Consider the following 56,669-nt stretch of genomic DNA (forward strand, 5'->3'; position numbering starts at 1 on the left):
CACCACCGGCACACCACTCGACACCGCCCCGCCCGCCCCTGCCTCCACCTCAGCCCCTGCCTCCGCCTCCGCCTCTGTCTCCGCGCCCGCCTGAGCCTCCGCCCCCGCGGCCCTCCCCGGATCCTTCGTCGCGGCCCCCCGCCCCCGCTGTGTCCGTGCCGCCGTCGCCCGGAGCCAGCGGCGGTGCAGTTCGAGGCGCTCCTCGGGAGTCGCCCCGGTGAAGGCCTTCAGGAAGACGACCGTCACGGCCGTCAAGAAGCTCCGCTGAGCGACGCATTCCGGCCAACTTCGGCGGGGGTGGGTGCACGGGCCCGTGGGGGCACGGCCCGCAGGCCGCGCGGGCGTACGCCCTTCAGGGGCGGGCCCGTGCCGTCGTACCGCGTCACCACCGCACGGGAACCGGGTCCGTACGGTGGCGAAACCGGCCCGGTACCCAGTGATCCGGCCGGATCGCGCACCGGGGGGCGCGGTCCGGCCGGCCGCTTGTGCGCCCCCTCGAACATGGCCGAACACCCGGGCGTGGACGAATCGACATGACTGGCGCCGTGCCGACCGGGCATGGATCCCCGTGAACGTGTTCGAGCAGGAGGGGAACCGACATCGGCACGCGGGCGGGGGTCATGGTGAGGCAGGCACGGGGCAGCGGTCGGACGGCGATCGCGGGCACCTCGGCGGCAGAGCGGGGAACGGAGATCGCGGAAGGGGACGACACCGTAGACGCGCAGCTCCATCGCAGACTCGGGCGGGCCGACCTGAGGGCGGTGCCCGAAGCGCGCCGCGCGGTGCGCGAGCTGTTGCGGGGCTGGGGGAAGCCGGGCCGCTCGGAGACGGCGGAACTGCTGACCAGCGAACTCGTCACCAACGCACTGGTGCACACCGACGACGAGGCGGTCCTGACGGCCACCGTGTCACCGGCCGGCCTCCGGGTGGAGGTGCGGGACTCCGTGCCGGGCCGCCCCCGGCCGACCGTGGCGACTGCCGACGACGGGACGCACGGCCGGGGCCTGGTCCTGGTGCAGTCCCTCGCGGACTCCTGGGGGGTCCGGGCGCAGGGCGCCGGGAAGGTCGTCTGGTTCGAACTGGCCGCGGGGGCGGCCTGAGACCCGGACGGGGCACGGGAAGGGGGCGCGACCGTGGCGGTCGCGCCCCCTTCCCATGGTGTCACCGGTCGGCCGTCAGCCGGACCGGGAGGTCAGCCGAACTGCTGCTCCAGGTCCTTGAGCTTGCGCTCCAGGGAGTCCAGGCGCGGCAGGGCCATGGTGTCGTCCTCCGCGGTGAGGTCGACGGAGTACCCCTCGGAGGACTGGCGCACGGGCTGGAGAGAGGGCCGCTGGCGGACGGGCAGCTGCTCCGGCGCGCTCGCTATGCCGCTCTCCGCGGAGACCCGCTCGGCCGAGGCCGAGGCGTTCGCCGGCTCCAGGGCCGCGGCCTGGCCGGGCTCCAGCTGACGGCCACCGCCGCCACCGCCGCCACCACGCCCGGGCCAGCGGCCGTGACCGCGGCTGATCGCCTTCAGCTGGGCCCGCTCCAGGCGCTGCTCCTCGCGCCGACGCAGCTTGGCCTCTTCCTTGCGGGCCTTGTCGTCACGGACCTCCTCGACGGCCTCGTCCAGGCTGCGCACGTTCTCCAGCAGCATCAGCGACCACGCCTTGTAGGTCTCACGGGGGGCCCTCACCCAGCGCACCACACGGATCTGCGGCAGCGGACGGGGCACCAGGCCCTGCTCGCGGAGCGCGGCACGGCGGGTCTGCTTCAGCGCCCGGTCGAAGAGCACGGCCGCGGACAGCGACATGCCGGCGAAGAAGTGCGGGGCGCCCGCGTGGCTCAGGCCCCTGGGCGCGTGCACCCAGTTGAACCAGGCCGCGGCGCCGGCGAACGTCCACACGAGTATCCGGGAGCCGAGCGCCGCGTCACCGTGGGAGGCCTCGCGGACCGCGAGGACGGAGCAGAACATCGCCGCGCCGTCCAGGCCGAACGGCACCAGGTACTCCCAGCCGCCGGACAGTCCGAGGTTCTGCTCGCCGAAGCCGACCAGGCCGTGGAACGAGAGCGCGGCGGCGACGGCCGCACAGCAGAACAGAAGGACGTAGGAGGCGGTGCCGTATATGGCCTCCTTGCGCCTGCGGCGCTCCTCGCTGCGTTCCCACGAGTCGTCGGTCTTGGCATGCTCCCCGGACCGCTTGCTCCGCGCGAGCACCGCCACCGCCGCCAGCATGCCCAGGAGCAGTACGGCGCCCGGAAGCAGCCAGTTCAGCGATATGTCGGTCAGTCTCATCTGGGTCCCTTGCATTGGGATAGGGCGTAACGCCCGCCATAGTGACCCAATCCCGCCGTTCCTCAGGGGGTTTCGGGGCAAGAGGCCGCCAAGGAGGTGCAAGGGGATGCCCAGGGCGACGTTCCAGCTCGAACTGCCGCTTGAGGGGCGGGAGTTGAGTTCGAACAAGACTACCCGTGCGGGTGGTTCCGCGGAAAGTTCCCGCGGCAGGTGAGGAAATTGTGAATCAGCTGTAACCCTAGGGGGAGTCCCGTCCGGGTGATCTTACGTCAAGCCCGTGGCGGCCGTTGCCCCGGGGGTGCCTGAGGGCGCCTCAGCCGGCGGCGGCCGCGGTGAGCCTGCCGATCCGGTCCGCGTCGCAGGTGCGCGGGCAGGTGGCGCAGGCGTCCTCGGGGCGCACCGTGTAGAACATGCAGCAGCTCGCCCGGTCCCGGGTGGGCAGCGACTCCCCGTCCGGACCGATCAGTTCACGGAAGGCGGCGGAGCCGACGTACGGCTTGGTGGCGCCCGGCAGCAGCAGCTCCAGCTCGTGCCGCGCCCGCTCCTGCTCGCCGTCGCCGAACAGCCGGGCGACGTACCACAGGCCCTCGACGATCTCGTCCGTCACCATGCCCCACAGCGCGCGTCCGCGCCGCCGCGTCCGCGGCCCGAACCCGGCGAGCACCGGCTCGTGGTGCTCGGCCACGGCCGCCCGCACCTCCGCCCGCAGCGCCTCCTCGTCCGGCACCACCCGCGCGCCGGGCAGCGCCGCCGCCGGGTCCCCCGGCAGACAGGCGAACGACGACGGCGGGCGTACGGCCATCCGCATGCCGTCTCCGGTGCGGTCGTACGAGACGTGCGTCACGGGGTGGCGCGGCACCCGGCGGTGCAGGAACCAGGGCACGGTGATCAGCAGGCAGGCCGGCCAGGCGTAGCGGTGCAGTCCGAAGCTCGCCGTCACGTCCGGGCGGGCCCGCTGCCCGTAGTCCCGGACCACCTGGGCGTCGTCCCAGGCCAGGAAGGCGTCCAGGGTGGCGCCGCCGGCGGCGAGCTCCGCCGCCGTGACCCAGCCGCCGCCCCGGGGCGCCGGTGCGCCGGGGTCCAGCTCGGTGACGGTCAGGCCCGGACAGACCTCGGTGAGGCGGGCGTAGGACTCCGCTGTGGCCGACGGGGCTGAGGTCATGCCGGGGACCACCGTTCCAGGAGGCGGGATGGGCAAAAGCAGGTGCTTTTAAAGGTAAGCCTAACCTTACTTGGTGCCTTCGGGATTTGAACTGACGGCCAGTGCGCCTAAGGTGCTTGACGGGCGAGTAACAACCCGCCGTAATGACCCCAAGTACCGATACGTCCGCCAGGAGGACCCGTGAAGCAGGGCACGCAGGGCTCCGCCGGGACGGGGATCGGGCAGGACGACCCGGCCCGCGCCCGGGTGCCGGCCCAGCAGCGGGCGGTCTCCTCCCAGGAACTGGACGGGGAGCGGTGCGGGCCGCGGGGTGCCGCGCGCGGGGAGCACACGCACAGCGAGCCACCGATCCCGCACCCCCGGCCGGTCGTCCAGCGGGCCTCCGTGCGCGGCCAGATCCTGCACGCGCTGCGCATCGCCCTGGTCTCCGGGGAGCTCAGGCCGGGCGAGGTGTACTCGGCCCCGGTCCTCGGCGACCGCTTCGGGGTCTCGGCCACCCCGGTGCGCGAGGCGATGCAGCAGCTCGCGATGGAGGGCGCCGTCGAGGTCGTGCCCAACCGGGGGTTCCGGGTCGTCGAGCGCGGCGCACGGGAACTCGCCGAACTGGCCGAGGTGCGGGCGCTGATCGAGGTGCCGGTGATGCAGCGGCTGGCCCGTACCGTGCCGGCCGAGCGCTGGGCGGAGCTGCGGCCCCTCGCCGAGGCGACGGTCCGTGCCGCGGGCTCCGGCTGCCGGGCGACGTACGCCGAGGCGGACCGCGTCTTCCACCGGGCGCTGCTCGCCCTCGCCGGCAACGAACAGCTCGTCGCGATCGCGGAGGACCTCCACCGCCGCGCCCAGTGGCCCCTGGCCGGCGGCCCCGCCCCGCGCGTGCGGGCCGAACTCCTCGCCGACGCGGCGGAACACCTCGCCCTGCTCGACGCGCTGTGCGCCGGCGAACCGGACGCCGTCCAGACCCTGGTCCGCAACCACTTCGCGGGCGCGGCCTGAGCGGGCGTTGCCCGGGGCCGTTGCCCGGGGCCGTGGTCCGGCGCCGGTCCGTCGTGGCCGGTCGCGCCCACGCGGCGGAGCCGCACCTCGACACAGCCCCGCGCCCCTTCGCGCCCCATCGGGGGCGCCGCTGGGCCCGGCCTACGCCGTCGCCGCCGGCGGCGGGGGTGCCAACTGGCCCGCCAGCCAGGTCGGGACGCCGCCCAGCAGGCGGAACAGCCGCCGCGCCTCCTCCCGGAGCCGGGAGGCCTCCGGCTCGGTCTCGGTGTCGGCGAGGGAGACGAGCGCCGGCGCGGTCCCCACCAGGTAGCCCAACTCCTCCCGGATGCGGAGGGATTCGGCGAAGCCGTGCCGCGCCTCCGCCAACTCCCCGTCCCGCAGGGCCAGTCCGGCCAGATGCCGCCAGGTGAACGACAGCAGCAGCTCGTCGGAGTGGGCGGCCGCCGCCGTGTGGGCGCGCCGGTACGCGGCCCGCGCGGCCTGCGGGGACCGCGAGAGGTTCTCCGCGAGCAGCCCGCGCCGGAAGTCCAGCAGCGCCCGCCCCACCGCGTCCGGCGGGATCAGCGCCGCCGCCCGGCCCAGCGCGGCCCGTGCCTCGTCCACCCGGTCCCGCACCGCGTGCAGCGTGGCGGCGTAGGCGAGGTACCCCCGTTCGCAGGCGGCCGCGCCCCGCTCCTCGTCACCGTGCGCCAGCGCCTCCGCCGTGCGCAGCGCGTCCTCGGCGTCCTGCCAGCCCTGTTCGGTGTACAGGCACCGCTCGACGAGCAGCGCCGCCCGCTGGATCGCGCCCGGCGCGGTGTCCGCCGGCAGCAGGGCCGCGGCGTCGACCCAGCAGGCCCGCGAGCGCAACCGCCACACGGCGATCTGGACGGGGTCGTCATCTGCGGTCGTTCCGGTACCAGACATGGCGGAGTACGCCACGTTGCCCTCCCCGAGCGCGCCGTCGAGCCTTGAGTGAGTGTCGGCATCTCAACATGAATCCCGGACCGGGCCAAGGGGGCGGGTGAAGGATTTCACAAAGTCGTGGGACTGTCCGCCCCCAAAGGTTTCGACGGGCGGCGGCCGGGCTCAGCTCATGCGCAGCGCCAGGAAGAAATCCAGCTTGTCCTCCAGCCGCGACAGATCACGGCTCGTCAACTGCTCGATCCGGCCGACCCGGTAGCGCAGGGTGTTGACGTGCAGATGCAGCCGGGACGCGCACCGCGTCCAGGAGCCGTCGCACTCCAGGAACGCCTCCAGCGTCGGGATCAGCTCGGCCCGGTGACGCCGGTCGTACTCGCGCAGCGGGTCCAGCAGCCGGGCCGTGAACGCCCGGCGCACGTCGTCCGGGACGAACGGCAGCAGCAGCACGTGCGAGGCGAGCTCCTGATGGCCGGCCGCGCAGACCCGGCCGGGCCGGGCCGCCGCCACCCGCCGCGCGTGCCGCGCCTCCTCCAGCGCCCCGCGCAGCCCCTCCGCCGAGTGCACGGCCGCGCTCACCCCGAGCGTGAGGCGCCCGTCACCGTCCAGCCCCGCCGACAGCGGTTCCCGTACGGCGGCCAGCAGCACCTCGGCGAGGACGCCCGCCTCGGAGCCGTCGTGCTCGCTGGAGACCGCCGGCAGCGGCACCAGGGCGACGGCCTCGTCACCGGTGTGGGCGACGGCGATCCGGTCGGACGGTTCGGTCCCGGTCGCCAGCGGGTCCACCAGGATCTCCTCCAGCAGCGACTGGGTCAGCGGACCCGCCTGCGGCCCGTCGCCCCCGGGGCGGTCCCACTCCACGCGCGCCACGACCACCTGCCAGTGCGGGGCGGCCCCGAGGCCCGGCAGCAGCACCGGCGCGGCCACCCGCAGCCGCGCCGCGATCTCCGCCGGGGCCGCGCCGGTCTGCACCAGCTCCAGCACCTCCTGCGCGAGCCGCCGGCGCACCGTGCGCGCCGCGTCCCGCCGGTCCCGCTCGACCGCGATCAGCTGGGTGACGCCGTACAGCAGGTCCAGCCGCTCCTCCTGCCAGTCCCCGGCGTCCGCCTCCACGGCCAGCAGCCAGTCCGACAGCACGCTCTCGCGCACGTCCCGCCCGCCCTGCGCGCCGCGGCCGCCGCCGCTGCGGATCGGGAACAGCGAGTACGTCGTGGGGCCCACCAGCGTCCGGTGCGGTCCGCGCCGGCCGCCGCGCACGGCCGCGAGCTGCTCCCCGGCCAGCCGTGCGCACACATCGGCCGGCAGCGCCGGGCCCGCCGTCTTCGGGCCCGCGATCAGCCGCCCGGTGGGGGACAGCACCCAGGCCCGCAGGTCCAGATCGGAGCCGAGCAGGTCCAGGACCACGTCCGGGCCGCCGCCCGCCGGACCCGAGGTCATCATCCGCCGGTGCCGGTCCACCACCGCCGCGAGGTCCCCGGCACGCTCCCCGCTGACCTGCCGTACGACATGCTCGGTGATCGTCGCGAAGGCCACCGACTCGTGCACCGCGAACAGCGGCAGCCGGTGCCGGGCGCAGGCCACGACCAGATCGTCCGGCACGTCCGACAGCTCGGCCTCGCCGGCCGCGAGCGCCGCCACCCCGGCCTGCGCCAGGATCCGGACGAACGGCTCGGAGTCGGCGGGCCCCCGGCGCCAGGCCAGGCCCGTGAGCACCAGCTCGCCGCCGGAGAGATAGCGGCTCGGGTCCCGCAGATCGGTGGTCATCACTGCGCGCACCGCGCGGTCGAGCTCGCCCTCGCCGCCGAGCAGCCGCAGCCCCAGCGCATCGGTGTCCAGAAGTGCGCGCAGCCGCATCTCGTCGCCGCCGTTCCTTGTCTCGAAAGCTGTCTCGAAAACTACGATGAAAGTGAAGGGATCAGTGGGGCGGAGGCCCGGTGGTGTTTCCAGGGGAATGCCCAGGGGATACGCAGAGGTTTCCGATGCCCTCTGTTCATACGAATCTACAAGATGCCTGTCGCGACCAGCCAACTCCTTCATGGTTTCCGTGACTGACACGGTCGGAGTACGGCCCTGTGTACTGGGCCCACTGCGCGTGAACACCCCATGAACGAGCCGGGCCCGCCGCACACGATCTGGCTCGATCCGTACGACCCACGAGACGAAGAAGAGAGCCGGTCATGGACTTCCTTCGCCCCGCCAGCTGGGAGGAGGCGCTCGCCGCGAAGGCCGAGCACCCCAGCGCGGTGCCGATCGCCGGGGGCACCGATGTGATGGTCGAGATCAACTTCGACCACCGGCGGCCCGAGTACCTCCTGGACCTCAACCGTGTCGCCGACCTCTACGAGTGGGAGACCGGCGAGGACACCGTGCGGCTGGGCGCCTCCGTGCCGTACACGAAGATCATGGAGAATCTGCGGTCCGAGCTGCCGGGCCTGGCCCTCGCCTCGCACACCGTGGCCTCCCCGCAGATCCGCAACCGCGGCGGCGTCGGCGGCAACCTCGGCACCGCCTCCCCGGCCGGGGACGCCCACCCCGCCCTGCTGGCGGCCGGCGCCGAGGTCGAGGCCGAGTCGGTGCGCGGCAGCCGCCGTATCCCCATCGACGACTTCTACACCGGCGTCAAGCGCAACGCGCTCGCCCCGGACGAGCTGATCCGCGCCGTCCACATCAAGAAGGCCGACGGCCCGCAGCAGTACTCCAAGGTCGGCACCCGCAACGCCATGGTCATCGCCGTCTGCGCCTTCGGCCTCGCCCTGCACCCCGGGACCCGCACGGTCCGCACCGGCATCGGATCCGCCGCCCCGACCCCCGTCCGGGCGACGGTCGCCGAGGACTTCCTGAACGCGGCACTGGAGGAAGGCGGCTTCTGGGACAACGGGAAGATCATCACCCCGTCGGTCGCCAAGGAGTTCGCCGGCCTCTGCGCCGCGGCCTGCAACCCCATCGACGACGTCCGCGGCACCGCGAGCTACCGCCGCCACGCGGTCGGCGTCATGGCCCGCCGCACCCTGACCTGGACCTGGGAGTCGTACCGCGGCGCCCGCCGCACCTCGGAAGGAGCCGCGTGATGCGCGTCAACCTCACCGTCAACGGACGCCCCCAGGAGGCCGACGACGTCTGGGAGGGCGAGAGCCTGCTCTACGTCCTGCGCGAGCGCCTCGGCCTGCCCGGCTCCAAGAACGCCTGCGAACAGGGCGAATGCGGCTCCTGCACGGTCCGCCTGGACGGCGTGCCGGTCTGCGCCTGCCTGGTCGCGGCCGGCCAGGCCGAGGGCCGCGAGGTCGTCACCGTCGAGGGCCTCGCCGAGTACGCCCGGCAGCGCTCGTCCGGCGACGCGGGCGACACCCCCGATCTCGCCCCGATCCAGCAGGCGTTCATCGACGCCGGCGCCGTCCAGTGCGGCTTCTGCACCCCCGGTCTGCTGGTCGCCGCCGACGAGATGCTGGAGCACAACCCCGACCCCAGCGACGCGGACATCCGCGAGGCCCTGTCGGGCAACCTGTGCCGCTGCACCGGCTACGAGAAGATCATGGACGCGGTCCGCCTCGCGGCCGCCCGGCAGCAAGAGGCGGTCTGAGCCCATGCCGACCAACGGTGCCCCCACGAAGATCACCCAGGGCTCGCAGACCAAGGGCGGCGTCGGTGAGTCGACGCTCCGCCCGGACGGGACCCTCAAGGTCACCGGCGAGTTCGCGTACTCCTCCGACCTGTGGCACGAGGACATGCTCTGGGGCCAGATCCTGCGCTCCACCGTCGCCCACGCCGAGATCGTCTCCCTCGACACGAGCGAGGCCCTCGCCACGCCCGGCGTGTACGCCGTCATGACGTACGACGACCTGCCCACCGACGTGAAGAACTACGGCCTGGAGATCCAGGACACCCCCGTCCTGGCCCACGGCAAGGTACGCCACCACGGCGAGCCCGTCGCGATCGTCGCCGCCGACCACCCGGAGACCGCCCGCCGCGCCGCCGCCAAGATCAAGGTCGAGTACCGCGAGCTGCCGGTGATCACAGACGAGTCCTCGGCGACCGCCCCGGACGCGGTCCTCGTCCACGAGAACCGCACCGACCACCACATCGGCCATGTCCCGCACCCGAACATCGTCCACCGCCAGCCCATCGTCCGCGGCGACGCGGCCGCGGCCGCCGAGCGGGCCGATGTGATCGTCAAGGGCGAGTACACCTTCGGCATGCAGGACCAGGCCTTCCTCGGCCCCGAGTCCGGCCTCGCCGTCCCCGAGGAGGACGGCGGCGTCCACCTCTACATCGCCACCCAGTGGCTCCACTCCGACCTGCGCCAGATCGCCCCCGTCCTCGGCCTCCCGCCGGAGAAGGTGCGGATGACGCTGGCCGGCGTCGGCGGCGCCTTCGGCGGCCGCGAGGACCTGTCGATGCAGATCCACGCCTGTCTGCTGGCCCTGCGCACCGGCAAACCCGTCAAGATCGTCTACAACCGTTTCGAGTCCTTCTTCGGACACGTCCACCGCCACCCCGCCAAGCTCTCCTACGAGCACGGCGCGACCCGCGACGGCAAGCTGACCCACGTCACCTGCCGGATCGTCCTCGACGGCGGCGCGTACGCCTCCGCCTCCCCGGCGGTCGTCGGCAACGCCGCCTCCCTCGGCATCGGACCGTACGCCGTCGACGACGTCGACATCGAGGCCATCGCCCTCTACACCAACAATCCGCCGTGCGGCGCGATGCGCGGCTTCGGCGCGGTCCAGGCCTGCTTCGCCTACGAGGCACAGATGGACAAGGTGGCCGAGGAACTCGGCCTGGACCCGGTGGAGTTCCGGCAGCGCAACGCCATGGAGCAGGGCACGCTGCTGCCGACCGGCCAGCCGGTCGACTCCCCGGCACCGGTCGCCGAACTCCTGCGCCGCGTCAAGGCGATGCCGATGCCGCCGGAGCGCCAGTGGGAGTCCAGCGAGGGCGCGGACGTACGGCAGCTCCCCGGCGGCCTGTCCAACACCACCCACGGCGAGGGGGTGGTCCGGGGCGTCGGCTACGCGGTCGGCATCAAGAACGTCGGCTTCTCCGAGGGCTTCGACGACTACTCCACCGCGCGCGTCCGGCTGGAGGCCGTGGCCGGCGAGGCCGTCGTCACCGTGCACACGGCGATGGCGGAGGTCGGCCAGGGCGGGGTCACCGTGCACGCCCAGATCGCCCGCACCGAGCTGGGCGTCGCCCAGGTCACCATCCATCCCGCCAACACGGAGGTGGGCAGCGCCGGTTCGACGTCGGCCTCCCGGCAGACGTACGTCACCGGCGGTGCTGTGAAGAACGCCTGCGAGCTGGTCCGCGAGCGGGTCCTGGAGATCGGGCGCCGGAAGTTCGGCACCTACCACCCGGCCTGGGCCACCGCCGAACTGCTCCTGGAGGGCGGCAAGGTCGTCACCGACGGCGGCGAGGTCCTCGCCGACCTGGTCGACGTCCTCGGCGAGGAGGCCGTGGAGGTCGAGGAGGAGTGGCGGCACCGGCCCACCGAGCCCTTCGACCTGCGCACCGGGCAGGGCAACGGCCATGTCCAGTACAGCTTCGCCGCGCACCGGGCGGTCGTCGAGGTCGACACCGAGCTGGGCCTGGTCAAGGTGATCGAGCTGGCCTGCGCCCAGGACGTCGGCAAGGCGCTCAACCCGCTGTCCGTGCTCGGCCAGATCCAGGGCGGCACCACCCAGGGCCTCGGCATCGCCGTCATGGAGGAGATCATCGTCGACCCGAGGACGGCGAAGGTGAAGAACCCCTCCTTCACGGACTACCTCATCCCCACCATCCTCGACACGCCGACCATCCCCGTCGATGTGCTCGAACTCGCCGACGACCACGCCCCGTACGGCCTGCGCGGCGTCGGCGAGGCACCCACCCTGTCCTCCACCCCGGCGGTCCTCGCGGCCATCCGCGCCGCGACGGGCCTGGAGCTGAACAGGACGCCGGTACGCCCGGAACACCTCACCGGCACGGCGTAGGAACCCACCCCCATTCGCCTCGGGCCGTCCCCCGGGCCGGCACCACCCGTCCCAACCCCCGCTGAGACTTGGGAGACGGCACCATGGCCCAGCAGTCCCTGGAGCCCGCAAGAGGGGCGTGGGAGGCGGAAGCCGTCTCCCGCGTCCACGCCGACCGGTCTTGGCTCGACCGCCCCTCGTACCGGCGAGGATCCGTGGTGGCGCCAGGGGCGCGTGGCCGGGTCCCCGCCTTCCCGGCGCGGGCACACATCCTGCTCCTCGACCGTTCCTGGGCGGTGGACGAGAGCAGACCCTTCCCCCGGCACGCCCCGAACGGTCCTGGGCTCGCTGGTCGTCCGCTGTCGCAACCGGGCGGCGACGCGGATCCTGTCCGCGGTCCGATGCCGGAAGGGCGGAGTCCCTCACGACCCGGGCTTCCGGGGGAGGCAGGAGGCGACGGGGAGGCCCTGAGCCGCGCAAGCCGACGATCACCCGATCGAGCCGATCCGGCTCAGGGCCAGCCCGCTGGCTCCCGCTCGCCCCTCGGTGCGGCGGGCGAACTGACCGGCCGGCCGGTGCTGCAGCGGGCGGCGGGCGCCCCCGCACGGGCCTCGCCTCGGTCGTCAGACCGGTGCCTTCCTGTGGGGCCTCTGAAGCATCTTCCTGCTCCATTTCGCCCTCCATCCCTTTGAGGACTGGTTGGGCGTGCACCAGCCGGCCTTCGCCGCACCCTCCACCCCGACCGTCAAGGAGACAGGACATGCTGGACATCGCCGAGGAACTCGTCCGGTGGGTCGAGCAGGGACGTGACTTCGCCGTCGCCACCGTGGTGGCCGTCGGCGGCAGCGCGCCCCGCCGGCCCGGCGCCACCCTCGCGGTGGACGCCGACGGCACGGCGATCGGCTCGGTCTCCGGGGGCTGCGTGGAGGGCGCGGTGTACGACCTGTGCCGCGAGGCCCTCGCCGACGGCGGGACGGTCCTCGAACGCTTCGGCTACAGCGACGACGACGCCTTCGCCGTGGGCCTCACCTGCGGCGGTGTCATCGACATCCTCGTCACCCCGGTGCGGGCCGGCGACCCGGTCCGCGCGGTGGCCGAGGCCGCGCTCGCCACCGCCGCGGCCGGCGGCAGGGCGGCGCTGGCCCGGGTCGTCACCGGCCCGGCGGACCTCGTCGGCCGCGCGCTCCTCGTCCGCCCCGACGGCTCGTACGACGGCGGCTTCGGCGACCGTCCCGAACTGGACCGCACGGTGGCCGCCGAGGCCGCCGCCCTCCTCGACGCCGGCCGCACCGGCACCCTGGAGATCGGCGAGCAGGGCTCCCGCTGCGGAGCCCCGCTCACCGTCCTCGTGGAGTCCTCGGTCCCGCCGCCCCGGATGATCGTGTTCGGCGCGATCGACTTCGCCGCGGCGCTCGTCCGGGTCGGCAAGTTCCTCGGCCACCACGTCACGGTGTGCGACGCCCGCCCGGTCTTCGCGACCCGGGCCCGCTTCCCCGAGGCCGACGAGATCGTCGTCGAGTGGCCGCACCGGTATCTGGAGCGCACGGAGGTGGACGCCAGGACCGTCCTGTGCGTGCTGACCCACGACGCCAAGTTCGACGTCCCCCTGCTGCGGCTGGCGCTGCGGCTGCCCGTGGCCTACGTCGGCGCGATGGGGTCCCGCCGCACCCATCTGGACCGTAACGAACGCCTCCGCGCAGTCGGCGTCACGGAACGGGAACTGGCCCGTCTGCACTCACCCATCGGCCTCGACCTGGGTGCCCGCACCCCCGAGGAGACGGCCCTGTCGATCGCCGCCGAGATCGTGGCCTCCCGCCGCGGTGGCACCGGCGTCCCCCTCACCGGCGCCCACACCCCGATCCACCACGACCTGCCCGCCCGCCCGACGGCCCGGATCGGCTCGGTGGCCTGACCCGACCGGCCCCTCACGCCTCGCGCAGCAGCCTGTCCACCGCCCGCCCGAACATCCGGCGGCCCGCCGTACGCAGCAGCGGATCGAAGGGGGACGGCAGGAAGCGGACGCCGAGCTCCTCGCGCCAGACGACCCGGGTACGGCCGTCCGGGCCCGGCCGCACCTCGATCTCGGCCCAGCCCCGGACCACCCGGCCGCGTTTGACGAGCCGGCACCGGCCCGGCTCGTCGCCGGCCGGCGGTTGCCACACGGTGACCTCCATCCGGTCGTCGAAGGACAGCGGGCCGACCCCTGAACGGGCCACGATCACCGTGCCCTCGCCGTTCGGCGGGGGAGTGACCACGGTGACGCGGGTGAGCGGGACCACCTCGCCGTGCCGCTGCCATCCGGTGAGCCGGCGCCATGCCTCCGCGAGGGGGAGCGGCGCGGTGCGTTCGAGCTGGAAGATGACCACACGACGATCGTAGGCAGCCCATGCGGCCCCTCTGTCGGGTCGTACGCCCGTACGGCACCATGAGGGCCGACCCCGCACGCACCCCGCACCACCACCGGCACGGGAGGACGTCACGTGGACCGCACTGGGCTCGGCGCACTGGACGACATGCAGCGGGACCCCTACCCGCTCTACGGACGGGCACGGGCGGCCGAGGGCCTGCTCCACGTCCCCGAGCTGGACGCCTGGCTGGTCGCCCGCGACCACGACGTACGCGAGGTGCTGCGCAGGCCGGAGGACTTCTCGTCGGCGGGGGCGCTGCGCCCCGACGTGATGCCCTCGCCGGCCGCGCTCGCGGTGCTCGGCACCGGGTTCGGCGGGCGGCCGGTGGTCGTCGGCACCGACGGCGAGGAGCACCAGCGGCTGCGCGCGCCCCTCGTCCGCGGTCTCTCCCCCGCGCGGGTCGCCGCCGTCCTTCCGTACGCCGCTGAGCGTGCCGCCGCCCTGGTCGAGGAGTTCGCCGGGGACGGGCGGGTGGAGCTGATGGCGGCGTACGCGCGCCGGCTGCCCGGCGAGGTCGTCGGGCGGATCGTCGGGCTCGACCCGGCCGATGTGCCCGTCGTCGTGCACGGCGGCCACCGGGCGGAGGAGCTGCTGTTCCGGCCCCTGACGGAGAAGGAGCAGATCGCCGCCGCGGAGGACACCGTCGCCGGACAGCGCCTCCTGGACCGGTACGCCCGTGACCGGCACGCCGACCCGCGCCCCGACCTGTGCTCGGAGATCGTCGCCTCGGTGGCCTCCGCCGCCTCCTCGCCGGGCGAACTCACCCTGGACGAACGGCACGAGGTGGTCTCCCACCTCCAGAACCTGGTGATCGCGGGCCACTTGACCACCACCGCGCTGATCGGGACCTGCGTGCTGCATCTGCTGCGGCACCCTGCCCAGTGGGACCTGCTGTGCGCGGAGCCGGAGCGGATCCCCGCGGCCGTCGAGGAGGCCGCCCGCCACGACACCGCGCTCCAGGGCTTCCGCCGGGTCACCACCCGGCCGCTCACCCTCGCCGGCACCGAACTCCCCGCCGGGGCCTGTCTGTTCGTCGCCTTCGGCGCGACGGGCCGGGACGGGGCGCGGCATCCGCGGCCGGACGAGTTCGACATCACCCGCCCGCCCGGCCGCCACCTCGCCTTCGGCCACGGTCCGCACGCCTGCCCCGGCGCCCAGCTGGCCCGCGAGCAACTCCGCCTGACGCTGGCCGAGTTGACCCGCCGCCTGCCCGGCCTCCGGCTCGACCCGGACCACCCCGTCACTATGCGCCCCACCTTGATCCACCGCTCCCCGCAGGAGCTGCGTCTGACCTGGTGAGTCAGCGGTAGACCTTCCCCGGCTCCGCCGTGCCCGGCGCGAGGAGCTGGGGCACGGTGACGAACACGAAACCCCGTTCCTTCAGGGCGTCGATGATGCCGGGCACGGCCGGGACCGTCCCGTCGTAGAGGTCGTGCAGCAGGATGATGCCGTCGCGGTCGGCCTGGGCGAGGACGCGTTCGGTGATGAGCGCCGAGTCGGTCGTCTGATAATCCTTGGCGGTCACCGTCCACAGGACCTCCGCGAGGCCCTGCTCGCGGCAGATCTCGTGCACGGTCTCGTTCGTGCGGCCCTGCGGCGGGCGCATCAGGGTGGGGCGGCGGCCGGTGAGGCGCTCTATCGCGTCGTCGGGGCGCCGGAGTTCCTCGCGTATCTCGTCCGGCTCGATCCGGGTCAGTATTTTGTGGTCCCAGGTGTGGCTGGCCACCTCGTGGCCCTCGGCGGCCATGCGCCGGACGAGGTCCGGATACTTCTCGATGTGGCGCTTCCCCAGCAGGAAGAAGGTCGCGTGGACCTGTTTCTCCTTGAGGATGTCCAGCAGACGGGCCGAGTGCTCACTGGGGCCCGCGTCGAAGGTGAGCGCGATGCACTTCACCTCGCGGCAGTCGACGGCACCCAGGCGGGCGGCCGCCTGCACGGTGGCCGCCGGGCGGGCGCGGGCGGCGCTGGGGGCGGTGGTGTCGAGACCACCGCAGCCGGTGAGTGTGACCGCCAGGCAGGCGGCCGCCGCCGAGACGGCGACGGCACGCAACCCGGCCCCCGTTTTCTTCATCTTCCTGGTCAGAGAAGGCATGCCGAGACTATACATAGCGCGTATACACCCTATGTATAGTCTCGGTGTCGTGCGGTCGGGCGGCCCTCCGGGCCCTGCCCTACTGGGCGTAGAAGGTGGCGTCCCCCTTGTCCGTCGTGGTGCTCGGGGTCTGCACGTACAGCAGGTAGTTGTAGTGCCGGATGTAGCGGCCCGCGTAGTTGTACGACTCGTACGAGATCCCCGCCGAGTCGGCGAGCCCGGACCGCTGGTAGAAGCTGGCGTCGGAGGCGAAGGCCGAGGTGCCGTCGTTCTTCTCCACCCACACCTCGAAGTTCTTGTGCCGCAGGTAGTAGCCGGGGAAGTTGGCCGACTCCAGCGACACCGTGCCGGTACCGGCCAGCCCCGTCACGACCCGGAACTGCGAGTCCGCGAGCGGGCTGACGTTCGCCTCGATCCTCCCCCGGTACTCCCAGTGCCGGATGAACCGGTCCGGGTAGTTGAAGGAGGAGAACCGCTGCGGGGTGACCCCGTCGGCGACCGGGATGCCGAAGTCCGGCGTGCCGTCCGCCTTCCAGTACACCTTCTGCACCCGGGTCCGCCGGTTGGGGTCGTTCAGCGGGTCGCCGGAGATGTCCTTGTAGCTGCGGTCGTGGTAGACGAGGATGTCCGACTTGCCGTCCTCGGACACGGTGAAGGAGTTGTGCCCCGGCCCGTACTGCGAGGTCGCCGCGCTCGACGCGAACACCGGCGACGAACCCTTCGTCCAGGACGCCGCGTTCGTCAGGTCCGCCGTCGCGGACGCGGTCAGCATCCCCAGGCAGTAGTTGGCGTCCGTGGCGCTCGCCGAGTAGGTCAGGAACACCTTGCCGCCGTGCTGGATCAGAGCCGGCCCCTCGTTGACCTTGTAGCCCACCGTCTCCCAGGACAGCGTCGGCTGCGAGATCTCCGTCGGAGTGCCGGAGATCGTCCAGGGGTTGGACATCTTCGCGATGAACAGGCTCGTGTTGTTGTCCTCGGACGGGTTGTGCTGCGCCCAGGCGAGATAGCGCACGCCGTTCACCACGAAGGTGGTGGCGTCCAGGGAGAAGCTCTCCCAGGTGGTCGTGATCTGGCCCTTCTCGGTCCAGGTCGCGGTCAGTGGGTTGGAACCGGTGCCTTCGAGGACGTACATCCGGATCGCCCACACGTCGGAGGTCGACCCGGCCGCGAAGTACACGTACCACTTGCCGTCGATGAAGTGGATCTCCGGCGCCCAGATGTGCGCGCCCATGATCCCGCTGGAGTGCTTGGTCCAGATGGTGACCTCGGAGGCCGTGGCGAGGCCCTGGATGGTCGTCGCCCGGCGCAGCACGATGCGGTCGTACTCCGGGACGGTGGCGGTGAAGTAGTAGTAGCCGTCGGTGTGCTTGAAGATGTGCGGGTCGGCGCGCTGCGCGGCGATCGGGTTGGTGTAGGTCACGGCGGGCGATTCCGGTACGGCGGCCTGGGCGGGGGAGCCCACGCCGGTGAGGACGGCCGCGAGGGCGACGAGGACGGCCAGGAGCAGCCGTACGGCGTTGCGTCTCAAGGGAGTTCTCCAGGGGATGGGGAGATGCGGGAAGATGCGGGGGCGGGTGGGGTCAGGTGGTGGGCACGAGGCGCCACTGCTGGCAGGTGTTGTCCAGCCAGGTCCACTGGCGTACGTCGGTGCCGTTCGCGGTACCGCAGTTCGCTACGTCGGCGACCTTGCCGGTGGACTCGTTGACGATCCGGACGTAGTCGCCGGTGGCGGTGAACACCAGCCGGAAGCGCTGGCACTTGTTGTTCAGCCACGACCACTGGCGGATGTCGGTGCCGTCCGCGCTCGCGCAGTCGGCGATGTCGGCGACCTTGCCGGTGGCCACGTTGACCAGCCGGTTGGTGTCGTCGCCGAGGTCCTCGATCTTCCACTTCTGGTTGGTCCCGCCGTTGCAGGTCCACTGGAAGATGTTCGTGCCGTCGGCCGTGGCGCCGCCCTCGACGTCCAGGCACTTGCCGCTGTTGCGGTTGACCAGGGTGTACGCGGCCGGGGTCGCCGCCGTCTCGCCCGACGGGCCGGGCAGCGAGGTGCCGAGGGCGACCGGGGTGCCGAAGTTCGGGGTGCCGTCGGCGTTCCAGGTGAACTTCTGCGCCCGTGTCGTGCGCCCGTTGCCGCAGCCGCCGCTGCTGGAGGAGTTGGCGTGGTAGACGATCCAGTTCTCGGTGCCGTCCGGCGAGCTGAAGAAGCCGTTGTGACCGGGACCGTAGACCCCGCCCGTGTCACTGCGCTGGAAGACCGGCGACTGCGTCTTCGTCCACGAGGACGGGCTGAGCGGATCGGAGCCGGTCAGCTCCAGCAGCCCCAGCTTGTAGTCGGCCGTGGTGCAGTAGCTCGCCGAGAACGTCAGGAACGTACGGCCGCCGTGATACAGCGGCTCGGGGCCCTCGTTCACCGCCGCGCCCGAGGTCTCCCAGCTCAGCGTGGGGCTGGAGATGATCGTGAAGGTGTCGCTGGAGAGCGTGTACGGGTTGCTCATCGGCGCGATGACCAGGCTCTGCTTGCTGCCGTTGATGAACCCGCTGCCCACCAGGTACAGCTTGCTGTTCGCCTGGAGCACGGTGGCGTCGATCAGCCAGCCGCCCGGCGTGAGGTTGGAGCCGGTGAGCGACCCCTTGTAGGTGTACGGGCCCAGCGGATCGGTGCCGGAGCTCTCCAGGACATGGGTGCGCTGGGAGTCGCAGCAGGAGACGCCGCTCGGCCCGGCCGAGTAGTACAGGTACCAGTGGCCGTTGAACTGGTGGAGTTCCGGCGCCCAGATGTTGGTGTTGCGGGTGGACGTGGTGTCCGACCAGACCTGCACATTGGGCGCGGTGGCGAGGCCGGCCAGTGTCGGCGACTTGCGGATGCCGAGGATGCCGGTGAACGTCGTGGTGATCAGGTAGTAGTTGCCGTCGTAGTACTCCAGCCAGGGGTCGGCCCCCTTGTACGACTTCAGCGGGTTGGTGTACGGGCGGCCGTCCGCCGCGGACACCGGCTGGGTCGCCGCCACCAGGGCCACCAGCAGCGTCAGCACGCAGACGAGCAGAGGTCTGCGGCGGCGCGTCGCGGGCGAACCGGGGCGCCGACGGAACATCCGAGGCATACAGGACCGTCCCTTGTCCGTAATTTCGAACGTAGTTCGTAACTTCGGCCCAGAACATAAGGGGGCCGCATGTCCGCGTCAATGCTCTCGGCGAGCCGGGGTGGAGTCCGCTTGTTCGAGGGGTCCTTTTCTCAGGTGTGTGTATAGTGCACGCTCTGTGAAATGCCCGGGGAAAGGCGAGTCCTGGCGTTTCGGCCCGACTGGCCGGAACCCGACGTTTTTTGCCCTCTCCTTTACCTGTACGGGTGACGGCCCAGGTCTCGGCTTGGTTCCGGAACCGTCGCCTCCGATGACCTGAGGCGGTTCGCGTATGCCGGAGGAAATGATCCCGGCGGCCGGTTCCGGGAAATAGGGGACGCGAACAATGGGAAAGGGAATGAACGGAAAGGGTGCGCGTCATGCCGCCTGTGGTTCCCCCGTTCCTGATCGGTCTCATCGCCGCACCTCTCGCCAAAAGGGTCGTCAAACCCCTGATGCGCGGACTGGTGAAGACCTCCGTCGGACTCGTCCTCGAGGTCGGGCGCGTCGCCCACGAGGCGAGCGAGGGAGTCCAGGACCTCGCCGCCGAGGTCACCGCCGAGGTCGTGGCCGCGCAGATGGCGGGCGGTGACGGCGCCCGCGGGACGGAGCCGGCCCCACGGCCGCGAAGACCGCCGCGTCCGACGGGCACCACGAGGCCCCGGCCAAGCGCCCGCCCGCCGTCGCCACCGACAAGGCGCACTGAAACACCCACGCCGTGCCCGTTCCAGGGAAAGACCTCGGGGATCCGCTGACCATGACCATGCTGGTGACCATGTGCTCCGCCGTTCCGGGGCGACAGCGCTGGCAGATTCCCGAAAGGGCGGGGAAAAGACATCTCGCGAGCGTATTCGCCGAAGTACTGGAAAAAACTCCCGGCATCAGGACGGCGCGCGTCAGTGACGTCACCGGAGGCGTTCTGGTCCTCCATGCCCCGCACTCGGAACCGCCGAGGTCGGCGGAATCCTCAGGAATTCCCTGACGGCCGTTCTCCGCTGTGTCCGCCCCCGGTCCGGCGGGAAATCCGCGCCACTGACCCGGACGGCGGAATCGGCCGCGGCGCCCGGCCGGAACCGGGACGCACCCGACCCGGGCCGATGTCGTACGCCGGACTCGACGCCCGTGCCCACCAGTTCGCCCACGCCCTCCTCGAACAGGGCGTCGGGCCGAGGACGTGGTGGCGCTGGTGCTGCCGCGTTCCGTGGACCCGGTCGTCGCGATCCTCGGGACGATGACGGCGGGCGCCGCCTATCTGCCGGTCGACCCCGGCCACGCCGAGGCGCGTAGCGCGCACATGCTGGCGGACGCGGTCGCCGGTGCGGGTCTGACGGACGGTCATCCTCGGGTTCCGCGCGGCTTCGGGGCTCCAGGCAACCTCGGCGGGCGTCCGCCCCTCCTAGGAGTCGAACCCCGCGGAACCCGGACAGGAGTGCCCGTTGGACCGTCAGTTGTCCCGTCGTCGTTTCATGGTCTACACGCTCGCGGCGTCCACCCTGACCGTCGCGGCCCCCCTCGCCTGCGACGCCCCGCCCGCCGAGGGGGCCGAGCCCGCGCGCCGCTCCTCCGACGTGCTGGTGACCGGGACCGACGAGGAGATGCTGGTCCTCGAGGTCACCGCGGCCAACAGGATCGTCGTACGGCTGCCGAGGGTCGAGGTCGGGCAGGGGGTCACCACCGCCGTCGCGATGATGATCGCCGAGGAGCTGGACGCCCGGCTCGCCGACATCGACATCCCCCTCGCCGACGCCCGTACCCAGGGCAACCAGTACACGGGCGGCTCCAGTTCGGTGCGTTCGCTGTACGGCCCGGCCCGGCAGCTGGCCGCCACCGCGCGGGCCAAGCTGGTCACCGCGGCGGCCCGGCTCTGGCACGTCCCGGCGCGCGCCCTGCGCACCAGGGACACCAAGGTGTACGCGCCGGACGGACGCTCGGCCACCTTCGGCTACCTCACCGGGTACGCCGCCGCGATCCGGGTGCCCGCCGTGTCCGCCCGGCCCAAACCGGCCTCCCGGCACCAGGTGATCGGGCGGCCCACCACCCGCATCGACGCGCGCGACATCGTCACCGGCAAGGCCCGCTACGCCGGCGACCTCACGGTGGCGGGGGCCCGGCCGACCGTGGTGGCGCGGCCGCCCACGCTCGGCGGCACGGTGCTCTCCCTCGACGACCGCGCGGCCCGGGCGATGCCCGGTGTGCACGCCGTGGTGCGGGTCGAGGGCGGGGTCGCCGTGGTGGCGGAGACCTTCCACCACGCCTTCCAGGCCCGCGACGCCCTGAAGATCACCTGGGCGCCGGGTCCGCTCGCGGCGCTCTCCGACGCCGACATCCGCCGCCGGCTGCGTGCCGCCGTGCCCCGCCTCGGCACCCCGCCGCGCGGATCGGCGCAGGTGGAGGGCGAGTTCGAGTTCGCGTTCGTCAGCCACGCGCCGATGGAGGTGCTGACCGCGGTGGCGGACGTCCGCCCCACCAGGGCCGAGATCTGGTTCTCCTCCCAGACCCCGATGGACGCCCGCGACAGCATCGCCGAGGCCGTCGGGCTGCCCGCCGCCAAGGTCAAGGTCCATGTGATGCGCGGCGGCGGCTCGTTCGGCCGGCGGCTCGACTCCGACGCCGCCCTGGAGGCGGCCCTCATCTCGAAGGCGGCGGGCCGGCCGGTCAAGCTGATGTGGAGCCGCGCCGACGACATCCGGCACGGCCGCATGCGCCCGGCCGGCCGGCACCGCATCCGCGCCAGCCTCGCCGGTGGCCGCGTGGTGGCCTTCGCCCACTCCACGGCCTCGGTGAGCACGGCGTACGAGGGGAAGGGCGCCGTCCGGCGGGCGTCCTTCGCGTCGGCGGCCGGGCCGCTGCCCAGCGACAGCGGCCTGTACAACTTCGGTGCCCTGTCCGGGGACTACGGCTCCGTCGGGCTGGCGAGCATCCCGCTCGGCGCCTGGCGGTCGGTGGACTCCGGGACCTCGCGGACGGCGGAGGAGATCGTCGTCGACGAGATCGCCGTACGCCTCGGGAAGGACCCGGTCGCGTTCCGCCGTACGACACTGCGCAGCAAGGCCGTCCGGGCGGTACTCGCCAAGGCGGCCGCCGCCGGGCACTGGGGCCGCGCCCTGCCGGCCGGGCACGGTCAGGGGGTCGCCGTCCACGAGGAGTACGGCTCCTGCGTGGCCTGCCTGGCCGAGATCGACGCCACCGACCCCAAGCACCCCCGGGTGACCCGGGTGGTGATGGCCGCCGACGTGGGCATCGCCGTCAACCCGCGCGGGCTCCAGGCCCAGCTCATGGGCACGGCGATCGACGGCATCTCCACCGTCCTGACGGCCGGTCTGCACATCGACCGGGGGGCCGTCCGCGAGGGCAGCTACGCCGACTTCCACTACGCCCGCCAGCGCGACGCCCCCCTCCGCTTCGAGGCGCACATCATGCCCTCGCACGGGGAACCGGGCGGCGCGGGCGAACTCGGCGTCCCGGCGGCGGCCGGCGCGGTCGCCAACGCCTACGCCCGCGCGACGGGCACCAGGCCACGTCGCTTCCCCCTGAACTCCTGAACTCCTGAACTCCTGAACTCCTGCACGCGTGACCGTGCTCTCCGTCGAACACCACGCCCGGAAGGTGCCCATGCCCTCCTACTCCTTCGTCCTCAACGGCAAGCCGGTCACCGTCGAGGCGCCCGCCGACATGCCGCTGCTGTGGGTGCTGCGGGACCTCCTCGACGTCACCGGCCCCAAGTACGGCTGCGGGGTCGGCGTCTGCCGCGCCTGTACGAGCCATCTGGACGGCGGTGAGATCCAGCCCTGTGTCGTCCCGGTCGCCGACTGCGCGGACCGCGAGGTCACCACCATCGAGGGCCTGGCCGACGGCGACCGGCTGCACCCCGTCCAGCAGGCCTGGCTGGAGTGCGACGTGGCGCAGTGCGGCTTCTGCCAGCCCGGCCAGATCATGGCCGCGGCGGCCCTGCTGAAGCGCACCGCCCGGCCCACCGACGCCGACATCGACCGCATCGAGAACGTGTGCCGGTGCGGCACGTACCCCCGGATCCGCGAGGCGATCAAGAAGGCGTCGGCGAACGGCTGAGACGTCGCGCCGCCCGTCCTCGGGCCCGGCGCCGCCGGATCCGCGGGAACTGAACCGCGTTCCCGTCCGACTCGTAAGGAGGAGGCGGGACCAGCCGGGCGGAGGGACGCGGGCGGTGATGTGCATGCGGGGGCGAGCGGAGCGACCCGCCGGCTGCGTGGCAGCATCGGGCGACGTGAGTGTGTCCCTGGCGGTGCGGAGCCTGCGGGCGGCGGTGTTCGCCGTGCTGTGCGTGCTGCTCGCGGCCGGCGGCCATGTGCTGGCCACGGGCGTGGCCCCGCCGGTGCGGACCCAGGTCGCGGGGGCACTCGTCCTGTTCGCGGCCGGCTGTCTGCTGGGCGGGCGGGAGCGTTCACTGGCCGGCATCGGGGGTGGCACGCTCGCGTCCCAGGCCGGGCTGCACTTCGCCTTCGCCACCGCCCGGCCGCAGAGCGTGATGGTCATGCACGGCCTGCGAATGTCGCACTCCGCCGCGCATCCGCACACCCCGCACGCCACCGCGGCCCACCTCGGGGCGGCCCTGGTGCTGACCTGGTGGCTGCGGCGCGGCGAGGCCGCCCTGTGGTCGCTGCTGCGGTGGGCCGTCGCCCTCGTGCCGGGGCTCGTCGCCTGGTGGCGGGTGGCGCGGGGGGCGCGGGCCGTCCCGGCCGTGCCGCGTCCGGGGCGGCCGGCGGGCGGGGGAGCGGGGGCGCCGCGGCAGGCGCTGCTGCGGTACGCCGTGCACCGGCGCGGGCCGCCGGCGGGGATGTCGTACGCGATCCGCTGAGCGGACCATCACCCGACATCCCGTTTCGAGTACGGAGAGCCACTCACCCATGTCCACGACCCGCACCACCACCCTGCGCCGGGCCGGCGTCGTCGCCGCCCTCGCCGCCGCCGGGGTCCTCACCGCCGCCGGTGCCGCCTCCGCCCATGTCACCGTCCACCCCGAGAGCTATGCCAAGGGAGCCACGGACGGGCTGCTGACCTTCCGGGTCCCCAACGAGGAGGACACGGCCTCCACCACGAAGGTGCAGATCTTCCTGCCGACCGACCACCCCCTCCTCGGTGTCCTCGTCTCGCCCCGGGACGGATGGACGGCCAAGGTGACGAACACCAGGCTCAAGACGCCGGTCAAGACCGACGACGGCACCATCACCGAGGCCGTCTCCGAGATCACCTGGACCGGCGGGAGGATCACCGCCGGGCAGTACGAGGACTTCGACGTCGCCTTCGGGCAACTCCCCGACGACACCGACCAGTTGGCCTTCAAGGCGCTCCAGACCTACTCCGACGGCAAGGTCACCCGCTGGATCGAGGAGGCGGCCTCCGGCGACGACGAACCGGAGAACCCCGCGCCGGTCGTCACCCTCACCGCCAAGGGCGCCCAGGCCGGGGACGCGGACGGCGCGACCGCCCCGGCGGACGAGAAGAGCGGTACCGGCACCGGCACCGGCACCGCCTCGGCCGACTCCGGCTCCGACAGCGACTCGACCGCCCGTGGCCTCGCGGCCGCCGGTCTGGCCGCGGGGGTCCTGGGCCTGGCCGCGGCCGCCTTCGCCGTGGTCCGCACCCGGCCGAACCGCTCACGGCCCGAGTAGACCGGAGTTCAGGGCGACCGCCTCCCGGAAGGCGGCTCGGCAGGCCGGGACCGCGGGGTGAGGGGGTGCGGCCCTGGCGTACGACGGTGAAGACACGCCGGGGGCGGCGGCCCCGGGGAAGCCGGTGGAGGGCGACGGTGGGGCGGCGGCCGCTCCAGACGAGGTCGGGGAGGAAGGCCGCGGCGAGGTCCTGTTCGACCAGCCGGAGGTGGAGCAGGAGGTCGGTGCTCTCGAACCGTAGGTCGGGTTCGACGCCGGCGTCACGGCACAGCGAAACGGCCCACCGTCGCGCCGGGGTGCCCTCGGGCTCCATCACCCAGGCACACCCGGCCAGGGCCCGCAGCGCGGCCGGCGGCCCGCCGGCGTCCGGTTCCTCGGTGTCCCGGGCGTCGGCGTCCGGGACACCGGCCAGGCGCAGGGGGTCGTCGAGCAGGTCCTGCTGTTCCACCACGCCGAGCAGGCCCTCGGCCGTCCGCCCGCCGTCCGCGCGGAGCCCTTCTGGACCGACTGCGCGCCCCTCGCCCGCGCCGGCATTCCCTGTCTGCTCTTCGGCGCCGACGGCGAAGGCGCCCATGCCGCCACCGGGTACGTCGACCTCGCCTCCCCGGACCGCCTCGCCGGCATCCTCACGGCGACCGTCGCGGACTTCTGCGCCTGAACCGGCGGGGGAGGGGGCCCGGGCGGGTGTGCTTGAGTGGGGGGCACCGCGACCGCCCCTCACGAACGGACCCGTACCCCCATGCACGTGCTGATCCTCGGTGGGACCACCGAGGGCCGCCGGCTCGCCGAACTGCTGCACGGCAGGCCCGGCCTGGCGGTGACCACCTCGCTCGCCGGGCGGGTCGCGAGCCCCCGGCTGCCCCCGGGCGAGGTCCGCGTCGGGGGCTTCGGCGGCACCGAGGCGCTCACGGCGTGGCTGCGCGAGCGGCGGATCGGCGCGCTCGTCGACGCCACGCATCCCTTCGCCGCGACCATGAGCCGCCACGCGGCCCGGGCCGCCGCCACCGCCGAAGTCCCCCTGCTGGCCCTGCGCCGCCCCGGCTGGACCCCGGGGGAGGGGGACGACTGGCACGAGGCCGGCTCGTCCGAGGAGGCAGCCGCGCTGCTGCCCGCGCTGGGGCGCCGGGTGTTCCTCACCACCGGCCGCATGGGGCTGGCCGCGTTCGCCGGGCTGGACGACCTGTGGTTCCTCGTACGGTCCGTCGACCCGCCCGAGGGTCCCCGTCCCGCCCGGGCACAGACCCTTCTCGACCGGGGCCCGTTCACCCTCGACGGGGAGCGGGAGCTGCTGCGCCGGCACCGCATCGACGTCGTGGTGACCAAGGACAGCGGGGGAGCCGCCACCGCCCCGAAACTGACGGCCGCCCGAGAGGCGGGCCTGCCGGTGGTCGTGGTCCGCCGTCCCCCGCTCCCCGCGGGCGTCCCCGTCACCCCCACCCCGGAGGCGGCGGCCCACTGGGTCACCGAACAGTGGTCCCGTACGGCCGGCTGACCTCCGTACCGCCCCCTCACCTCCCGGCGATCGACGCCGTCACTCCTCCTCGCTCGCGAGGGCGTTGACCGCCGCGGCGGCGATCGCGCTGCCCCCGCGTCGGCCCCGTACCACCAGGTACTCCAGTCCGTACGGGTTGGCGGCCAGCGCGTCCTTGGACTCGGCGGCGCCGACGAAACCGACCGGCGCGCCGATCACGGCGGCGGGCCGGGGCGCGCCCGCCTCGATCATCTCCAGCAGACGGAACAGCGCGGTGGGCGCGTTGCCGACGGCGACCACCGCGCCCTCCAGCCGGTCCCGCCACAGCTCCAGCGCCGCGGCGCTGCGCGTCGTCCCCAGCTCGGCCGCCAGCTCCGGCACGGCCGGGTCGGACAGGGTGCACAGCACCTCGTTTCCGGCGGGCAGCCGTCTGCGGGTCACCCCGCTCGCCACCATCTGCACATCGCAGAGGACGGGCGCGCCCCCGCGCAGGGCCTCCCGGGCCCGCGCCACGACCCCGGGCGTGCAGGCCAGGTCCCGTACCAGGTCCACCATCCCGCAGGCGTGGATCATCCGGACCGCGACCTGCCCGACGTCGGCGGGCAGCCCCGAGAGGTCGGCCTCCGCGCGGATGGTGGCGAAGGACCGGCGGTAGATGGCCGCGCCGTCCTTCTCGTAGTCGTAGCTGGTCACGGTGTTCGCCATGGCGGCGAGCATACCCAGGGCGCCTGATCGCCCCTCGCCGTCGGCGACCCCTCGCGCTGCGGGCGGTCCCTCCGACGCGGTCGCGCAGCGCGTCGCCCCGGGGGCGGCCGACGGGCGGGGGTCCACGGCCGGTGTCAGGCTGAAGGGACCAGGAACTGCGGAAGGGAATCCCCGTGATCACCACCGACCTCACTCCCGGTGTGCCCTGCTGGATCGACCTCGGCGCCCCCGAGGTGCGGACCGCCGCGGACTTCTACGGCGCCGTGCTCGGCTGGGAGTACGAGCCCATGGGCGGCGAGGGGGAGGACAGCCAGGGCGGGATGTTCAAGAAGGACGGCAGGACCGTCGCCGGGCTGGGCAGACTGACGGAGGAGGGCGCGCGCTCCGCCTGGATGATCTACTTCGACGTCGCCGACGCGGACGCCACGACCGAGGCCGTCCGGCGCGCGGGCGGCACGGTCCGGGTGGAGCCCCGTGACCTCGGTGAATGGGGTCGGATGGCGCAGTACAGCGACCCCCAGGGCGGCCAGTTCGCCGTCTGGCAGCCGGGCAGCGAGGCGGGGTTCGAACTGGTCGAGGAGCCGGGCTCGCTCTCCTGGACCGAGCTGTACACGACCGACGCCCGGGCCGCCAAGGAGTTCTACGGCGAGGTCCTCGGCTGGCGGTTCGGCGACATGGAGATGCCGGGCGGCGGTGGCACGTACACCCTCATCACCCCCGAGGGGCTCCCCGAGGAGCGGATGCAGGGCGGCCTGATGGAGGTCCGCGAGCAGGATCTCTCCCTCGCGGACGGACACCCGTACTGGCACCCGGTCTTCGCGGTCGCCGACTGCGACGCCGCCGTCGCCGAGGTCACGGGCCACGGCGGCAGTGTGCAGACGGGACCGGTGGAGGCGGAGGGCGTGGGCCGCCTCGCGGTCTGCGTCGACCCGGCGAACGCCGACTTCGTGGTGCTCAGGCCCACCGGGAACTGAGCGCCCCGGCCGGGGTGTCAGGCGAGGGTCACCTCCACCGGCAGCTTCTTGATGCCGTTGACGAAGTTGGAGCGCACCCGCGGCACGTCCCCGGCCAGCCGGATGCCGGCGATCCGCGGGATCAGCTCCTCGAACATGATCCGGATCTCGGTGCGGGCGAGCAGGTTGCCCAGGCACAGATGCGGGCTGCCCTTGCCGAAGGTGACGTGGTCGTTGTGCCGCCGGGCGACGTCGAAGTCGTACGGGTTGCCGAAGACCTCCTCGTCACGGTTGCCGGAGGCGTACCACATGACGACCTTGTCGCCCTCCCTGATCCGCTTGCCGCCGAGCTCGACGTCCCGGGTCGCGGTGCGGCGGAAGTGGTAGACGGGGGAGGCCCAGCGCAGGAACTCCTCCACCGCCGTCGGGATCAGGGACGGGTCGTCCTTGAGGCGGGCCAACTGCTCGGGGTGGTGCAGCAGGGCCAGCATGGAGTGCGAGATGGTGTGCCGGGTGGTCTCGTTGCCGGCGACGACCAGCAACAGGAAGTAGTTGTCGAAGTCCTGCGGCGACAGCGGAACCCCGTCCCGCGGGATGGTGTTGACCAGCTTCGACACCAGGTCGGAGCCGTCCTTGCCGCGCCGCTGCCGGGCCAGCTCACGGCCGTATTCGAAGACCTCGACCGAGGCGGGCGAGCGGAACGGCAGATCGCGGTACCGCTCGCTCTCCGCGCTGTGCAGCAGCACGTCCGCGTAGTCGGGGTCGGTGTTGCCGATGATCCGGTTGCCCCAGTCGATGAGTTTCTGGTTGTCCTGCGGCGGTACGTCGAGCAGCCGGGCCAGCACATTGATCGGGAAGTCGGCGGAGACGTCGGCGACGAAGTCGAAGGTGCCCTTGGCGAGCGCCGCGTCCAGGGTCTTCGCGGTCAGGCCGCGCAGGAAGTCGCCGTAGCTGTTGATCACGCTCGCGCCGAACTGGCGCTGGATCACACTGCGCAGTGCCCGGTGCCGTACACCGTCCAGCTCCAGGATGGAGGCGCGCTTCTTGATCTGGTCGTCGTCGACCTCCTCGAGGTTGACGAACCGGGTGGAGGTGAACGTCTCCGCGTCACGGTCGACGCGGGCGATGTCGGCGTGCCGGGTCACCGCCCAGAAACCGGAGTTCGGGGCCTCCTCGGGCTGCCAGTGCACCGGGTCCTCGTGGCGCAGGGTGTGGAACATGCGCCACGGGGTGACGCCGTCGGTGAAGCGGTCGAGGTCGGCGAGGTTCACGTCCGCCAGCGGCAGCGGCTCGTGCGCGGCGGGGGTCAGGATCTCGGTCATCGGTGGGTCCTCGGTGTCACAGGTGGTAGGCGTACTCGGTGAACTCCCAGTCGGTGACATGCCGTTGGAAGCGTGCGACCTCGTCCCGCTTGTAGGTGAGGAACGCGGTGGTGAAGTCCTTGCCGAGCAGCTCGGTCAGGGCGGTGTCCGCCTCCAGCGCGTCGAGCGCGGCGGACAGGGTGGGCGGCAGCAGGTCCGAGCGGGCGGTGTCGTAGCCGTAGCCCTCCAGCGGCGCCGGGGGCTCCTGGCCCGCCCGGACGCCGAGCAGGGCGGCCGCGGCCGTGCCCGCGATCAGCAGATAGGGGTTGGCGCTCGCGTCGCCGAGCCGCAGCTCCAGCCGGGCCCCGGAGCCGCGCTCCGGCGGGATCCGGAGCATGGCGCTGCGGTTGTCCAGCCCCCAGTCGATCAGCCAGGGCGCGAGGGTGTCCGGGCCGAAGCGTTTGTACGAGTTCACGGTCGGGTTGGCCAGCGCCGCGAGCGCGGGGGCGTGGGCCAGGACACCGGCGACGGCGTGCCGGGCGGTGGCCGACAGACCGTAGGCGCCGGACGGGTCGTGGAAGGCGTTCTGCCCGTCGAGGTCCTCGCAGGACAGATGCAGGTGGAAGCCCGAGCCGCCCGCCTCGCCGAACGGCTTGGCCATGAACGTGGCGAGCCTGCCCTCCCTGCGGGCCAGCTCCTTCACGGCGGCCTTGAAGCGGAAGGCGCGGTCGGCGGCGTCCAGGGCGCCGGAGTGGGTCAGGTTGATCTCGTACTGGCCGCCGTCGAACTCGTGGTTGCCGTTGGTGACCCCGATCCTCAGGTCGCGCAGCAGCCGCAGGGTGCGCAGCAGATGGTTGTCCGGGTCGGCGCGCAGACCGGCGGTGTAGACGGCGCCGGTCGTCTCCGGCGAGCGGCGCCAGCCGGTGGGGGTGCCGGGGGCGGGCTCCAGCAGGAAGTACTCCAGTTCGGGGCCGACGACCGGGCGCAGGCCCGCTTCGGCGCACCGGGCCAGGACGGCCCGCAGCAGATCCCGCGGCGACTCGGGGGCGGGGGCCGAGGTCGCCGGGTCGGTGACCTCGCCGAGACAGGACGCGACGCCCGGCTCCCAGGGGAGCACGGTCAGCGTGGACAGGTCGGGGCGCACGCACACGTCCGGCAGGCCGGCGTCCAGGCCGCCCGCGACCGGGACCACGTCCCCCTGGGGCGAGGTGTGGTAGACGGCGCGGCAGAAGGCCAGGCCGTGCGTGCAGGCCGCGGGCAGATGGTCCAGCAGGACGTCCCGGGCGCGGTCCGTGCCGATGAGGTCGGGGTAGATCACCCGGACCACGTCGACGCCCTCGGCGGCGAGCCGGTCCATGTGCCGGCGGATGTCTGGGATGTCTGATGCGCTCACCGAAGTCTCCTTGAGCGGATGGGCGGGGACTCCCTGGTGCTCCCTCGTGCCCGGCTAATCGTTTGATCCCGAACGGTATGGAGGGGGGTCGTCGCCCCGCAAGGGGGTGCGCCGAAAAATTTATCCACCTGGACAGGTATTGACCAGGGTCGGACGGCTTCCTATGTTGTTTGAAGCCAAACGAGTTAACGAGCGGGAGGAGGGCGGCCATGAAGGTCGTCGTCGACATGAACAAGTGCCAGGACCACGGCCAGTGCGTCTTCGCGGCCCCGGACGTCTTCTCGTTCGACGACGCCGGGCGCCTGGCCTACGTCCCCGACCCCGACGACGCGCTGCGCGACGAGGTCGAGGAGGCCGCCGACGTGTGCCCGTTGCAGGCCATCCGGATCGAGGGCTGACCCCCATGACCGGACGCATCGTCGTCGCCGGCGGCTCGATGGGCGGTCTGCGCGCCGCCGAGCAGCTGCGGGCGGCGGGCTGGACCGGGGCCGTCACGGTCGTCGGCGACGAACCGCACATGCCCTACAACCGGCCGCCGCTCTCCAAGGAGGTCCTGGCCGGCCGGGCCCCCTTCGCGTCGCTCGCCTTCACCCCGAAGGCGGCCGCCGCGGACGTCGAGTGGCGGCTCGGCACGAAGGCCGTCGGCGCCCGCCTCGACGAACGGACCGTCACCCTCGACGACGGCTCCACGCTGTCGTACGACGGTCTCGTCGTCGCCACCGGTATGCGCCCCCGCCGGCTGCGCTGCCCCGGCCCGCTCGCCGGCCGCCACACGGTCCGCACCCTCGCCGACGCCCGGGGACTGCGCGAGGAACTGACCCGCCCGGGCGTCCGGGTGGTCGTGGTGGGCGCCGGGTTCATCGGCTGCGAGGTCGCCGCCACCGCCGCGGGACTCGGCGTGGGCGAGGTGACCGTCGTCGATCCGCTGCCGCTGCCCATGGCCGGCCCCCTCGGCGACCTGCTGGGCCGCGCCCTGCTCCGGCGGCACGAGCGACGCGGGGTGCGCTTCGCGCTCGGCACGGGAGTCACCGGGTTCGAGGGCACCGACCGGGTGACCGGCGTCGTCCTCGGCGACGGCACCGTGCTGCCCGCCGACGTGGTGGTGGAATCGGTCGGCTCGGTCGCCAACGTCGAATGGCTTCAGGACAACGGCCTCGATCTCACCGACGGCGTCCTCACCTGCGCACAGCTCCGGGTCGGCGGCCGGCCGGACGTCGTCGCGGTCGGCGACGTCGCCCGCTTCCCCAACGCCCGCTACGACGGCGTACCCCGCCGGGTCGAGCACTGGTCGATCCCGGCGGACACCGCCCGGCACGCGGCGAAGGCGCTCGTCGCCCATCTCCTCGGCGAGGAGCGGGAGCCGGCTCCGTTCGCGCCGCTGCCCACCTTCTGGAGCGACCAGCACGACTTCCGGCTCCAGTCCTTCGGCGCGCCCGTCCTGGGCCTCGGTGACGTCCGGGTCCTGGACGGCGACCCGGACGGCGATCCGGAAGGCGACGTCCTCGTCGGCTACCACCACACGGACCGGCTCGTCGGCGTCGTCGCGCTCGGCGGCCGGACCGCCGCGCTGGACGCCGCCCGGTACCGCGCCCAGTTGCTCCAGCAGCCCGCCCTCACCGCGTAACCTCACCGCGTAAGGAACCCCGTCATGTCCGCTGTCCGTGGCTTCTTCACCCCCAAGACCGCGACGGGAGCCTCGTCGCTGATCCCGTCCCCGCCGTGGCGCTACTCCGGCGACCTGCTCACCGTCGAGTACCGCACGGACCCCGCACGGGTGCGTGAACTGCTGCCCGAGCCGCTGGAGCCGGCCGAGGAGGACCCCGGCGCGGTCGCGCTGATCTGGGCCGACTGGCAGTCCTGCTCGGCGTCCGGCGGCGAGCTGCTGGACCCCGTGCTGGCCCAGTACAAGGAGGCCTTCGCGGTCGTCCGCTGCACCTACCGGGGGCGGACGTACTCGCGGTGCGTCCACATCTGGGTCGACAAGGACTTCGCGATCGCCCGCGGGCTGCACCAGGGCTATCCGAAGAAGCTCGGCTCCATCCACCAGACGCGCCCCCATCCCTACGGGCCCGCGCCGCGGATCGAGGCGGGGGCGCGGTTCGGGGCGACGCTCGCCGCCGCGGACCGGCGGCTGGCCCAGACGGTGGTGACGCTGCGGGAGCCGTCCGCGACGAACGGGTTCGTCAACGGGCATCCGATGGCCCATCACCGGTGGCTGCCCTCCATCGAGAAGGGGAAGGGGCTGGCGCTGGACGAGCTGATCGAGTCCGGTGCGGCCTCCTTCGAGGGCGGACAGGCGTGGGTGGGGGACGCGGAGCTGGAGCTGTTCGAGGCGCCCACCGAGGAGTTGGCCCGGCTGGAGATCCGGGAGCCGATCGCCGCGTACTACCGCCAGGTCGGTGTGGTGTGGGACGGGGGGCGGTTGTTGGAGGCCGGGATGTCGGGGGTGGCTGCCGAGTGATGCCGGTGGTCCGGTGCGGGTGCGTCGCGGCTGGTCGCGCCCACCCGGCGGAGCCGCGTATCGGCACCGCCCCGCGCCCCTGAGCACGTCCCCCTGCCCGCGTTTCAAAGGAGCCCTTCCTCATGCCTGACAAGATCGTCGTTGCCGGTGTCTCCGTCGACACCCGCCACTGGATCGGCGGTGAGCGTGTCGCCTCCGCCGAGATGTTCACCGACCACTCGCCCATCGACGGGAAGCCGATCGGCGAGATCTCCCGGGGTACACCCACGGAGGCCGCCGCCGCCGTCGCCGCCGCCAAGGCCGCCTTTCCCGGCTGGGCCGCCACCTCGCGGGCCGAACGGGCGCGGATCCTGCACGCCGTCGCCGACGGGGTGGAGAAGCGGCTCGAAGAGCTCGCGATCGTCGAGACCACCGACAACGGCGCGCTGCTGCGCTCCCACCGCCGGGGTGTCATGCCGCGGGTGGCGCACAACTTCCGGTTCTTCGCCGACTGGCTGCTGACGCTCGGGCACGAGGACTTCGAGACCCGTGGGCACACCAATCACGTGTCCTGGGACCCCGCCGGACCGTGTGTGCTGATCACGCCGTGGAACGCGCCGCTGATGCTGGCGACCTGGAAGGTCGCCCCGGCGCTCGCGGCCGGCAACACGGTCGTCCTCAAGCCCGCCGAGTGGTCCCCGCTCACCGCCTCCCTGCTCGCGGACATCGCCGCCGAGGCCGGACTGCCCGCCGGGGTGCTGAACGTCGTCCAGGGGTACGGCTCCGAGATCGGCGACGCGCTCACCGCGCACCCGGACGTGCGCCGGATCAGTTTCACCGGCTCCGTACCGACCGCCCGGCGGATCGCCGCGTCGGCGGCCGCCAACCTGACGCCGCTGAGTCTCGAACTCGGCGGCAAGTCACCGCTGTTGGTGTTCGCCGACGCCGATCTGGACCGTGCCGTGGACCTGGCGGTCGAGCAGTACGACAACGCCGGGCAGGTCTGTCTGGCCGCGACGCGGTTCCTCGTCGAGGAGTCGGTGGCGCAGGAGTTCACCCGCCGGTTCGTGGAGAAGGCGACCGCGCTCGTGCAAGGTGATCCCCGCGACGAGGGCACGGACATCGGGCCCACCATCCATCCCCGCCAGCTGGAGAAGATCGACGGGTTCGTGCAGCGGGCGCTCGCCGCCGGGGCACGTGCCGTCATCGGCGGACACCGCAGGGACGGCCGGTACTACGCGCCGACCCTCCTCACCGATGTCGCCCAGGACGCGGAGATCGTGCAGGAGGAGGTCTTCGGCCCGGTGCTGACCCTCCAGACCTTCGCCACCGAGGACGAGGCCGTCCGCCTCGCCGACGACACCCGGTTCGGGCTCGCCGCGACCCTCGTCACCGGCGACCCCGAGCGTGCCGAGCGGGTGAGTGCGCGGCTGGTCGCCGGGACGGTCTGGGTGAACTGCTTCTTCGTCCGCGATCTCCAGGCGCCCTTCGGCGGCTCCCGGCACTCCGGTGTCGGCCGCGAGGGCGGGACCTGGAGCTTCGACTTCTACTGCGACCTCAGGAACACCGTGACCGCGCCGACCGGATGGACGAACCATGGGTGAGATCGTCGGGGCCGGGCTGCTCGCCCATGTGCCCACCATCGTGCTGCCGGAGGCGGACCGGCTGGAGCTCAACGAGGGCAAGGAGATCACCCTCGTCACCGGGCTCCAGGAACTCCGCCGGGAGGTCTTCGAGCGCGACGACTACGACACCGTCGTCGTCCTGGACTCGCACTGGGCGACGACCGTCGAGTTCGTCGTCACGGCCCAGCAGCGGCGGGCCGGGCTGTTCACCTCCGAGGAGCTGCCGCGGGGGATGTGCCGGATGCCGTACGACTTCCCCGGCGACCCCGAACTCGCCCGCAACATCGAGAAGTTCGCCGACCGGCACGGCACCTGGATCACCGCGATCGACGACGACTACCTGCCGATCTACTACGCCACCATCAACCTGTGGAAGTACCTGGGGGAGGGCCTGCCGGACAAGCGGTGGGTGACGATCGGGGTCTGCCAGACCGGTGACATGGAGGACCATCTGCGGCTGGGGCGGGCGCTGGCGGACGGCATCGCGGCCACTGCGGGGCGGCGGGTCCTGCTGATCGCCTCGGGTGCCCTCTCGCACACCTTCTGGCCGCTGCGCGAGCTGCGCGACCACGAGGCCAGCGACCCGGTGCACATCCGTACGCCCGAGGCCCGGGAGGCGGACCGCGAGCGGATCGCCTGGTTCAAGGAGGGCCGCCACGACAAGGTCCTCGACACCATGGACGCGTTCTGGAAGGTCAAGCCCGAGGCGAAGTTCTTCCACTACCTGATGATGGCCGGCGCGCTCGGCGAGCAGGCCTGCACCGCCAGGGCCCGCCAGTACGGCGCCTACGAGAACTCCGTCGGCACCGGCCAGGTCCACCTGTGGTTCGACCGCCCCACCGACGGCTGGACCGGCACCGGCCTGCCCACGCCCCGTACCCCGCACAGCCGCGTCTGAGGAGTCCTGTCATGCCCGAATACCGCCGTATCCTCCTCGACGGCGCCGCCGTCGAGGTCACCGTCGACGGGGACGAACTCGTCGCCGGGGACGGCCGCCGCGTCAAGACCGAGGAGGCGCGGCACCTGCCCCCGGTGGTGCCGTCCAAGGTGATCGCCGTCCACCTCAACCACCGCAGCCGCGTCGACGAGTTCCGGATCGGACTGCCCGACACCCCCACCTACTTCCACAAACCGACCTCCGCCCTCAACTCCCACAGGGGCGCGATCGTCCGCCCCGAGGGCTGCAAGTGGCTCAACTACGAGGGCGAGGTCGCCATCGTCATCGGGAGGACGGCACGGAACATCTCCCCGGCCGAGGCGGGCGAGTACATCGCCGGCTACACCATCGCCAACGACTACGGGCTGCACGACTTCCGCGACACCGACGCCGGTTCCATGCTCCGGGTCAAGGGCTCGGACACGCTGTGCCCGCTCGGCCCGGGGCTGGTCACCGACTGGGACTTCCACGGCAAGCGGCTGCGGACCTACGTCAACGGCGAGGTCGTGCAGGACGGCTCGACCGACGAGATGACCTGGGACATGCACTACCTGGTCGCCGACATCGCCCGCACCATCACCCTGTACCCCGGTGACGTGCTGCTGTCCGGCACCCCGGCCAACTCCCGCCCGGTACAGCCGGGCGACGTCGTCGAGGTCGAGGTCGAGGGCCTGGGCCGGCTCACCAACCACGTCGTCACCGGGCCCACCGCGATCCGCACCGACGTCGGGGCCCAGCCCACCGAGTCCGAGGAGGTCCTCTCCACGGCCCTCGGCGGCGACTGGGAGTTCCGGGGCATCCGCCCGCCCCGCCGCTGACTCGCGCCCGCGCGCAGGCGCCGCACCGGTGACGACCCAGGGGGCCGCCGGCGCGGCGCCCCCCGCGTCGCTCAGCCCTTCGCCCGGCGGCCGCTGCGGCGCGGGGCCGGTTCGGCGCCGTCGAGGAGGGTCAGCCGGCGCTCCTCGCCGTGCTCCTCGACCTGCCGTACGACCTGGCGCAGCCCCTCGGCGACGCTGCGGCACTCCTCGTCGCTGAGCCGGGAGGCGACGAACGCCTCCTCCTGGTTGAACTCCGGGAACAGGCGCCGCATCAGCGTCTCGCCCTCCTCGGTGAGGCTCAGCAGCACCAGCCGGCCGTCCGAGGGGTGACCGGCCCGCTGGAGCAGCCCGCGCCCCTCCAGCGTCCGGGAGACCCCGGTGAGCGTGCCCTTGGAGATGCCGGCCTCCTCCGCGACATGCCGGGTCTCGGACTCGCCCCAGACCCACACCACCCAGAGCACGACGAACGCCGTCCAGGTCAGATCGGCGCCGCGCAGCACGGAGTTCTCCAGGTGCTGGCGGACGGCCGACGCGGCGCGGTAGATGTTGGCGACCACCGCCATCTGCTCGCGGTGGATCGGTATCCCGCCGAGCTTGGCGGCGGCCAGCTTCTCCGCTTCGGTGATGGACCGGTGCCCTGGCACGGTCACGCTCCCTTCGCACTCCGTCGATCGTTCGGAGTCAAATTATACGAGGGTGAACATCCTGGGGCCGACCACCGGTTTCACCGGTCTCACCGGTCTCAGGGCCCTTCGACCCCCGCCTCGCGCAGGAGGGCCGCGCCCAGGTCCGAGGCCGCCGCACCGCGCTCGCCGACCAGCCGCCGCGCGGCCTCCAGCAGCCGGACGCGCTGACGGACGGCATCGCTGCGCCCGGCCCCGGCCCCCGCCCCGCGTCCCCGTCAGCCCCTCCCGCACCATCCGGTCCCGGCCACGGCCGCGATCGACAGCCGAGGCCGGCGGTGCGCCCCGCCTCCCCCGGGACGGGACGGCGGACGTACCTCCATTTCGGCGGTCGGACCCAGGACGCGGCTCCGGCAGAGCAGCGGCACCTGCCGTGAACTCGGGTTTTCCTGAACAGCCCCGGCATTGCCCCCGTATACGTCGGGGTGACCGCGAAGAAGCCGGACCGTGCCTCCGCGTGGGTGCGAGCCGGGCTGTTCGCGCTCGTCGGCAGTGTGCTCGCGGCCCTCGGCCATCACGCCGTCACCGAACAGGCGGTGCCGTGGCGGCTGGTGACCCTCTTCACGGTGGCCCAGTGCGCGCTGGCCCGGCCCTTCGTACGGCGCGCCCTCTCCCTGCCGGTGGCCGTCGGCTGCACCCTCGTGGCGCAGACCGGGCTGCACCTCGCCCTGGCCCGGGCGGGAGGCGGGCACGAGGCGGGGCCGGGCGCGGCGGGACATGCCGGTCATGCCGTGATGACGGACGGGCACGTCCCGCACCACGCGGGCACGGCCATGACGGTGGCCCACCTGCTGGCGGCGCTCGCCACGGCCTGGCTGCTGCACCGTGCCGACGCCGCCGTGACGGTGGCTCTGGCGGCGGCCCGGACCGTGCGGTCGGCCGTGAGCGCCGTCCTGGCGCGGGTGCTGCCGCCGCTCGTCCGCGGAACGCTCCGCGGACCGTCGTCCACGGGCCGGACCGGCCACTTCACCCCGCCCGCCGCGGCGGGGACACGCGATCTGGAACACGCGCTGGTGCGCAGGGGACCTCCGGGACCGGTGCACGTCCCGGTCCTTCCCTCACCCCGGCCGGCCGGCTTCGGCCCGCCGGGTCCCAGCACCAGCAAGGAGTCCCCCTGTGTCCCTGTTTCCCGGGTCCCCGTACGCTCCCGTCCGCACCGCGCGGCGGGCCGGAGTCGTCGGCGTCCTCACACTGACCGCCGCCCTCGCCCTGGCCGGGCCCGCCTTCGCCCACGCGGAGGTCGAGGCCGACACCGCGCAGGCCCTGGCCGAGAACGTCACTCTCAGCTTCGTCTCCGAGGCGGAGTCCGCCGAGGCGGGCTTCACCGAGATGCGCGTCGTCCTTCCCGAGGGCATCGCACCGGGTGACGTCACGCTCGTCGAAGCCCCCAAGGGCTGGAAGTTCAGGGCCACGAGCGACGGCTACACCCTCGGCGGCCCGAAGCTCGCCGTCGGCACCGACGCCGAGTACAAGGTCAGGGTCAGGCAGTTGCCGGACGCGAAGGAGATCGCCTTCAAGACCGTCGAGACGTACAGCGACGGCGAGGTCTCCCGCTGGATCGAGCTGCCGGGCGGCGGAGCCGAGCCCGAACAGCCCGCGCCCGTCCTGAAGCTCAAGGCCGCCGCTCCGGGCGCCACACCCGTCAGCCCCGGCCCCGCGGCGAGCGAGTCGGCCGCCGCCACCCCTTCGGCCACCGCGTCCACCCCTGCCGCCGACCCCTCGGAGGAGACGACCCCGGTCGCCGACAACGAGGAGAAGGCGAAGGGGAAGGACGGGGGCGGCTCGACCGGGCTGCTCGCCGGTGGGGCGATCGCGGCGCTCGCCGTCGTGGGCGGAGGCGCCTGGTGGCTGGTCAGGCGCCGCTCGGCGACGACCGAGGACTGACCCCCGGATCCAGCCGCTACCGGAGCCGTCGTACGGGGTCGTCGTCCTCGTGGGCGGCATCGAGGCGACGACCGCCTCCGCCAGCGGGCGTACCCGCTCGGGCAGGCCGGCCGGTGGAAGGCGGAACTGGTCGGGAGCGGCCGGCGGGTGGCGGTGACCGGTTCGGCACCGTTGTGGAGCATCGCCGTGGCCAGGCCGAACGACTCGGTGCACCGGAGATCGCCGCCGCTCTCGCAGCCGATCAGGGCGACCCGCGGGGGCGCGGGCCGGATCCGCGCCCCGGGCTCGCCGCCTCGACCGGCGCGCCGCCGAAAGGGCCGTCACCGACCGCCGCACGGGGCGGCCGGGTCCGGCGACGGCCGTGGGTCCGGCGACCGGGTCGGGGCGCAGCCCGAGGGGGACGGCGCCCTGAGCCGGGTTGGCGGGCTTCGGGAGCGGACTTCAAGGAGTGTTGACTCGCGGACAACCCGATCGCGGTGTGCCTCGGCCTCGTGGTTGGTTAGGGTGCGAAGGGAGCCGGCGGCAGCCGGCGACCTGAGCCCGATTCCGAACCGGCCACGGGAGAAGTGCTGTTACGGATCCGGAACACCGTCCACCGATCACGGCAGAGCACCGCGGGCCGCGGGTGACCGGCCGGCCGGCGCCCAGGGTGCTGCCGCCGCCGGTGCGCGGGTGGCTCGGGCTGATGGCGGCCCTCGCCGCGCTGGTGGTCGTCGTGCTCGGGATCCGGTACGCCGACGACAGCCGGCCCGGCACGGTCGACGCACGGGTCGCGGCGCTGGTGGACGGAGCGGGGCCGCCGTGGCGGCACGTCGCTCTGGCCATGGACTTCCTGGGGGAGCCGGTGGGCGCGGTGACGGTGGTCGTGGCCACCGTCACCGGCTGTCTGCTGCTACGGCGTCCTCGCGCGGCGGTGCTCGCCGTGGCCGGCGTCAGCGTCGCCGTGGGCACGGCGACGCTGCTCAAGTCCCTGGTGGGACGCACGATCCACGGCGCAGGCAACCTGTCCTATCCGAGCGGGCACACCGCCTTCGCCACCGCGCTCGCCGTCGTGGTGGCCCTGCTCGCGACCGGCCGGCTCGGCCTCGGCAGGACCGCCGCCACGTCACTCGTCCTCGCCGCCGCGCTGGTCGCCGGCGCCGCCATGGGCTGGGCGCAGGTCGCCCTGGGCGCGCACTACCCGACCGACGTCCTCGGCGGCTGGTGCACCGCGCTGGCGGTGACACCGGCGACCGCCTGGCTGGTCGACCGGACGGCCGACCGGCTGGCCGACCGGCCTACGGGAGTGTCGCCGACATGAGGTCACGCCAGACGGCGGAACACCGGCTTCACCGGCCGTCCGGCCAGCCAGGGCGTGGGATCGGTGGCGTCCAGGGCCTTCCGGTACACCGCACACGCCTGGGCCACCACGTCGACGGTGTGATCGATGTCGGCCTCGCTGAGCGCGCTGCTCACCACGAACGACGGGGCCAGCACCCCGCCCGCGAGGAGCCGGCGCAGGAACAGGGTGCGGTACCGCTGCGACGGCTGCCCGTGCTCGTCGAGCGTGGCGAAGACCAGGTTGCTGGCCCGGCCCCGGACGACGAGGTGGTCGCCGACGCCCAGGCCGGCCGCGACGTCGCGGACCCCGGCGGCCAGCCGCTCGCCGAGGGCGTGCAGCCGCGCGGTGACGCCCTCCTCGACGTAGGTGGTCTGCACGGCCATCGCGGCCGCCAGGGAGTGCGTCTCCGCGCCGTGCGTGGTGGACAGCAGGAACACCCGGTCGCCGGAGTGACGCAGCCCGCCCAGCTCCATCAGATCGCGGCGACCGGCCAGCGCGGAGACGGCGAACCCGTTGCCCAGCGCCTTGCCGAACGTGGAGAGGTCGGGGACGACGCCGTACAGGCCCTGCGCGCCCGCCTCGGACCAGCGGAAGCCGGTGATCATCTCGTCGAAGATCAGGACGCAGCCGTGCCGGTCGGCCAGTTCGCGCAGGCCGGCGAGGTACCCGGGCGGCGGCTCGGCGTGGGTGGCGGGTTCGAGGATCAGACAGGCGACCTCGCCCTCGTACCGGCTGAGCAGTTCCTCCGTGGCGGCCAGGTCCCCGTACGGGAACGCCACGGTGAGCTCGTTGGTGGCCGCCGGGATGCCGGCGGACATCGGTGTCGTGCCGATGAACCAGTCGTCGACGGAGAAGAACGGATGGTCGGCGCAGAGGGCCACCCGCGGGCGCCCGGTGGCGGCCCGGGCGAGGCGCACCGCGGCGGTGGTGGCGTCGGAGCCGTTCTTCGCGAACTTCACCATCTCCGCGGTCGGCACCGTGGCCAGGAAGCGTTCCGCGGCCTCGACCTCCACGATGGACGGCCGGACGAAGTTGCTGCCGCGGTCGAGTTCCCGCCGCACCGCCTCGATCACCCGGGGGTGCGCGTGGCCGAGGCTGACCGACCGCAGTCCGGAGCCGTACTCGATGTAGCGGTTGCCGTCGACGTCCCACACGTGGGCACCGCGGCCGTGGCTGATGACCGGGGCCAGGTTGTCGGGGTACTGGTCGTCGCCCTTGGCGTAGGTGTGCGCGCCCCCGGGGATCAGGGCGTGCAGCCGCTCGTTCGCCGTCCGCGACCGGGGCAGGGCGAGCACTCTGGTGTCTTCGGTGTCCACACCGACCTCAACTTTCTTTCTTACTTCAGGACCTCGGCGAGGCTCGGCGCCTCCCGGTCCCGTTGGGACATCGAGGTGACCGGCAGCGGCCAGGGGATGGCGAGCTCCGGGTCGTCGTGGGCGATCGTCACGTCCTCGGCCGGATCGTGCGGGCGGTCGATCCGGTACGAGGTGTCGGCGGTCCCGGTCAGCGCCTGGAAGCCGTGCGCGCACCCCGCCGGGATGTACAGGGTCACCTGCGTGTCGCCGGACAGCTCGAAGAAGGCCCGGTTGCGGTAGGTCGGCGAGTCCGGCCGCAGGTCCACGACGACGTCGAAGATCCTCCCGTACGAGCACCGCACCAGCTTGGCCTCGCCCGCGCCGGAGCGCAGGTGCAGGCCGCGCAGCACGCCCCGGACCGAGCGGGACACACTGTCCTGGATGAAGGCGTCCGGGTCGAGGCCCACCGAGCGGACCACGTCGGCGTCGAAGGTGCGGCAGAAGAAGCCGCGTTCGTCGGCGTACGGCGTCGGCTCGAACAGGTACGCGCCGGCGATCTCCGGAACTTCTCTCGCCTTCATGGTGCCTCCCGCAGGGCGTGGGCGTGGGTGTGGCCGGTCGCCGGGAACAGGGCCGCCGTCAAGGCGGTGAACTGGCGCTCCAGGTGCCGGGCGGCCTCCTGGTTCCGCTCGGTGAGGGTCCGCCGCAGCTCCGCCGAGTTCCGCTCCAGCTCCCGGAACTGGCCGAGCAGCCGGTCGGCGTCGACCTCGCGCGCCGGGTGGCAGTACGCGCCCAGCCCCATCTGCGCCATGAGCGCGTCGCTCTTCGCCGCATAGCTGAGCGCGAGCGTCGGCGTCCCGGCCTTCAGCGCGCAGATCAGGTTGTGGTAGCGCGTCGCCACCACGGTGTCGGCGGCCGCCGTCTCCTTCATCAGGTCGGCCAGCGAGGCCGTCTCGGCGACGGTGACCAGCGGCGAGTCCACCGCGTCGAGGATCGCCGCGACCACCGGCGCGTCGACGTCGTCGCCGGTGAGCAGCCGGACCGGCCTGCCGTCCTCGACCAGCGCGCGGACGAACCGGGTCGTCCCGTCGAGGTAGCGGCGGTGGATCTCCTCGGCCCGGGCGCGGTCGTCGTCACTGCCGTGGAAGGCCATGACGCCGACACAGACCTGGCCCGGAGTGTCCGAGGGCGCGCCCGCCGGCGGGGCGGGCAGGGCGAACGCGAGGTCCGGGTGGACCTCGTCGCGCGCGGTGTCCACGCCCATCGCCCGCATCGCGTCGCGGGACGGGGCGTCCCGGTACGACCGGTAGGCGGCCAGCCGTGCCGACCAGCGCACCAGGGTCCGGGTCGCCCGGTTGCCGATCGGGGCGGCGCCGACGCCGACCAGCGCGACCCGGGCGCCGGACATCCGGCCGCTCGCGCAGAGCAGGAACAGCGCGTACGGGAAGCCCCACGGCCGCAGCGGCAGCGTGGCCTCCAGCACGCCCATGCCCGGGACGATCACCACGTCGTGGCGGCGCACCCAGGCGGCGGTGCGGAAGACGTCGACGAGCTTGCCCAGGGCCTTCCCCGCGACCGCGCCCGCCCGCGACGCGGTCCGGTACTCCCCGCGGTACCAGTGCATCCGCGTCGCGGGGATCCCGTACCGGGCCGTGACGGCCTCGGGTCCGCCGCACAGCGCGTCCACGACCGCCTCCGGGTGCGCGGCGCGGAGGTACCCGAGCACGGCCTCCAGCGACCCGTCGTTGCCGAGGTTGCCGGAGCCGAGCAGACCGAACACCCCGACACGCACCGGGTTCCCGTGCGCGGACGTCATGCCTGCCCCCCGGTACGACCCTCACGGCCGGCGACCAGGGCGTCGACGGAGACGGTGAGCCGGCCCGGGTCGACCGGGGCGCGGTCCTCGACCCGCTCGCCGGCGCCCGGCCGCACCCGGCTGGTCATCCACGCGGCCAGGTGGCGGTAGCACGCCCGCCGGTCGGCCGGGGACAGCGGCGCCCGCCGGATCGCCGAGGTGAAGCCCCAGACGTACTCGGCGAGCAGCCGGGGTGTCGGGTGCAGCGGGCCGGCCCGGCGCGGGTCCAGGTTGACGCACCGGGAGCGCTTGGAGGGGTTCGCCCGCTCGGCGCGGGTGGGGTGGTCGCGGCGGAAGTACAGCAGCTCCGGCACCTGGTGGAAGGGCCCGTGCAGGGTGATCTCGGCGACGAACGTGCGGTCCGCGTGGTGGTAGCTGTCCATGGGCTTCACCCGGCGCAGCATGTCGGCCCGCATCACCCCGTAGAAGTCGTCGCCACCCGGCTCGAACAGCAGACTGCGGAAGCGCTCCGGGGCGTGCGGCGAGTCGGTGGCGAGACCGTACTCGTAGGGGACCTTCACCCGGCCGTCGCCGTCGATGACGGCCTGTCCGGTGTGCGCGAGGATCACGTCCGGCCGCTCGTCCAGCGCCTCCACACAGCGCCGCAGCAGGTCCCTGCCGTACAGGTCGTCGTGCGAGGCCCACTTGAACAGCTCGCCGCGGGACTCGGCGAACACCCGGTTGTGGTTCGGCGTGGCGCCGATGTTCCGGGGCAGCCGCAGGTACCGGATGCGCGAGTCCTTCGCGGCGTACCGGCGGCAGATGTCCTCGGTCCCGTCGGTCGAGGCGTTGTCGGAGACGACCAGCTCGAAGTCCTCGTACGTCTGGCCGAGCAGGGCGTCGAACGACTCGGCCAGGTACTCCTCGCCGTTGTACACGGGCAGGCCGATGCTCAGCCTGGGTCGGTCGGTCATGAGGTCCTCACTTCGGGAACGGAGTTGTGGTGCCGCTCGCGCAGGGCGGACCGCAGCTGCAGCCACCACACGGCCGAGCCGCTGACGGTCGCGGCGGCGACGCCCCAGGCCGAGCCGACCGTGCCGGCCAGGACCGCGCCGCCGAGCCCGCCGCCGACATAGCAGACGGAGGCGAAGAGCTGGCAGCGCAGGCTGCGCCGGGCCGCGCCGAGCGCGCGCAGCCCGGCCGCCGCGCCGGTGCCCAGGCCCGCGCCCGCGACGCCGAGGGTGATCGGCACGATCAGCTGCGCCGCGGAGTGCCAGACCCCGCCGAGTACGAGTTCACCGAGCCGGTCCGGCAGCAGCAGCAGTGCCCCGCCCCAGAGCAGCGCGCCGGCGGCCTGCCCGCCGCCCAGCAGGAGACAGAACGTGCCGAGGCGGTGCGGTGCCTGCCGCAGTACCCGTGCCGCCTCCGGGACGGTGACCAGGGACAGCCCCATCAGCACGGCGAGGAACGGGCCCATCAGCAGCTCGGCGCCCCGCACCGCGCCCACCGCGCCGACCCCGGCGAGCGCGCCGAGCCCGTACGCCCGCAGCTGGCTCGCGCCGCTGAGGCTGACGTTCTCGACGAGGTACCGGTAGCCGAGATCGCGCTGCTCGCGAAGCCATCCGCGGGCCCCGGTCATCCGGGGCCGGATGCCGGACTGGAGGCAGCCGTACCCGGCGGCCACCGCGGCGGACGCGCCCCAGGCGAGCACGAAAGCGGCCACGCTGCCCACGTGGGCCGCCACGACCATGGCCGGGACGAGCGCCACGCCCCACACGAGGTCGTTGACGAACGCCTTCCGGCCGGCGCCGGCGGCGAAGAACGAGAACCGCCAGGCGTCCTGGAGCAGCAGCCCCGGCAGCATGACCCCGAGGCAGGCGAACGCGGGCCCCACCCGGCCGCCGAGGGCGAGGCCGGCCAGCAGACACGGCACGCCGATGGCGGTGCCGACACCGAGCGCGGTACCCGACGACCGGGCCACCGCCCCGCGCCAGGACGTCTCCGGCGCGCCGCTGAAGCGCACCACGAGCGGGTCGGTGGCCAGCCCGCGGGAGACGTTCAGCACCACGCCGTAGGTCACCCAGGCCAGGCTGAACACACCGAACGCGGTCACCCCCAGCGAGCGGGCCACGTAGATGCCCACCGCGAAGTTGGAGATGCTGGAGGCCGCCTGGTCGGCCAGTCCCCAGGACAGCCGGCCGACGAGGGCCCGCTTGGCGGATCCGGCCGGTGCCGCCGGTGCCGTCTTCTCCTCCTCGGTGGTCATCGGCGTCACACCTTGATCAGTTCGGCGCCGCGCAGGGCGTCGGCCGCGGCGGCGACGGCGCCGAACGGCAGCCCGGACCGCTCGGCGACGTCCAGCAGACTGTGCTCGCCGTCGGAGAGGCTGAGCACCCAGAGCATGGCCATCTGGGCTTCCTTCGCGTCGCTGCGTCCGCCGAGCGAGTCGTACAGCCCGCGCCGGCCCAGCTGGGGCTCGCCGTAGGGGCTGAGGTTGACGTACCGCCGGTTGCGGTCCAGGACGGCGAACGCCTCGCGGCAGACGGCGAGCGTGTCCGCCATCGCCTCCGGGGAGACGAAGTCCAGGTTGTCCGCCGAGGTGTGGTACTCGGGGTAGCCGGCGTACGGGGTCCGGCTGAGCGAGCCCACGCCGAGATCGAACCCGGGCGAGCAGTACTGCCGCTCGTCATAGCCGTACGGGGTGAACTCGGCGATGTGGTGCGGGCGTTCGGAGGCGGCCAGCACATGCCGCAGCACCCGGTCGATCTCCGCGTCGCCGCGCCTCGACCGCTTGTACGTCAGCCGGCCCGGGTCGCCGGCACAGGCCAGCACCAGCCCGTGCCTGACCCGTTCCACCCGCTCCGCGTTGCGGGCCAGCCAGGTGATCGCCCCGATGGTGCCGGGCGCGAAGATGAACCGGTAGGTGTAGTACGGCGTCCGCTCCGCCAGCGCCCGCGCCAGGAACACCGCCACCGCGATGCCGGCCAGGTTGTCGTTGGCCAGCGACGGGTGGCAGACATGGCAGGAGACGATCACCTCGTCGGCGACCTGTCCGGGCACCACGTGCTCGGCGTAGGTGAGGTGGCCGTCGGCGAGCGTGGAGTCGATGCGCACCTCGTACTCGCCGTCCGGCAGCGCGTCCAGGGTCTCCTGGGCCAGGCAGAACCCCCACTCGGGCTGGTAGTAGCTGGTGCGGTACGGCACCCAGGACGGGTGGTCCGGCAGGGTGTGCAGATGTCCGCGCAGCTCGGCCAGCGGCATCGTCGCCGACACCGGCACGCTGTAGCCGAGCACGTGCAGACTGGACTCGGCGAAGTCGACGACCCGCCGGCCGGTGGAGTCGGCGATGTACGCGTCCCGGATGTTCCACTCCTGCGGCACCGTCCAGTCGAGCACCGGGGTCCCGGTCGGCACCTCGTGCACCTGCAACGGGACGTACTCGCCGACGATCTCCAGGGTGGCGCGCACCCCGTCGCCGGTGATGCTCCGGCACAGCGGGTACAACCGCTCCACCAGCGCGTACATCTCCTCGCCGGCCGTGGTCATCGGCGCCACCGCAGGGTGTCGTCGACCGCGCCGGCCTCGGACGCCGCGCGCAGCACGGCCAGCCGGGTGAAGCGCTGCTCGAAGTCCTCCCGGGTCAGCCCGTGCGCGCGGTAGGCGTCAGCGAGTTCGAGGGCGCCCTGCTTCACCGTCCACTCGCAGTCGAAGCCGGGGATCGCCGTGCGGAACCGGGAGAAGTCCACCCGGTACGACCGCGGATCGGCGCCGTTCTCCCCGGTGATCACCACCTTCGCGCCGGACACCGCCTCCGCGACCTGCCCGGCGATCTCGGCGACCGTGACGTTGTTGATCTCGCTGCCGATGTTGAACGCCCGGTCGTGCACCGCCTCCCGCGGCGCGGTCAGCGCGGCCGTGAAGGCCCGGGCGATGTCGGCGGCGTGCACCAGCGGGCGCCAGGGAGTGCCGTCGGAGAGGACGAGGACCTCGCCGGACAGCAGGGCGTGTCCCACCAGGTTGTTCAGCACGATGTCGGCGCGCAGCCGGGGCGAGAAGCCGAAGGCGGTGGCGTTGCGCATGTACACCGGGGTGAAGTCGCCGTCGGCGAGTTCGTGCAGGTCGTCCTCCACCCGCACCTTGGACTCCGCGTACGGCGTCACCGGGCGCAGCGGGGCGTCCTCGGCCACCAGGTCGTCACCGCCGGCGGCGCCGTAGACCGAGCACGTCGACGCGTACAGGAAGCGCCGCACCCCGGCCTCGCGGGCCAGCCGGGCCAGGCGTACGGACGCGTGGTGGTTGATGTCGTAGGTGAGTTCCGGCGCCAGCGATCCCAGCGGGTCGTTGGACAGCGCGGCCAGGTGGATCACGGCGTCCACCCCGGCCACGTGCTCGGCCGTGACGTCACGCAGGTCGACCCGCGGCCCCGGCGGGTCGGCGGGCGTCGGGCCGAGCACACAGTCGGCGAACAGGCCGGCGTCCAGTCCGACGACCTCGTGCCCGGCGGCCGCGAGGACCGGGGCCATCACGGTGCCCAGATAGCCCTGGTGCCCGGTCAGCAGTACGCGCAAGGTTCATTCCCCCAGGTCGAGAGTGAGTTTGGTGACGGCGAACGCCTCGGCGTAGCGCGCGTGGCATTCGATGCCGCGGATCCGGGCCAGCCCGAGGAAGGCCTCGCGGTCGTACCAGGGCCGGTGCCGCTGCGAGGGGTAGTGCTCCTGAAGCAGCCGCACCTTCTGTTCGGCGACCTCCGGCGACAGCGGCTGGTACGCCGCCGGACGGCCGAGATCGCCGTCCCACTTGACGATCTCGTAGCCGAGCACCAGGTGGTCGCGGAACGCGGTGGTCATCAGCTGTGCCAGACCGCGGTGGTCCTGGTGCGCGTCATCGGTGCGCGGGGCCAGCACGAGATCGGGCTCCGTCCCCGCGCGCAGCTCCTCGACCGCGTCCTTGGCCTCTTCCCAGTGCGCGGGCAGCCGGCCGTCGGGCAGCTTGTGCACGGTCAGCCGCAGGTCGGCACCCGGGCAGAAGGCGGCGAGCGCGGCCTGCTCCTCCTGCTCCCGCTCGCTGCCACCGCCCGAGAGCACCAGCACGTCGACGCGGACGCCCGGCCGCGCGAGGCACAGCGTCAGCAGTGTGCCGCCGGCGCCGATGGCGATGTCGTCGCAGTGCGCGCCCACCGCGACGATCCGGTCCAGGCGCCCGGTGCCGAGCCGGATCACGCGCTCGCCCCCGCGCCGTCCCGCTCCCACACGGCCCACGGCCGGTCGCCCCGCGCATAGGCGTCGTCGAGCGCGGCCCGCTCCTTCACGGTGTCCGTCGGCTTCCAGAAGCCGCGGTGCTGGTGCGCCACCAGCCGGCCGCGCTTGGCCAGTTGGGCGCAGCCGTCGGCCACCAGGTCCCCGTTCTCCGGGATGTGGTCGAAGATCTCCTGGCGGAGCACGAAGTAGCCCCCGTTCTCCCACAGGGGCAGTTCGCTCACCGCCGTGATGCCCCCCACCAGGCCGTCCTCGCCCAGGTCCACGCAGTGGAAGGAGGACTGCGGCGGCACCACCATCATCGACGCACCGGCGTCGCGCCGGGCGAACCGGTCGATCATCTCCGGCAGCGGGGCGTCGGTGAGCACGTCGGCGTAGTTGGCGAGGAACATCTCGTCGCCGTCCAGGTGGTGCCGTACCCGGCGCAGCCGCTCCCCGATCGGCGACTCGATACCGGTCTGCACGAACGTGATCGTCCAGGAGGCGATGTCGGTGGACAGCAGCTCGGTCCGCCCGCCGCGCAGCACGAAGTCGTTGGACGTCGTCTCCTCGTAGTTGAGGAAGAAGTTCTTGATGTGGTCGGCCCCGTACCCGAGGCACAGGATGAACTCCGTGTGCCCGTAGTGCGCGTAGTAGCGCATGACGTGCCAGATCAGCGGCCGCGGGCCGACCATCGCCATCGGCTTGGGCACGTCGTCGGAGGCTCCGTTGCGCATCCGCATCCCGTAGCCGCCGCAGAACAGTACGACCTTCATCGCTTGACCTCGACAATGCTCAGTTCCGGGATGGGGAAGACCAGCCGGCCGCCCCATTCGTGTACGAAGGACAGCTGCTCGACCAGCTCGGCCCGCAGGTTCCAGGGGAGGACGAGGACGTAGTCCGGTTCGTCGGCGGCTATCCGCTCGGGCGGCAGGATCGGGATACGGGTGCCCGGGGTGAACCTGCCGTGCTTGTAGGGGTTGCGGTCGACCGTGTACGGGAGCAGGTCGGGCCGGATGCCGCAGTGGTTGAGCAGGGTGTTGCCCTTGCCCGGCGCGCCGTAGCCGACGACCGTCTCGCCCCGCTCGGCCGCCTCGACGAGGAACCGCAGCAGGTCCCGGCGCACCTTGGCCACCCGGGCGGAGAACTCGGTGTACCCGGACAGCTCCTGGAGCCCGGCGGCCTTCTCCCGGTCCAGGACGTCGGCCACCCGCCGGGTCGGCTCGCCGGCCACCTCGGCCGGGCGGGCCCACAGCCGGATGGAACCGCCGTGCGTGGGCAGCAGCTCGACGTCCACGAGGGCCAGTCCGCCGCTGGCCAGCGCCCGGATCGCGGACGCGACCGTGTAGTACTGGAAGTGCTCGTGGTAGATCGTGTCGTACTGGTTCTCCTCGATCAGGGTCAGCAGGTGCTGCACCTCGATGGAGACCCAGCCGTCGTCGGCGACCAGGGCGCGCAGCCCCTGGGTGAACCCGACCACGTCGGGGATGTGCGCGTACACGTTGTTGGCCACGACCAGATCCGCCGGGCCGTGCTCGGCGCGGACGGCCGAGCCGGTGTCCGGGGACAGGAACTCCGTGAGCGTGGGCACACCCGCGTCCCGCGCCGCGGCCCCGACGTTCACCGAGGGCTCGATGCCGAGGCAGCGGATCCCCCGGTCCACCACATGCCTCAGCAGGTATCCGTCGTTGCTCGCGACCTCGACCACGAACGCGTCGGCGCCGAGGTCCAGCCGCTGTACGGCGCCGTCGACGAACGTGCGCGCGTGCTCCACCCAGGAGGTCGAGAAGGAGGAGAAGTACGCGTACTCCTTGAACGTCTCCTCCGGTGTGATCAGCGGCGGGATCTGTGCCAGCCAGCAGTCGGTGCAGACCCGCAGGTGCAGCGGGTACGCGGGCTCCGGCAGGTCCAGTTGGTCCGCGGCGAGAAAGCTCTCGCACGGTGGTGTCGCCCCCAGATCGACGACGCTCGCCAGCGCCGCCGAGCCGCAGAGTCGGCATCGTGTCATGTACTGCCCCCCATCAGTTCCGTCCGACCCGCGATCGCGGTGCGGTACTCCTCCACCAGGCGCTCCAGGCCGACGGCCGGGCTGAAGCCCTGCTCGTAACGGCGCCGGGCCGCCCGGCCCATCTCCTGGTTGCGGGCCGGCCCGCCCGCGATCCGGCGCAGGCAGGACGCGAGCGACGCGGCCTCGCCCGGCCGGTGCAGCAGCCCGGTCACCCCGTCCTCGACGAGCTCGACGAAGGCGCCGTGACCCGCGGCGACGGCCGGGACCCCCGCCGCCATCGCCTCCACGACCACCAGGCCGAACGCCTCCAGCCAGGTCGAGGGAGCCACCACGGCGACCGACCGCGCGACGGCCTGCCGGCACGCGGCCTGGTCGTACAGACCGACGTACCGCACGTCGTCCCGGCCCGCCGCCCAGGCGGTCACCTCCGGCTCCAGCGGCCCCGAGCCGGCGATCACGAGCGGCACGCCCACCCCGCCCCCGGCGGCGATCTCGTCCCAGGCGGCCATGAGCAGCCGTATGCCCTTGGCCTCCGCGAGCCGGCCGAGATAGAGCAGATGCTCGCCGGCGCCGTCCCTGCGGACGCCCGGTTCGGGCACGAAGTTGTGCTTCACCGCCAGTCGCCCGGCCGGCAGGCCGGCCCCCACCAGGACCTCGCGCTGCGCCGCGGAGATGCACAGGAACCGCTCCACGCCGGACCACCACCGCCGCCGGTTGACCGACAGGCTGACCGCGAGCGGCACCGTCGCCAGCCGGGAGCCCCGGTAGCAGCCGTGCCGCACGGCGGGCAGCGGAGCGGACCCGACGCACTCGGTGCACGGCCGGCCGTCCCGTTGCAGCGTGCCGGGCGGGCAGACCTGGGTGTAGTTGTGCAGCGTGGCGACGGCGGGCACGCCGGCGTCGGCGCAGGCGGCCAGCACCGCGGGGGACAGGAGCGGGAAGACGTTGTGGACGTGCACCACGTCCGGCCGCTCGGTGCGCAGCCGGGCGGCCAGCTCCGTGCGGACCGCCGGGTTCCACGGCACCAGCAGCGGTACCGCGACCTTGCCCAGCAGGGACCGGGCGGCGATGTCGTCGCTGCGCCGCTCGAACACCTCGACCCGGTGACCGGCCCCGCGCAGGAGGGCCACCTCCTGGTCGACGACCTTGTTCTCCCCGCTCGGCTGCGCCGAGGCGTAGCGGTTGTGCACCACGAGGACGTGCATGGTCAGGTCACCTCCGAACTCTGGGCCCATCGCGGGACGCGTTGCCGGGGGACCACCGGCGTCGACAGGGCGGTGGCCTCGGCGGGCGCGGCCAGCAGCGAGGCGGCCACGGCCAGATGCAGCAGATACGGCGAGGCGTCGCCCAGCCCGGCCTCGGTGTACGACGCGATCGCGCAGTAGCTGATCAGGAAGATCGCGCAGGCCCTCGACAGCGACGGCGGCCGCAGCAGCGCGACCCCGCCCAGCACGATGATGATCGCCGCCACCAGGGCGATGCCGGTCACGCCCTGCTCGTTGTAGACGGCCAGCCAGCTGTTGTCGATCGGGAGCCCGCCGAACGACTTGTCGCCGAGGCCCGTGCCGAACAGGTACTGCGAGGTCGTCCGGGGTGCCGCCAGCAGGGCGTGCCAGACCTTGGCCCGGCCGGTGAGGCTGGCGAAGTTCTCCTGGCTCTGCCCGCGCAGGAACCACGCCTGGAGCGCGGAGCTGAAGCCCACCGCGGCCACCGCGGCGCACAGCACGGACCAGGAGAAGAGCCGGCGGGCGGCGGCGCTGGTCAGGATGAGCGAGCCGATCGCCAGCACCAGCCCGATGAGCAGGCCGAGCGTGGCCGTGCGGGTATGCGTCAGCGCGAGCAGGACGAGGGAGGGCACGATGATCACCGCCGCGCTCCTCCGGTCGGTCCGGCGGCCCAGGACGAGCAGCACGGTGAGGCCGATGATCACCGCGGCGTACTGTCCGATCTGTGGCGGGGTGAGCGGCCACAGCGCGCCGACCAGCCGCCCGCCGTAGAGGTCGGGCAGGGCGGCGCCCGGTGAGATCACCAGACCGGCGGCCACCGACCCGAGCACCGCGAAGTACATCCGGATGTGGTGCCGGACGAACGTCGTGCCGCCGTCCCACCAGCGGCTGAGCAGCCACAGCGTGCCGATGAACAGAGCCAGCCGGGTGCAGCGGAACAGCGCGCCGAACCCGGCCCCCTGGTCCACGCTGGAGATCAGGCTCGGCACCAGCAGCAGGGTGAGCAGGAACACGTAGGCACTGGCCCGGACGCGCACCCGGGGGTTGACCACGAGCGCCAGCGCGAACGCGGCGACCAGCGAGCCCATGGTGACCATCTGGATGAGGGAGCGGGGCAGCGGGACGATGGTCCTCGCCCCGGCGGAGCCCAGGGTGTTGAGGACGAGCAGCCCCCAGACCGTCCCGACGATCTTCGACGTGTGGTCGGTGTTGGTGTTCGCTGACCTCATCTCACCCACCGTCCCCTGCGCGGAAGGTGCTGCCCGCGTCCTGCCGGTACGGCGCGGCCCGCCACTGCTTGACGCCGACCGCCCGGCTTGCGTCGTGGACGACGAAGGTCCATGGTCCGACGTAGACGTTGTCGTGCCAGCGGTTGTGCTGCCGGCTGGTGATCGCCTCGGCCACCCGCTCGCCCTGGTACGGCGACCAGTCCGGATAGGTGCCGTAGTTGGACAGCACCGCCATCCGGTCGCACTTCACCGTGCAGTCGAGGGCGGACTTGTCCAGCACGAAGCGGTTGTCGTGGATGTCCACCCGCTGGGTCTTCCACCGGCAGTCGGAGTAGAGCGGCGCCCTGGCGATCGCCGGCTGCGTGCAGCGGTCGGTGTTCTTCACCAGCAAGGTGCAGTCACCGGAGGAGGTGTTGGCCGGGCTGTTGCAGAACCGGTCGGCGTTCTCCCACAGGGTGATCCCGGACCAGTTGTTCTCCAGCACGTTCCGGTAGATCTCGATCTTGTCCGTGCGGGCCTTGATCCGCGGTTCGCCGCCGGACTCGGAGAGGTAGACCGTCGCGAACGGGAAGGTGTCGCCGGAGGCGGCGTAGGCGCGGCCCTCGACCCAGTTGTTCCGCCGGATCGTGTTCTGCCGGATGACCGCGTTGTAGCTGATCTCGTAGATCAGCGCGGCACCGTCGTTGTCCTCGATCAGGTTGTTCTCGATCAGGAAGTCGTTGTTGTTGGTGTCCGCCCACAACCCGGTTCCGCGGTTGTCGTGCACCCAGTTGCCGCGTACGTCGGCGCCGTCGACGGCCCAGAACTTCACGCCTCCGCTGCAACCGCAGTCCGGCCGCCGCCGCTCCCAGTCGCCCGTGTTGTTCCCCACGATCTCGTTGCCCTCGACCACCAGGCCGCTGATACGGCCGGCGCCCTTGTAGGCGTTCATGCCGTACTGGCCGTTGTTGCGCAGGCAGCTGGCGCGGACCTGCTGGCGGGCACCGGCCATCAGCCCGGCGCCGGAGTTGTCCCGGATCGTCGCGTGCTCGATCACCCACCCGTCGGCCGAGTCGTGATTGACCACGCCCTCGTCACGGGGCGCGGCGAACCCCTGCACGGTCAGGTAGCGGATCGTGACGTCGCGGGCGGTGCCGCCGAACGCGTACTGGTTGCTCTTGCGGCCGTCGAGCACCGCGCCCGGCGCGCCGAGGTAGACGTCCCCCTCCTTGGGGATCACCTGGTCGTAGCGGTCCGACATGAGCGTGTGCTTGCCCGGCCGCAGCCAGAACGTGGTGTGCGGGGGGCTGCCCTCGGTCTTCGCGGCCAGGTCGCCGGGCACCGCCGGGTCGACCGTCACCGCGCCCGCCGGCGCCTTCGCCGGCCCGGCCGCGGGCTTGGCGCACACGCGGGCCACGGACGCGGAGGGCGCGGCGGTCGGCTTCGGCGCCGCGTCCGTCGTGCCGCGCTCACAGCCGGTCGCCGCCAGCAGCACCAGCGCCAGCGGTGCCGCCGGCCACACCCGGCGCCGCCACTTGCTCCCCCGGAGTCTTCCCCCCGTGGGCTGCTGACGGATCTCCGCGGCATCGCGACGCCCGGCACGCGCTCTCGGCGCGCCGGCCGAAAGCCCCTGTACGGACGGTCCGTCGACGGTGCCTTCCGGCGCGCACGCCGGGAGCACACGCCGACTGCGGTCTTCGGCCGTGCGGCGGGCGCTCCTTCCTCCGCGGAGATCCAACAGAAGCCCCCTAGCCGTGGAACCTGAGTACGGTGGTGAACCCCTCCGGGCCGTCGGCGAACCCGGTGCCGATCAGCGTGGTGGTGGGTTCCTTGCGTCCGAAGCCGGCGGAGTACCAGCCCAGCGGCGGGTCGCTCTCGCCGCGGTGTGCCCGCCAGTCCAGCTGCCCGGGCAGGTCGAGCGCCGCGGAGCGGTCCTCGCCGTCCCGGGTCCAGGTGAGCCGCGCCCCGTTGCCCACCAGGTCCGCGGTGACCGCCGGGCCGAGGTGGAACGCCAGCCGCACGGCCCGGCGCGGGCCGCGCACCTCGTCGACGACCTTCAGCTCCCGGCTCCCGGCCGTCAGCTCCACCCGGCGGCGGTGCACGGAGCCCTGGTAGCCGTCGTGTTCGGCGCACCAGCGGGCCGTGCCCCCACCGGAGGCGCCGGCCGTGTCCGCGACCAGGACACGGGTGCGCGCCTGCCGGGTCCACAGGAACGGGCCGCCGGAGACGGACTGGTCGGCGCCGTCCAGTTGAAGGGTGTTGTGTCCGAGGGTCGACCGGAAGTACTGCCGCCACTCGGGCTCCCCGTGGTAGCAGTACGTCCCCGGGTCGGCGAGCACATCGACCCCGTCGTGCCGGACCTCCACGGACAGCGCGTCCGCGTGGGCGTGCGCGGCGATCGACAGGAAGCCGTGCGGACCGCCGTCGCAACGGCACCAGATCTCCGGCCTCTCCCCCCTGTCCTCCTTCTCCTCCTGGCTCCGCAGGATGGTCATGCCCGCGTCGGCGAAGTGGTCCGGCCGGTCCGCCGGGCGGGACACGGCCGGTGCGGTCGCGTCGTTCGCGTACGGCCGGATGAGCGCGGCCAGCAGCGGGGTGCGCACATCGGTGCCGGTCACCCGCGGCCACCAGGCGAGCCGGCCGAACACGGCGTCCCCGGTGGCCAGCAGCGAGGCCCAGCGGTCGGTGCCCGCGCCGTCCACGACCAGACCGTGCCCGTCGTCCGCGTCCCCCTGGCGCGGCGGCCGCAGCCGGCTGTCCACGACGGCCGCGAGCGCGTCGGTCATCCGCAGCAGCACCAGCCGGACCGTCGCGGGGACCGGCACACCGGCGGCATCCGCCTCGGCCACCGCGGCCAGGCCGAGCTCCAGCACCAGTCCGTGGTACTCGGTGGCCAGCTCGCGGTTGAGGCCGGAGAGGAAGGTGTTGCCGCGCAGCTGCCGTTCCAGCGACCGCAGGGCGTCGGCCCGCCACCGCGCCGACTCGGGGAACCAGCCGAACGCGCAGGCCGCGGCGAACTGTCCGGCGTCCTCGGCGATGACGTGGTTGTTCGCCGAGGACCCCCGGCTGGGGAAGGCGGCCAGCCAGCGCTGGTGGTGCCAGATCTGCCGGAGCGCCACCGGGTTGTCCTCGAACAGGGCGGCCGCGCCCGGCCAGCCGTCGAGCAGCCGGCGGATCCACACCCAGGACAGCAGCCGGATCCCCAGCTCGATGCCGCTGGTCCAGTGCACCGAGCGCAGCGGCGGGTTGGCCGCCCACCACGACCGCAGGTGCGCGGCCACCCGCTCGGCGTACCGCTCGTCCCCGGTGACCGCGTAGGCGGCGGCGAGCCGGGTGAGGTACTGGTGCCGGGAGGGCTCCCAGATCTGCTTGATGTCGCCGACCGCGTCCTCGTCGCGGTACGGCACGTCGAAGGCGTAGCCCGACGGGGCCCGGCGCCCGGTCTTCGGGTCGTACGACCAGTCCGGGTCGGCCAGGTCGTCACGGTCCACCCCGAAGAACCCGGCGTGCCCGTCCATCAGCCGGTCCGCCTCGGCGACGAGTCGCTTCGCGGCGTCCGGCGGCACCGCGGCGATCGCCCCCGCGGGCAGTACGGCGGTGAACCGGGCGCCGGTCACGCGCGGGCCGTCCGGCGGCGCCGACCGCCACCGCCGCCTGCGCACCGCGTCGCCCACCCGGCCGCCGACCTCCCGCGGCCCCATCCGGGACAGCCGCCGCAGGTACCAGCCCGCACTCCCCGAGACCACGGTCATCGCGCCCCCGCCAGGGTCACCGGCACACCGCCGGCCAGACCGGCCTGCACGGCGAGGGTGGCCGCCGTGGTGGCGACCAGC

General features: G+C 73.2%; 50 protein-coding genes and 2 pseudogenes (2 of these 52 running past the window's edge). 23 read left to right on the forward strand and 29 right to left on the reverse strand.

What is annotated here, in order from left to right:
• Window positions 1-255, reverse strand: the start of a protein-coding gene (locus AQJ64_RS01960; protein ID WP_059202354.1) for a hypothetical protein. Its footprint begins 900 nt before the window's first position; only the first 255 of its 1,155 coding nucleotides appear in the window; it begins with the start codon at window positions 253-255; the stop codon falls past the left edge of the window.
• A gap of 365 nt (window positions 256-620) precedes the next feature.
• Between AQJ64_RS01960 and AQJ64_RS01965 the strand changes: the two genes are divergently transcribed.
• Complete coding sequence (locus tag AQJ64_RS01965; RefSeq protein WP_055632303.1) at window positions 621-1,100, forward strand: ATP-binding protein; 480 nt, start codon at window positions 621-623, stop codon at window positions 1,098-1,100.
• A gap of 92 nt (window positions 1,101-1,192) precedes the next feature.
• Here the strand turns inward: AQJ64_RS01965 and AQJ64_RS01970 are convergent, their stop codons facing one another.
• Together AQJ64_RS01970 and AQJ64_RS01975 are read right to left on the reverse strand one after the other, a co-directional pair.
• On the reverse strand, window positions 1,193-2,275 hold the full coding sequence (locus AQJ64_RS01970) for a DUF2637 domain-containing protein (protein ID WP_055632302.1): 1,083 nt from the start codon (window positions 2,273-2,275) through the stop codon (window positions 1,193-1,195).
• 313 nt (window positions 2,276-2,588) lie between these two features.
• On the reverse strand, window positions 2,589-3,437 hold the full coding sequence (locus AQJ64_RS01975) for a (2Fe-2S)-binding protein (protein ID WP_055632301.1): 849 nt from the start codon (window positions 3,435-3,437) through the stop codon (window positions 2,589-2,591).
• A 180-nt stretch (window positions 3,438-3,617) separates the two neighbouring features.
• Between AQJ64_RS01975 and AQJ64_RS01980 the strand changes: the two genes are divergently transcribed.
• The gene (locus tag AQJ64_RS01980) at window positions 3,618-4,427 is read left to right on the forward strand and encodes a GntR family transcriptional regulator (protein ID WP_055632300.1); all 810 of its coding nucleotides are present in this window, start codon (window positions 3,618-3,620) and stop codon (window positions 4,425-4,427) included.
• 141 nt (window positions 4,428-4,568) lie between these two features.
• Here AQJ64_RS01980 and AQJ64_RS01985 read toward each other — a convergent pair whose 3' ends face one another.
• Both AQJ64_RS01985 and AQJ64_RS01990 read right to left on the reverse strand, forming a co-directional pair.
• A complete protein-coding gene (locus AQJ64_RS01985; protein ID WP_055632305.1) occupies window positions 4,569-5,333 on the reverse strand; it encodes a hypothetical protein in 765 nt (254 codons plus the stop codon).
• Between the two features lie 162 nt (window positions 5,334-5,495).
• A complete protein-coding gene (locus AQJ64_RS01990; protein WP_055632299.1) occupies window positions 5,496-7,181 on the reverse strand; it encodes a helix-turn-helix domain-containing protein in 1,686 nt (561 codons plus the stop codon).
• A gap of 323 nt (window positions 7,182-7,504) precedes the next feature.
• Here AQJ64_RS01990 and AQJ64_RS01995 point away from each other — a divergent pair, with 323 nt between their 5' ends.
• From AQJ64_RS01995 to AQJ64_RS02010, 4 genes are all read left to right on the forward strand, one after another.
• Window positions 7,505-8,395, forward strand: a complete 891-nt coding sequence (locus tag AQJ64_RS01995) for an FAD binding domain-containing protein (protein ID WP_055632298.1) — start codon at window positions 7,505-7,507, stop codon at window positions 8,393-8,395.
• A complete protein-coding gene (locus AQJ64_RS02000; protein ID WP_055632297.1) occupies window positions 8,395-8,904 on the forward strand; it encodes a (2Fe-2S)-binding protein in 510 nt (169 codons plus the stop codon). Before AQJ64_RS01995 ends, AQJ64_RS02000 begins: the two co-directional genes overlap by 1 nt.
• Window positions 8,905-8,908: 4 nt before the next feature.
• Entirely contained in the window at window positions 8,909-11,293 is a 2,385-nt protein-coding gene (locus AQJ64_RS02005; protein WP_055632296.1) for a xanthine dehydrogenase family protein molybdopterin-binding subunit, read from the forward strand.
• 739 nt (window positions 11,294-12,032) lie between these two features.
• Window positions 12,033-13,184: an XdhC family protein gene (locus AQJ64_RS02010; RefSeq protein WP_055632295.1), complete on the forward strand. Its 1,152-nt coding sequence runs from the start codon at window positions 12,033-12,035 to the stop codon at window positions 13,182-13,184.
• Window positions 13,185-13,197: 13 nt separating this feature from the next.
• Here AQJ64_RS02010 and AQJ64_RS02015 read toward each other — a convergent pair whose 3' ends face one another.
• On the reverse strand, window positions 13,198-13,638 hold the full coding sequence (locus AQJ64_RS02015) for an SRPBCC family protein (RefSeq protein WP_055632294.1): 441 nt from the start codon (window positions 13,636-13,638) through the stop codon (window positions 13,198-13,200).
• Window positions 13,639-13,752: 114 nt separating this feature from the next.
• Here AQJ64_RS02015 and AQJ64_RS02020 point away from each other — a divergent pair, with 114 nt between their 5' ends.
• Complete coding sequence (locus tag AQJ64_RS02020) at window positions 13,753-14,979, forward strand: cytochrome P450 (RefSeq protein WP_397803132.1); 1,227 nt, start codon at window positions 13,753-13,755, stop codon at window positions 14,977-14,979.
• A gap of 1 nt (window position 14,980) precedes the next feature.
• Here the strand turns inward: AQJ64_RS02020 and AQJ64_RS02025 are convergent, their stop codons facing one another.
• The 3 genes from AQJ64_RS02025 to AQJ64_RS02035 form a co-directional block, all read right to left on the reverse strand.
• Entirely contained in the window at window positions 14,981-15,772 is a 792-nt protein-coding gene (locus tag AQJ64_RS02025; protein WP_079061418.1) for a polysaccharide deacetylase family protein, read from the reverse strand.
• Between the two features lie 79 nt (window positions 15,773-15,851).
• A complete protein-coding gene (locus AQJ64_RS02030) occupies window positions 15,852-17,300 on the reverse strand; it encodes a family 43 glycosylhydrolase (RefSeq protein ID WP_107120587.1) in 1,449 nt (482 codons plus the stop codon).
• Between the two features lie 52 nt (window positions 17,301-17,352).
• On the reverse strand, window positions 17,353-18,864 hold the full coding sequence (locus tag AQJ64_RS02035; RefSeq protein WP_079061420.1) for a family 43 glycosylhydrolase: 1,512 nt from the start codon (window positions 18,862-18,864) through the stop codon (window positions 17,353-17,355).
• Between the two features lie 407 nt (window positions 18,865-19,271).
• Between AQJ64_RS02035 and AQJ64_RS45180 the strand changes: the two genes are divergently transcribed.
• From AQJ64_RS45180 to AQJ64_RS02055, 6 genes and pseudogenes are all read left to right on the forward strand, one after another.
• Window positions 19,272-19,646 carry a DUF5132 domain-containing protein gene (locus AQJ64_RS45180; RefSeq protein ID WP_079061455.1) on the forward strand — a complete coding sequence of 125 codons (375 nt, stop codon included), beginning with the start codon at window positions 19,272-19,274 and terminating at the stop codon, window positions 19,644-19,646.
• A 413-nt stretch (window positions 19,647-20,059) separates the two neighbouring features.
• A pseudogene (locus AQJ64_RS52195) lies at window positions 20,060-20,209 on the forward strand (AMP-binding protein); the annotation flags it as partial.
• A 148-nt stretch (window positions 20,210-20,357) separates the two neighbouring features.
• Complete coding sequence (locus AQJ64_RS02040) at window positions 20,358-22,433, forward strand: xanthine dehydrogenase family protein molybdopterin-binding subunit (protein ID WP_079061421.1); 2,076 nt, start codon at window positions 20,358-20,360, stop codon at window positions 22,431-22,433.
• 70 nt (window positions 22,434-22,503) lie between these two features.
• Window positions 22,504-22,959, forward strand: coding sequence for a (2Fe-2S)-binding protein (locus AQJ64_RS02045; protein WP_055638610.1), 456 nt, complete (start codon window positions 22,504-22,506; stop codon window positions 22,957-22,959).
• A 175-nt stretch (window positions 22,960-23,134) separates the two neighbouring features.
• The gene (locus AQJ64_RS02050; RefSeq protein WP_059202355.1) at window positions 23,135-23,725 is read left to right on the forward strand and encodes a hypothetical protein; all 591 of its coding nucleotides are present in this window, start codon (window positions 23,135-23,137) and stop codon (window positions 23,723-23,725) included.
• Window positions 23,726-23,774: 49 nt separating this feature from the next.
• Window positions 23,775-24,539 carry a YcnI family copper-binding membrane protein gene (locus AQJ64_RS02055; protein WP_055638968.1) on the forward strand — a complete coding sequence of 255 codons (765 nt, stop codon included), beginning with the start codon at window positions 23,775-23,777 and terminating at the stop codon, window positions 24,537-24,539.
• 112 nt (window positions 24,540-24,651) lie between these two features.
• Here the strand turns inward: AQJ64_RS02055 and AQJ64_RS45185 are convergent.
• A pseudogene (locus AQJ64_RS45185) lies at window positions 24,652-25,113 on the reverse strand (LysR substrate-binding domain-containing protein); the annotation flags it as partial.
• 165 nt (window positions 25,114-25,278) lie between these two features.
• Between AQJ64_RS45185 and AQJ64_RS02060 the strand changes: the two are divergent.
• Window positions 25,279-26,031 carry a cobalt-precorrin-6A reductase gene (locus tag AQJ64_RS02060; RefSeq protein WP_059202356.1) on the forward strand — a complete coding sequence of 251 codons (753 nt, stop codon included), beginning with the start codon at window positions 25,279-25,281 and terminating at the stop codon, window positions 26,029-26,031.
• A gap of 39 nt (window positions 26,032-26,070) precedes the next feature.
• Here AQJ64_RS02060 and AQJ64_RS02065 read toward each other — a convergent pair whose 3' ends face one another.
• Window positions 26,071-26,715 (reverse strand): precorrin-8X methylmutase, encoded by a 645-nt coding sequence (locus AQJ64_RS02065; RefSeq protein WP_079061457.1) that lies wholly within the window; start codon window positions 26,713-26,715, stop codon window positions 26,071-26,073.
• Window positions 26,716-26,888: 173 nt separating this feature from the next.
• Between AQJ64_RS02065 and AQJ64_RS02070 the strand changes: the two genes are divergently transcribed.
• Window positions 26,889-27,689 carry a VOC family protein gene (locus tag AQJ64_RS02070; protein ID WP_055637953.1) on the forward strand — a complete coding sequence of 267 codons (801 nt, stop codon included), beginning with the start codon at window positions 26,889-26,891 and terminating at the stop codon, window positions 27,687-27,689.
• 17 nt (window positions 27,690-27,706) lie between these two features.
• Here the strand turns inward: AQJ64_RS02070 and AQJ64_RS02075 are convergent, their stop codons facing one another.
• Window positions 27,707-28,990 (reverse strand): cytochrome P450, encoded by a 1,284-nt coding sequence (locus tag AQJ64_RS02075; RefSeq protein WP_055637954.1) that lies wholly within the window; start codon window positions 28,988-28,990, stop codon window positions 27,707-27,709.
• A 16-nt stretch (window positions 28,991-29,006) separates the two neighbouring features.
• Window positions 29,007-30,362, reverse strand: coding sequence for a glutamine synthetase family protein (locus tag AQJ64_RS02080; RefSeq protein ID WP_055637955.1), 1,356 nt, complete (start codon window positions 30,360-30,362; stop codon window positions 29,007-29,009).
• A gap of 209 nt (window positions 30,363-30,571) precedes the next feature.
• Here AQJ64_RS02080 and AQJ64_RS02085 point away from each other — a divergent pair, with 209 nt between their 5' ends.
• From AQJ64_RS02085 to AQJ64_RS02110, 6 genes are all read left to right on the forward strand, one after another.
• Window positions 30,572-30,760, forward strand: a complete 189-nt coding sequence (locus tag AQJ64_RS02085) for a ferredoxin (RefSeq protein ID WP_055637956.1) — start codon at window positions 30,572-30,574, stop codon at window positions 30,758-30,760.
• Window positions 30,761-30,765: 5 nt separating this feature from the next.
• Entirely contained in the window at window positions 30,766-31,986 is a 1,221-nt protein-coding gene (locus AQJ64_RS02090; RefSeq protein ID WP_055637957.1) for an NAD(P)/FAD-dependent oxidoreductase, read from the forward strand.
• Between the two features lie 24 nt (window positions 31,987-32,010).
• Window positions 32,011-32,823 (forward strand): acetoacetate decarboxylase family protein, encoded by an 813-nt coding sequence (locus tag AQJ64_RS02095; RefSeq protein ID WP_055637958.1) that lies wholly within the window; start codon window positions 32,011-32,013, stop codon window positions 32,821-32,823.
• A 122-nt stretch (window positions 32,824-32,945) separates the two neighbouring features.
• Entirely contained in the window at window positions 32,946-34,406 is a 1,461-nt protein-coding gene (locus AQJ64_RS02100) for an aldehyde dehydrogenase (RefSeq protein ID WP_055637959.1), read from the forward strand.
• Window positions 34,399-35,325, forward strand: coding sequence for a 3,4-dihydroxyphenylacetate 2,3-dioxygenase (locus tag AQJ64_RS02105; protein WP_055637960.1), 927 nt, complete (start codon window positions 34,399-34,401; stop codon window positions 35,323-35,325). Before AQJ64_RS02100 ends, AQJ64_RS02105 begins: the two co-directional genes overlap by 8 nt.
• 11 nt (window positions 35,326-35,336) lie before the next feature.
• Window positions 35,337-36,182, forward strand: coding sequence for a fumarylacetoacetate hydrolase family protein (locus AQJ64_RS02110; protein WP_055637961.1), 846 nt, complete (start codon window positions 35,337-35,339; stop codon window positions 36,180-36,182).
• A 71-nt stretch (window positions 36,183-36,253) separates the two neighbouring features.
• Here AQJ64_RS02110 and AQJ64_RS02115 read toward each other — a convergent pair whose 3' ends face one another.
• Window positions 36,254-36,826, reverse strand: a complete 573-nt coding sequence (locus tag AQJ64_RS02115; protein WP_055637962.1) for a MarR family winged helix-turn-helix transcriptional regulator — start codon at window positions 36,824-36,826, stop codon at window positions 36,254-36,256.
• A gap of 1,155 nt (window positions 36,827-37,981) precedes the next feature.
• Here AQJ64_RS02115 and AQJ64_RS02125 point away from each other — a divergent pair.
• Both AQJ64_RS02125 and AQJ64_RS02130 read left to right on the forward strand, forming a co-directional pair.
• On the forward strand, window positions 37,982-38,749 hold the full coding sequence (locus AQJ64_RS02125) for a DUF1775 domain-containing protein (RefSeq protein WP_420876530.1): 768 nt from the start codon (window positions 37,982-37,984) through the stop codon (window positions 38,747-38,749).
• Between the two features lie 625 nt (window positions 38,750-39,374).
• On the forward strand, window positions 39,375-40,049 hold the full coding sequence (locus AQJ64_RS02130) for a phosphatase PAP2 family protein (RefSeq protein WP_055634193.1): 675 nt from the start codon (window positions 39,375-39,377) through the stop codon (window positions 40,047-40,049).
• 2 nt (window positions 40,050-40,051) lie between these two features.
• Here the strand turns inward: AQJ64_RS02130 and AQJ64_RS02135 are convergent, their stop codons facing one another.
• The 15 genes from AQJ64_RS02135 to AQJ64_RS02205 all read right to left on the reverse strand — a co-directional run.
• Entirely contained in the window at window positions 40,052-41,386 is a 1,335-nt protein-coding gene (locus AQJ64_RS02135; protein WP_206189701.1) for a glutamate-1-semialdehyde 2,1-aminomutase, read from the reverse strand.
• 20 nt (window positions 41,387-41,406) lie between these two features.
• The gene (locus AQJ64_RS02140) at window positions 41,407-41,946 is read right to left on the reverse strand and encodes a dTDP-4-dehydrorhamnose 3,5-epimerase family protein (protein WP_055634194.1); all 540 of its coding nucleotides are present in this window, start codon (window positions 41,944-41,946) and stop codon (window positions 41,407-41,409) included.
• On the reverse strand, window positions 41,943-43,181 hold the full coding sequence (locus tag AQJ64_RS02145; protein WP_055634195.1) for a polysaccharide pyruvyl transferase family protein: 1,239 nt from the start codon (window positions 43,179-43,181) through the stop codon (window positions 41,943-41,945). Before AQJ64_RS02145 ends, AQJ64_RS02140 begins: the two co-directional genes overlap by 4 nt.
• On the reverse strand, window positions 43,178-44,134 hold the full coding sequence (locus tag AQJ64_RS02150) for a glycosyltransferase family 2 protein (RefSeq protein WP_055634196.1): 957 nt from the start codon (window positions 44,132-44,134) through the stop codon (window positions 43,178-43,180). Before AQJ64_RS02150 ends, AQJ64_RS02145 begins: the two co-directional genes overlap by 4 nt.
• Window positions 44,131-45,426, reverse strand: coding sequence for an MATE family efflux transporter (locus tag AQJ64_RS02155; protein WP_055634197.1), 1,296 nt, complete (start codon window positions 45,424-45,426; stop codon window positions 44,131-44,133). Before AQJ64_RS02155 ends, AQJ64_RS02150 begins: the two co-directional genes overlap by 4 nt.
• A 5-nt stretch (window positions 45,427-45,431) precedes the next feature.
• Window positions 45,432-46,715 carry a DUF4910 domain-containing protein gene (locus tag AQJ64_RS02160; RefSeq protein ID WP_055634198.1) on the reverse strand — a complete coding sequence of 428 codons (1,284 nt, stop codon included), beginning with the start codon at window positions 46,713-46,715 and terminating at the stop codon, window positions 45,432-45,434.
• The gene (locus AQJ64_RS02165) at window positions 46,703-47,728 is read right to left on the reverse strand and encodes an NAD-dependent epimerase/dehydratase family protein (protein ID WP_055634199.1); all 1,026 of its coding nucleotides are present in this window, start codon (window positions 47,726-47,728) and stop codon (window positions 46,703-46,705) included. The genes AQJ64_RS02160 and AQJ64_RS02165 overlap by 13 nt, the downstream gene beginning before the upstream one ends.
• A gap of 3 nt (window positions 47,729-47,731) precedes the next feature.
• Window positions 47,732-48,379, reverse strand: a complete 648-nt coding sequence (locus tag AQJ64_RS02170; RefSeq protein ID WP_055634205.1) for a PIG-L deacetylase family protein — start codon at window positions 48,377-48,379, stop codon at window positions 47,732-47,734.
• Entirely contained in the window at window positions 48,376-49,170 is a 795-nt protein-coding gene (locus tag AQJ64_RS02175; RefSeq protein WP_055634200.1) for a glycosyltransferase family protein, read from the reverse strand. Before AQJ64_RS02175 ends, AQJ64_RS02170 begins: the two co-directional genes overlap by 4 nt.
• Window positions 49,167-50,402 (reverse strand): class I SAM-dependent methyltransferase, encoded by a 1,236-nt coding sequence (locus tag AQJ64_RS02180; RefSeq protein WP_055634201.1) that lies wholly within the window; start codon window positions 50,400-50,402, stop codon window positions 49,167-49,169. The genes AQJ64_RS02175 and AQJ64_RS02180 overlap by 4 nt, the downstream gene beginning before the upstream one ends.
• Window positions 50,399-51,607, reverse strand: coding sequence for a glycosyltransferase (locus AQJ64_RS02185; protein WP_055634202.1), 1,209 nt, complete (start codon window positions 51,605-51,607; stop codon window positions 50,399-50,401). Before AQJ64_RS02185 ends, AQJ64_RS02180 begins: the two co-directional genes overlap by 4 nt.
• A 2-nt stretch (window positions 51,608-51,609) precedes the next feature.
• Window positions 51,610-52,857 carry a hypothetical protein gene (locus tag AQJ64_RS02190; RefSeq protein ID WP_055634206.1) on the reverse strand — a complete coding sequence of 416 codons (1,248 nt, stop codon included), beginning with the start codon at window positions 52,855-52,857 and terminating at the stop codon, window positions 51,610-51,612.
• 1 nt (window position 52,858) lies between these two features.
• Entirely contained in the window at window positions 52,859-54,358 is a 1,500-nt protein-coding gene (locus AQJ64_RS02195; protein ID WP_099053964.1) for a right-handed parallel beta-helix repeat-containing protein, read from the reverse strand.
• Between the two features lie 226 nt (window positions 54,359-54,584).
• Window positions 54,585-56,588: a heparinase II/III family protein gene (locus tag AQJ64_RS02200; RefSeq protein ID WP_059202359.1), complete on the reverse strand. Its 2,004-nt coding sequence runs from the start codon at window positions 56,586-56,588 to the stop codon at window positions 54,585-54,587.
• Window positions 56,585-56,669, reverse strand: partial view of a bi-domain-containing oxidoreductase gene (locus AQJ64_RS02205; RefSeq protein ID WP_055637922.1) — the final stretch only. 2,087 nt of this gene lie beyond the right edge of the window; the window shows 85 of its 2,172 coding nt (coding positions 2,088-2,172); its start codon lies beyond the right edge, outside the window; it ends in the stop codon at window positions 56,585-56,587. Before AQJ64_RS02205 ends, AQJ64_RS02200 begins: the two co-directional genes overlap by 4 nt.

This window comes from Streptomyces griseoruber (genome assembly GCF_001514205.1).
Classification (GTDB): Bacteria; Actinomycetota; Actinomycetes; order Streptomycetales; family Streptomycetaceae; genus Streptomyces; species Streptomyces griseoruber.

Coding starts and splice junctions, on each gene's coding strand:
- AQJ64_RS01965 (WP_055632303.1), top strand. CDS start 621: ATGGTGAGGCAGGCACGGGGCAGCGGTCGGACGGCGATCGCGGGCACC.
- AQJ64_RS01970 (WP_055632302.1), bottom strand. CDS start 2,275: ATGAGACTGACCGACATATCGCTGAACTGGCTGCTTCCGGGCGCCGTA.
- AQJ64_RS01975 (WP_055632301.1), bottom strand. CDS start 3,437: ATGACCTCAGCCCCGTCGGCCACAGCGGAGTCCTACGCCCGCCTCACC.
- AQJ64_RS01985 (WP_055632305.1), bottom strand. CDS start 5,333: ATGTCTGGTACCGGAACGACCGCAGATGACGACCCCGTCCAGATCGCC.
- AQJ64_RS01990 (WP_055632299.1), bottom strand. CDS start 7,181: ATGCGGCTGCGCGCACTTCTGGACACCGATGCGCTGGGGCTGCGGCTG.
- AQJ64_RS01995 (WP_055632298.1), top strand. CDS start 7,505: ATGGACTTCCTTCGCCCCGCCAGCTGGGAGGAGGCGCTCGCCGCGAAG.
- AQJ64_RS02000 (WP_055632297.1), top strand. CDS start 8,395: ATGCGCGTCAACCTCACCGTCAACGGACGCCCCCAGGAGGCCGACGAC.
- AQJ64_RS02005 (WP_055632296.1), top strand. CDS start 8,909: ATGCCGACCAACGGTGCCCCCACGAAGATCACCCAGGGCTCGCAGACC.
- AQJ64_RS02010 (WP_055632295.1), top strand. CDS start 12,033: ATGCTGGACATCGCCGAGGAACTCGTCCGGTGGGTCGAGCAGGGACGT.
- AQJ64_RS02025 (WP_079061418.1), bottom strand. CDS start 15,772: ATGCCTTCTCTGACCAGGAAGATGAAGAAAACGGGGGCCGGGTTGCGT.
- AQJ64_RS02035 (WP_079061420.1), bottom strand. CDS start 18,864: ATGTTCCGTCGGCGCCCCGGTTCGCCCGCGACGCGCCGCCGCAGACCT.
- AQJ64_RS45180 (WP_079061455.1), top strand. CDS start 19,272: ATGCCGCCTGTGGTTCCCCCGTTCCTGATCGGTCTCATCGCCGCACCT.
- AQJ64_RS02040 (WP_079061421.1), top strand. CDS start 20,358: ATGGTCTACACGCTCGCGGCGTCCACCCTGACCGTCGCGGCCCCCCTC.
- AQJ64_RS02045 (WP_055638610.1), top strand. CDS start 22,504: ATGCCCTCCTACTCCTTCGTCCTCAACGGCAAGCCGGTCACCGTCGAG.
- AQJ64_RS02055 (WP_055638968.1), top strand. CDS start 23,775: ATGTCCACGACCCGCACCACCACCCTGCGCCGGGCCGGCGTCGTCGCC.
- AQJ64_RS02060 (WP_059202356.1), top strand. CDS start 25,279: ATGCACGTGCTGATCCTCGGTGGGACCACCGAGGGCCGCCGGCTCGCC.
- AQJ64_RS02065 (WP_079061457.1), bottom strand. CDS start 26,715: ATGGCGAACACCGTGACCAGCTACGACTACGAGAAGGACGGCGCGGCC.
- AQJ64_RS02075 (WP_055637954.1), bottom strand. CDS start 28,990: ATGACCGAGATCCTGACCCCCGCCGCGCACGAGCCGCTGCCGCTGGCG.
- AQJ64_RS02085 (WP_055637956.1), top strand. CDS start 30,572: ATGAAGGTCGTCGTCGACATGAACAAGTGCCAGGACCACGGCCAGTGC.
- AQJ64_RS02090 (WP_055637957.1), top strand. CDS start 30,766: ATGACCGGACGCATCGTCGTCGCCGGCGGCTCGATGGGCGGTCTGCGC.
- AQJ64_RS02095 (WP_055637958.1), top strand. CDS start 32,011: ATGTCCGCTGTCCGTGGCTTCTTCACCCCCAAGACCGCGACGGGAGCC.
- AQJ64_RS02100 (WP_055637959.1), top strand. CDS start 32,946: ATGCCTGACAAGATCGTCGTTGCCGGTGTCTCCGTCGACACCCGCCAC.
- AQJ64_RS02105 (WP_055637960.1), top strand. CDS start 34,399: ATGGGTGAGATCGTCGGGGCCGGGCTGCTCGCCCATGTGCCCACCATC.
- AQJ64_RS02110 (WP_055637961.1), top strand. CDS start 35,337: ATGCCCGAATACCGCCGTATCCTCCTCGACGGCGCCGCCGTCGAGGTC.
- AQJ64_RS02140 (WP_055634194.1), bottom strand. CDS start 41,946: ATGAAGGCGAGAGAAGTTCCGGAGATCGCCGGCGCGTACCTGTTCGAG.
- AQJ64_RS02145 (WP_055634195.1), bottom strand. CDS start 43,181: ATGACGTCCGCGCACGGGAACCCGGTGCGTGTCGGGGTGTTCGGTCTG.
- AQJ64_RS02150 (WP_055634196.1), bottom strand. CDS start 44,134: ATGACCGACCGACCCAGGCTGAGCATCGGCCTGCCCGTGTACAACGGC.
- AQJ64_RS02155 (WP_055634197.1), bottom strand. CDS start 45,426: ATGACCACCGAGGAGGAGAAGACGGCACCGGCGGCACCGGCCGGATCC.
- AQJ64_RS02175 (WP_055634200.1), bottom strand. CDS start 49,170: ATGAAGGTCGTACTGTTCTGCGGCGGCTACGGGATGCGGATGCGCAAC.
- AQJ64_RS02180 (WP_055634201.1), bottom strand. CDS start 50,402: ATGACACGATGCCGACTCTGCGGCTCGGCGGCGCTGGCGAGCGTCGTC.
- AQJ64_RS02185 (WP_055634202.1), bottom strand. CDS start 51,607: ATGCACGTCCTCGTGGTGCACAACCGCTACGCCTCGGCGCAGCCGAGC.
- AQJ64_RS02190 (WP_055634206.1), bottom strand. CDS start 52,857: ATGAGGTCAGCGAACACCAACACCGACCACACGTCGAAGATCGTCGGG.
- AQJ64_RS02200 (WP_059202359.1), bottom strand. CDS start 56,588: ATGACCGTGGTCTCGGGGAGTGCGGGCTGGTACCTGCGGCGGCTGTCC.